The sequence below is a fragment of the Massilia sp. Root418 genome (assembly GCF_001425265.1).
Taxonomy (GTDB): Bacteria; Pseudomonadota; Gammaproteobacteria; order Burkholderiales; family Burkholderiaceae_D; genus Rugamonas.
Genome location: NZ_LMEC01000020.1, coordinates 1 through 57316, shown reverse-complemented (window position 1 = coordinate 57316; position 57316 = coordinate 1). Strand labels below are relative to the sequence as shown.

The following is a 57316-nucleotide window of genomic DNA, read 5'->3' as shown; positions in this document are numbered from 1 at the left end:
CTGATGCGCCAATCCGGTCTGGTGCTTCAGCAGATTTACAATCAGAGGAGTTCGCAGGCCCCCGCATCTCATAGCGGAGCAAGGCCCCGTTCCTCACCTACAAAATATTTCACGCATCAATCGACAATTTTTCGCGCCCTCCGCGCACCTTGACATCGCCCCGTTTGCCTCCTATTCTGCCAGCACTGTCTGGACCCGCTTCCATGAACATCGTGTTCTCAATGCGGCGCAGGCCTGCGATACAGCCCGTTGCGGTCGTAACCCGTCCCCAGTTCGGCGATGCCGATACTCCATTGTGCCTCGATGCACAGATTGCGCCAGCAGCGCCGTCGGCGACCGCCGCGACCCTGGTGCACTTTCTTTCCGATCTTTTCTTGAGCACGCGGGCATCCATGCCCAGAACGCGTGGCCAGGCACCTACGCCTGCCCGCGCCGCACGCCGCCATGGCGTGCCGAATCGCACCGGCAAGACCGGTGGCAGGGGAACGGCGAAGCCGTCTCTCCCGATTTTTCAATACGTCCCTCAGCTCGTACGGCCACCGCGAAGGCGATGCCGCGTTGTGACGGCGCCATCCGAAGCGTCGAACAACGTGGTACGTACGGCAGCACGAAGCGGCCTGGTGGTAGGGCCGGGGATAACCGTGCGAGGAGGCGACACGTGATTTGCGCGGCGATTGCCGCCACGTGATGTCCTTGCCGCGCTAAGCGTGGCACCGTCCGCCCAGGAGGCGGGGCGCGAGACAGAAGGCGAAATCCGCTGTCCGTGCACATATTCATTTTTACGACACCGATCTATCCCACGCGCCGTGCCGGACCGGGACCGGCAGGCGCAGCAGCAGTTCCCGGCACTTGCCGCGCATGGCCCGCGCGCCAGGATGGCTGGACAGGCCAGGCAGGGCGCCAGCCAGGCAGTGGCGGCGCCGAAGTAGGGATCGGGCAGATGGTGCGCGGGCAGCGTGCCGTCTTGACGGATGTTCGCCAGGCGGGTGCCGCGCGCGCGGCAGGAAAGGAGTCACGTATGGGCCAATACCGGGACTGGCGTGAACAGCTGGCCGCCATCATCGACCAGCGCAACGAGATGCACGCCTTGCGCAACAAGGTGGTCTCGCACAACACACGCGCGGCGCGCCGCCAGGCGTTGTTCCGTATGTTCGCGCTGCTGCGCCGGTTGGGCTTTGCCGCGGCGCCGGATAACCTCGGCGAGCGCCACGTCGCCGCCCTTGTGCGCTACTGGTGCGCCGGGCGGGAGCACGGCGCCATGGCCCGCAAGCAGCCCTGCAGCGCGGCCTACATCCAGCAGCAGCTCTCCATCCTGCGCGTGTACGCCGGCTGGATCGGCAAGCCGGGCCTGGTGCGCACGGCCGAGGCCTATGCGCGCGATCCGGCGACCGTGGCGCGGCACTACCCGGCCAGGCGCGACCGCAGCTGGGACGGCAGCGGCGTCGACACGCAGGCGCTGATCGAGCAGGTCGCGGCGCGCGACCGCCACGTCGGCGTCCAGCTGCGCCTGATGCTGGCCTTCGGCATGCGGCGCAAGGAAGCGGTGATGTTCTGGCCGCACGTGGCCGAGGTGCCGTCCTATGCGCTGCCAGGCGGCCTTCCGGCGGCCGAGCGCTGGGTCAGCTTCCTGCGCATCAAGCGCGGCACCAAGGGCGGCCATTTGCGCTACACGGCGGTGCGCAGCGACGCGCAGCGTGTGGCGCTCGACGACGCCAGGGCGCTCGTGACGACGCGTCACGGCCACGTCGGCTGTCCGGGCCTGTCGCTCAAGCAATCGCTGGACCGCTTTTCCAACGTGGTTCGCGGCGCTGGCATGACGCGCAAGGCGCTGGGCGTGACCGCGCACGGCCTGCGCCATCAGTTCGCCAACGACTTGTATTTCGAGATCGCGCGGGTCCGCTCGCCGGTGCGCGGCGGCGATCCGGCGCTTGACCCGGCCGTGCGGCGCGATGCCTACCGCCAGGTGGCCGAGCAGCTGGGGCACCACCGGCCGCAAATCAGTACCGCCTATCTGGGCTCGGTACGCAGGAGGGGAGGGAAGGACGATGCGTGATGAAGAATCGGGAAGGAGCAGCGCGCCCCGGCGGCAAGGCGGAGGGGTGTCTGGGCACGGGTGCCGGCGGCGGCCGCTCGGCTGGGACGCGGCATGGGCGGCGCGCTTTCGCCGCTGGGCCGCCGCGCTCGGCGGGCTGGCGATCCGCTGCGTCTCGCGCTGGGTGAACGCGACCCGGCTGGCCTACCTGCCGGTGCACCAGCGCAACGTGCGTCAGTCGCGCCGCGTGCTGCGTACCGTGCGCGCGTTCAAGGAGCCGGGGGCGGCGGGGCGTAGCCTGGCCTACCTGCGTGCGGTCGATCCGCTGGTGTTCGAGGACGTGGTGATGTCGGCGCTGGAGGACGCGGGCCTGCTGGTGCTGCGCGGCACGCGCTACAGCTGCGACGGCGGGATTGATGGCGCCGTCTGGCTGCCTGGGCGGGGCTGGCACGCGGTACAGGCTAAGCGCTACCGGCACCACGTGAGCTTGGCGCACGTCTGCGCGTTCGGCGACGTCATCGCGATGTGCCACTACGACGGCGGACTGTTCGTGCATACCGGGCGCAGCGTGGGGCGTTGTACCCGCAGATGGTTGCCGCGCGTGTCGGGCTGCTGAGCGGAGACAGGTTGTTGCACTTGCTGAGGGAGCAGTCGCTCGATGACAGATCGCGCGGAATAACGAAGCGATAGCGTGTCAGGTGCATGCAATGCAAAGGAATGCGAGCCAGCTGCAGCGTCTGGCTCGCAGAGTATAAGGTCAATCAGGTGCAGGGCGGTCGTCTTTTGTAAACCATTGCCCTTGCGAGCAATCGTTGTATTTGTGCTCACTGTGATTTTTGGTGAGAATCCAACTTACTATTAAGAGCAAACTAACTGCAGAGATACCTCATCTGTATCAAAATAGGAGGTAAAAAAGACTCCACTATGGGGAGAGTCATATGCAAGAGCAGATACGGAAATCGGCAATTGAAGTGCTAAACCATCGCCGGTTCTCACAGCCCGGCGGCGACTCACCAGGCGCGCAGCTGAGGCATCCTTGACACAACCCGTGCAATGCATTTCGACTTAAACAGCTCCCGTGCCGGCAGAACATGCGGTTCCCGTACTCGCTGCAGTGTCTGTGGCAAGAATATTTGCGCGACCGTCGCCCTCCACACACCAAAATGTTTTCATTCTGGTTCCATCAGTTGCCGCTGCTGAGTTGTATGCACCTGTTGCCCGCCTAATAAAGTATTTAGAAGCAGTCTATCAACGATTCTCCGGTTCGATATAGTCCGTTGGCTTGCCACCAAGCAGCGGCGCGCCCCTCGTATTGCCAAACAAAGTTCGAGAAATTCTGCACTGACTTTCCGAAAGAGTTTATGCGAATCGAAAACACTTACATAAAAGCACTAATGCGCTTTTCGAGTAGTTTATTCATTCTGATCGCGAGCTAAATTGCGACCGGCGAGAATGTGAGCGCACAAGCGGCGATGCCGGAAGGGACTATTGGTGGGTGGTATGTGGGGCCAACATTAGGCAGTAATGGATATGCTGCAGATCGCTATATCGCTTGTACCAACACGGCCTTGAACCACATGGGTACTCCACTCAAGGCCATACGCCCGCACGCCGGGGAGGTGTTTAGAACTTGTCCACGCGCCCCAGTCATGCCCCTGCCACTTACACCGACGGGGACATATTAATAGTTGGCGCTTTCTTGATTGCGGAGAAGAATGTATGCCATATTTTGAAATAACGTTAGACAATAACTTCCACACGGTCATAGGAAGCGATGACTTGGGGATTCTGGCGTTCGGCGTGATCAGTACGTATGGATCACCCAGCGCATACTTGCAAGTCACGAGTCTGAACAAAGTCGTGGGAGAAAATGAAGTGTTGATTTGCGCCGAAAATTGACCCACTTTCCCCAGTAATTTGCAACTGAATCTGACCCACGTGAGGAGCACAATTCGACCTGTCTCATCGGCAGGAGATCGGAGTGATCGACGTGGCGTTACTAGGCATAATTCGACGCTGGCACATTCGTGACCAGATTCCCCTACGGGAGATCGCCAGAAGGCTGGGCATCTCACGTAACACCGTCCGGCGCTATCTGCGTTCGGAAACCACCGAGCCCACCTATGCGGAGCGCCGTATAGTGAGTGGGCTGGACAAATATTCCGTGCAGTTATCAGGATGGCTCAAGGCCGAGACGAGCAAGCCGCGTAAGCAGCGCCGTAGTTTGAAGCAGATCCACGCGGACCTGAAAGAGCTAGGGTATGAAGGATCGTACGACCGTGTGGCAGCGTTTGCCAGGCAGTGGAAGGCGGGTCAAACCGAGTGGGTCAATTCATCGAGCAAACGAACATGGTGCTATCCGTGATGCCCATGTGTCGATATACGAGCGACGCAATTTCAGGTATCTCTATATTGAAACCCTTTCCGATAGTCACGACGCTCTTCGTATCTGTGTACGGTCTATAAATAATGCCTTCAAATACCGATAGGAACGAGAGAAGCTGTTTATTGAAATCCGCTTCAGAGATAGCCGTGTGTTTAATTGTCATGGTCGAGAATCAAGTTTGGTGGGGGGAGCTTTTCCATACTAAGATCGCCAGAAAGTTGACGTTCTTCGTCAAAAATTATAATTCTTACTGAGGTTCCGCCGGATCTTCCGAACGAGAACTGAATATACTTCGGGTAAGTGCCACAAGAATTTTTAAATAATTCTACAGTTATTGCGACGTATCCTTTAGGGTCGCGCCACGGCCTTATAAATAAGCCTTCTGTGGTAATTTTGCTATTAATGATGACCGGTTTCCATTCTGCGTAGCACGTATTTTTCCCCTCTACTGTCCACTCTATATCGCTCCCACGCACCTCCATTTTTCCGAAAATTGACTCTGAGAGGTTGTCCCAAGGGCCGTAGGATCCTAAGACGATATTCGAGCGTGCCGTGTCGATCTGTTCACTTTCGTTGAGCAAGAGCGATTTCGGAGCCTCTGGAACGGCGGCGTTCGCATCAAAACGAAGAACAAGTGCTGCGAGAAGAATGATCTTTAGCATTTTCATAATTTTGATAGGCATTAATGTCACTTCGTTAGCACCTCTCGTGTAAGGTTTTGATGCGAAATCGCTTCGACTCACCTAGGACTTTGAGTCAGTATGCCTGTGATTCCGGCGCGCAATACTCTCCAATGTTCACGCCGGCAGGTTTTTTGTTGGCTCCTTTTTCCAACAGTGACGAGTTGGATGTAAGGCTGAGCCTCCGACTTGATCTGCCTTGGCAAAATTAGACACTTCGGGACGCGAGTTTTTGGTCAATAATTCCTGAACGGGAGGGCTTGACCATGAAACGCAAACATTTTCCGGCGGAACAGATTGTATCCGTGTTGAAGCAGGCTGAACTGGGCATGGCAGTTGGGGACATTGTCAGGCAGCTCGGCATTTCTGAGCAGACCTTTTATCGCTGGAAAAAGCAGTATGGCGGCATGCAATCCGAGGGCGTTCGTGAACTCAAGATTTTGCAGGACGAGAACGCGCGGCTGAAGAAGTTGGTGGCCGAGCTGAGCCTGGACAAGGCGATCCTGCAGGACGTTGCGTCAAAAAAGTGGGACGGCCCGCGCTGAAACGAGCGGGGGTGGCATACATCATCGATCATTACGGATTGAAACTGGCGCGGGCCTGCCGACTGATCAAGCAAGTGCGCAGCACGCAATATCTGTCGAGCAGGAAGGACCCCAAGCTGGCGCTGCGGCAACGCTTGCGGGAACTGGCCCAAGTGCGGGTGCGCTGGGGCTACCGGCGGTTGCACGTGCTGCTCAAACGCGAGGGCTTCCAACTGGGCGTCAACCAGACTTACCGCTGGTATTGCTTGGAGCAGTTGCAGTTGCGCGCCTGGCGCAAGAAGCGGCGCAAGAGCGCTGTTGCCCGCCAAGCGCGCATGCAACCCCGTCGGGCAAACGACGCGTGGAGCATGGATTTCGTCGCCGACCAACTCGCCGATGGGACCAAGATACGGCTGCTGACGATCATTGACATCTACAGCCGAGAATCCCTGGCCATCGTGGCCGGCCATCGCCTCCGTGGCGAGGATGTGGTCGCAGCGCTTAACCGGGTTATTGCAAAACGCGCGCCGCCGCGGTGCCTGTTTGTCGATAACGGCAGCGAATTTTCGGGGCAGATGCTGGACCTATGGGCCTATCACCACCAGGCCAAGATCGATTTCAGCCGGCCAGGCAAGCCGACCGACAACTGCTACATCGAAACGTTCAACGGATCGCTGCGCGATGAATGCCTCAACGTCCACTGGTTCACTTCCTTGGCCGAGGTCCAGGCCATCGTGGAGGCCTGGCGCGTGGACTACAATGAGATTCGGCCTCACATGGCTCTCAACGACCAAACTCCCACGGCCTTCGCTCGGAGTATGGTTTCTGAAGGGCTTGACATGGGCCATTGACCGACCAAATTCTCGTATCCAAAGTGTCCATCGAACCCAAGCGGATCACACCTTTGCCTAAATTATGGCTCAGGAGTGTCTATGATGCTCGTGGCGATTCACCCTGCGGGTTGATGAAGATTCGTTGACTCGTGCTTACGAGACGGTAGAGCTTCTTCGGAAAGCGGCGCACTAATTTGCGGACGAATTTTCCCCTCGTGTAGCGACCCACTGAATTCATGATACCGACGCATGCGCGGTTTTACGGTGCACCGTGCGTCCCGGGCACCTTGAAATGGCCGCAGTCTGGTGCAATGATGAAGACGCTTACTGTGGGAATCGTTCCCGCACTGCTCCCGGCACGTGCCATCGCGGTGCCTCTCCGGGACCTTGATTGAACAAGGCGTTGCGGTCGTCACCCGTCTTCATCTTGCCGGTATCGCTGCCGGCATGGTTCTGCGCTGCCTGTGCAGGATCGTCTTTGTATTACCATTGGTTGGCGCCGGCACCCTGTGCCTGCGTTCGTGGAAGCGACATTGCGCGCTTTCCTAGGTTGAGGCCCTGATTCGTCAGAATCACGGGCCTTTTTTCTGCCCGCTCGCGCGGGCCGACCCAGTGGCGCCGTTCCGGCGCACGGCGGGGACATGGTTCCCGCCCATGGGAATGGCCGTCTCCGCTTTCATGTAGAAAAGGAGAGGCACCATGTTCCACATTGATGAAAAGGGACGTCCCGCGCGTCCCGTCTGCGCGTTGCTGGACGGCGTACACGCCGACCCGCCGCGCGCGAAGAAGCCTGTTCCGCCGTGCAGCACCGTCGCGCTGGACCGTTGGCGCGCACGCGGCGACGCGTTCGTTGCCAGCAAAGCGGTGCTGCTGACCGCGTCCGTGCCTGGCGCCCTGGGCGTGTTGATCGGGCACCTGCTGTCGTGTGCCTGGGGGATGTTGTCATGAGGTCGGTCGTGTACGGCGGCTGCATCGAGCCGGAGGGGTATAAGTTGGAGGACGTGTCGTATGAAGACGTCTGTCAGGCGTGCGGCCAGCCCGGCGCGCGCTACCGCCGCTGGGAAACGGCCGACGGCGCGATCAACCAGCACTGGCAGGTCAACTGTCGCGCCTGTGGCCATGAGGACGGCGACATGTTCTGGGGCCAGCCGTAGGCGCGTCGTCTGCGGTGCAAGCTAACGGCGATGCGGCTGGCGCCGCCGTGGAGGTAACGAGGAGAGAGTGTGTGTGTTGAACCGGCGGGGCATCGATGTCCCGCGAGGGCCCGGTGCCGCGCCATATTTTGATGGAGGTCACCATGAGCAAGGAATGGGAAGATCGGCCCGGGCGCAACGCGCGCCGCATGGGCCGCGAGGAGGAACGGGTGTGGGCCGAGTTTTACCGGGCAGCCGGTGATCCGGCCGTCGCGGCCGAACTGATCGCGCATATGGACCAGGACGAGCAGGCCAGGCGGCAGCATTCCGGCCTGTACCTGCGCTGCCGCCAGTCGCTGCGGCGCGAAAAAGAACGGCGCCAGCGGGCGCAGGCGGCAGGCAAGGCGCTCCGTAAGCTGGCGTGGGCGTTGCTTGGCAGTCCGCTCGCCGCACTCCTGCGCGCAGGACGGTTCTGTTGCGACGCCGGTGCGGCGCTGTTTGGTTTGCGGGACGAGCCTGCGGCCGGCCAGCTGCGCAAGCTCGGCAAGCGCACCAAGCATGCCGTGCCGACGGCGCCGGTGGAAGCGAAGGCGCAGGCGCAGGCCGGCTCAGACGGCCGCTAGCTGGTGCCCCTCCAGGCACCCGAGGTAGGCATCGTCGATCAGACGGTGCAGTTCCCGGGTGGCCCTGGAGGTGCCCCAGTAGTGGCGCTTGCACTTGTTGATGTAGCGGTGCAGATCGTCCATGCGCCGGATCGGGCCGGGTTCGAAGCCGGTGATGTGGATCAGGTAGTCGATCTCGGCCTGGGTCAGGCGGATATGGGGTCCTAGTCGCAGCATGGATCTTGGCCGTGGCGTGAGCAGTTGATGGAAATGCGGTGCAGGCGCGCTTGCGCGGGTCCGGTTCGCTGGTAACCATGGTAGGCATGGATTCCAGCGCGTTCAACCGTGCCGCGGGGGAACGGCGCTTTTGCCGCGAACAGGTAGTCATGCGAAGAAGGAGGTCATCATGAAACGCATGGAGTGGCAGCCACAACAGGATAGGCCGGGCACGCAGCTCGACGCGCTGTGCGCCCCGCTGTTGGCGTGGCTGGAGCAGCTAAGGCCGGGCAGGCGGCTGCGGGCGCGGGACGGTACGCCGTTCATTCGCACCAACCGCACCTGCATCTGCTTTTGCAATCTGAAGGATGGTTCCTTGTGCTCGGCCAGGGATATTTGCCGCGATTATGGCGGCGTGGCCTGGGACGAGCTGAAAGTGCAGGAAGGAGCGGAACATGACCAGTGTCGGTAGTGATGGCGGGGCACGCTCGCGCCCCTTGTGCGGCGGTGCACCGGAAGACGAGGCCGTTCCGGGGCAGGCCGAGTGGGTCGCGCTGGAGCAGTGGCGTGCAAGCTGGCGGCCGGAGGTCGATTTGTTGGGTGGCACCGAAGAGCTGCGCGCCTTGTTCCGGCGTGCGATGCGGCATGGGTACGCCGCCTATGTGGCTGGCGCCAGGGCGATGCCAACGCTGTTCGCGCTGGACAGTTCGTTGGCAGCGATGTGGCAGCAAGGCTTCGCCGACGCGCGGAGGGATGCGGCGATCGGCGTTGTGTGCCAGCCAGCGTGCGACGTGGCGCAACGCGCTTAGGACGGAACGATGATGCGGGAGGCAAAGGGGCGGCGCGGTACGGCCGCCCCTTGCATTACGGGCATTGTTCGCGGCGTTGAGGCCGCAGTGGTGGCAGCGCCAAGAAACTGATCAGATGCGCTGTCGGCATTTATCTGGCGCGCGCCGCATCCGATTTAACGAACGAGGAATTGACCTTTATCTTTACCGTCCAGCCATTTCGGTGCGCGTCCGCGTCCGGTCCAGGTGGACCCGGTCGCCTCATCCCTATATTTGACTTCAACAGCCTTGCGCGCGGCCTTGGGAGGCTTTACGCCTTCGCCGATATCGGCCACGGTCAATCCGTATTCGCGCATAATGGATAGAATCTGTGCCCGTGCACCGGCAACCTCGTTGCGGCGAGCCTCTTCAGCCTTGGCTTGAAGTTCTGCGATTTGCTTCTGGTAGTCCTGATACGTAGCTGACATGGAGGGCCTTTCAGGTGGTTGGAATGAGCGATTGTACATCGTAGAACTGTTGATGCCACGCTCTGCAGTCGAAGCTTTTCCACGGTCGGCCGAGGACGAAATTTGCTCAACGGTGAGAATATGCGTATTTTTCTACTTGTGCAAGGTGATATCCTTTTGTGGCTACCCATTCTCGGCCAAAAGCTGTCCGTCGAGTGAATAAAGTTCCGCGCCGGAATTGTAGAAGCTGCTATTGGATTAACATGGTCTATCGGGAAGATTGGTTTGACGTTGAACAACTACATCGTGCTGCCCAGGTAGGAAATCACGCAGAGGTCGAACGACTCTTGAATGATCGCTTCGATGTCAATTTATTCGATGACCTGTGTCGAACGCCGTTGCACTATGCTGTCGAAGAAGGGCATTATGCAACTGCGGAATTGCTTGTGAGTCGAGGTGCTGATGTAAATGCACATGACGAGGAAAAAATTGGTGAAACTCCGCTCAGCTTTGCCGTGCAGGGCAACTGCCTTGAAATGGTCCAGCTGCTAATGACGCATGGAGCTAATTCCCAAATTGCCGGATGGATGGGCGCGACGGCTCGGTCCCGGGCGCACGGCCGTGGTGACGTGATTGGTAAGCAGATTTGTGCAATTATTGATCGATATGCGGTCTGAATGTCACCTTATTTCAGGCAGATACCGGCCAGGAGCGGACGGTGCAAGATTTGACTTCAATCTACTATGGATGTGATATCAAGTTCACACATCTTCAATGGTAATGTTCATTAAAATGTCACCCTCAAATATGACTGGCATCCCCAATAAAGATAATGTAGTCGCAACAGGGACCTTTCTGTACGATAATACGATTGAATGCGACATCTGTATAGTGTATAGCCCCGTTCGCTTCGGTAGCGGCGACTACGAAGACTTACCGGAGCTGGAAAATGATATCGAAGTTGATACTTACTATTTGTGGTTCGGTTCGACGACGGAGCGAAACTACTTTAACGCCGGTGGTGGCGGGTTTTCCTCGCTCCAGGACGCAATGAAAAATGCAGAAGGCAGGCCCGGCTTCGGCGATCTGTACGATGGAAGTAATTTTAGGCCTTTGCAGCTGAGACCGCCATCGGCCAGTAGCGGACTGTCACGATTACCGCAGCAATGCGTGTTTTTGTACTAATAAATTCATCGGAGTTTGAATGCCAGAATTTTCCTGGGAACCACTAGATTTTCTTGATGCCTTGGGCGTAGTGCCTGTTGGCGAAGAGTACGGCATCTCGTATAGTTACTCAGTTGACCGCCAGCCGCTGAATTTAGCTATTACCATCTGGCCGATGGCAGGTGATGTGGAGCTGGCGATTCGCTGTGAAGGGATGACAGAGCCCGTGGTTCTCTTAAATCTTTTAGGTAGCCCTGGCGCGAGAGTAGTGACTGGCAAGGATGGTAAGTTTATCGAGTTCGCTGCTGCAAATTTATTTGCTGGACGATACGACATCACCCGACCTGCCCCATACGGCTTCCGTCTCAAACTAGAGCCCAACTGGCAAGTTACAGCATTCAGTTATGACGTATAGCGGCCATCAGCGGTCAATCAAAAAATATGCGATGCAGCGAATGGATGATTTGAAAATAAGGGAATTGGTAAAGAGCCTAGACACGACGAGCGCAGGCGACCAAGAAGCAACCTGGGCTCAGTTACGCCCGCTTGGAGTGGACGTCGTTCCGTTTTTGGCTGACGCCTATGACAGCACAAAAAAAGCGCAAGGTCGTGTAGCTCTCGCCTTTCACGCTATTCGTTATGCTCGCATTTCCCAAACTGCATTCGAACTAGGTATCCGCGCCCTTAATGACAAAGCGGCACTGGTTCGCTACCGAGCGTGCTGCATCTGTGCGTATTCTTTGCGTGCCGATGCGATTCCCCACCTGAAGGAATTGCTCAATCGTTCGGATGCAAAGACTGCTGAGGATGCGGCAGCTGCGATAGATGCGATTAAGCGAAAGAATCATTGAATCGCCACGAGTCTGCTAGACACCCGCGAGCCGTTCAAAATGCCTTCGCTCAAACTCTGCCGGCGAAAGCCTGTCATTAAATCCGTGACGGCGCTTCGGATTGTAGAACATCTCGATGTAGTCGAAGATGTCCTGCCGGGCGACGTCCCTGGTTGCATAAGTCTTGCGCTTGATGCGCTCGCGCTTCAGAAGCTGAAAGAAGCTTTCAGCACAAGCATTATCGTGACAGTTTCCACGTCGGCTCATGCTCGGCTCGAGCCTGTGCTCAGTCAAAAAATCGCGCCAGTCCTTGCTGGTGAACTGCGAGCCCTGATCCGAATGAACCATCACCGGATCGGTCGGCTTGCGTCGCCAAACCGCCATCAGCAGCGCATTCATGGCCAGCTCCGTATCAATCCGTGAACGCATCGACCACCCGACGACCTGGCGTGAAAAGAGGTCGAGCACAACTGCCAGGTATAGCCAGCCTTCATGGGTTCGAACGTAGGTTATGTCTGTCACCCAAACCCGATTTGGTTCAAGCACGTCGAATTGCCGCTGTAGATGATTCGGCGCCACCACCGATGGCACGCCGCCGCCTTTCCACTTGCGCTTGCCGTATCCGGTCTGCGAGCGCAGGCCGGCTGAGCGCATGATGCGGTGAACGCGATTGATGCCACATCGCTCTCCGAGATCACGCAGATCGTCGCATACCTTGCGGTAGCCGTAGACCGCGCCGCTTTCCAGCCATGACTGCTTAATGTGACCGAGCAGGCGCTTGTCTTCCTTGGCCCGCTTGCTTTCTGGCTAAACGCGCCACGCATAGAAGCCGCTGGGATGAACTCCCATCATCTTGCACAAGCGCCGCACCGGAAATTCGTCCTGTATTTCTTGAATGAAGGCGTACCTTACCCGGACGTCTTGGCAAAGTACACCGCGGCCTTTTTCAAGATGTCACGCTCCTCGGTAACGCGCTTCAGCTCGGCCTTTAGTCGCCGCATCTCGTCGGACTGGGCATCCTGAGCCTTGCGCTCGACTTCGGGTACGCCGTAACGCTTTGTCCATGCATAAATGCTGTGGATGCTGACGCCAAGCCGTTCAGCGACCTCGGCCGCAGGATGGCCGCGATCAACAACCTGCTTGACCGCAGCGACCTTAAATTCTTCTGTATACCGCTTCCTGCTCATGATTTCTCCCTTGCCTAAATTATGGCTCAGGAGTGTCTACGATGCTCGTGGCGCTTCAACCTTGCCATCTGCCAGTGCATCAACGAGGTGCAAGGGGGGGGCGTCCCTGGTGCGGATCAGATACCGCATGGCTGCAATTTTACCTTTACAATGGCAGCGCAGGCGCTTGGCGGCGCTTGCCGTAAGCCTGCTTAGGAACACAGAATGAAACCAGTGATTTATGTCGTAGATGACGACGACGCCGTTCGCGGCTCCGTGGTGAACCTGCTCGCTGCGGAAGGCTTTGACACAAGTGATTTCGCTACCGGTAGCGCTTTCTTTGCTGCGGCTAAGCCCGAAGCGCCATCCTGCCTGATCTGCGACATGGCCATGCCTGAATCAACTGGACTGGATGTCGCGGCGGAATTTGCGAACCGGGGGCTGGCGATGCCCATCATCTTCATGACCGGGTATGGCACTATTCCATTGACCGTGCAGGCGATGAAAGCAGGGGCCAAGGACTTCCTGATCAAGCCAGTCAATCCGGAGCAGTTGCTCGTTGCGGTGCGCGAAGCGCTTGCTTTCGATGAGGCCAGCTATGGCCGTCGCCGCGAGTTGGCCGAATTACGTGGTAGGTATGCCGGTCTGACGCGACGCGAGCAGGAGACAATGGCGCTGGTGATCGGCGGACTGTTGATCAAGCAATTGGCACACCGATTGGGTGTGAGCGAGATCATGGCGAAGATCCACAAGCGGAACCTGATGGAAAAGATGGCTGCGCGCTCGCTGCCGGATCTGGTGCGCCAGGCCGAACAGCTCGGAATTGCTAAGTCGGGTAGCCGTTGAAACGACGGCATTCGCTGGTGACAATCACTGAAGCCGATCAATCGGAAAACGGATACGAAAGCGTGCGCCATGCGGATCTTGGGGCTCGAACACGATGGTGCCGTGATGGGAATGAATGATTGCCAGGCAGATCGGCAGGCCCAAACCGGAATTGCCGGCTTTTGTAGTGAAGCGACCGCTGAAAATGAGGTCGCGATGTGTCGGCTCAACCCCGGGGCCGTTATCTTCTACCGTGATCTCGATTTGTTCGCCTTTTACTCCTGAAGTCCCTACAATGATGTGCCGGGTACCAGGCAGGCGCTGGTCACCCGAAAGCGCTTCGATGGAATTCATGACAAGGTTCGTGATCACTTGCTTGAGCTGGACCCGATCTGCCTGTATTTGCGCGCTGCCCGAATTGAGTTCGAGCTTCGTCCTGATGTCGTGCTGGCGGAGATTGCACTCCAACATGCACATGACATCGACAATAGCCTGGTCGACGTCTACGCTTTCGGCTTGATTCTCTTCGTGGGTTGCAAGTCGCTTGACAGAACGAACGATTTCTCCAGCTTGAGTTCCGGCTTCACTGATGGAGTGTAACGATTTCAGTGCCCGTTCCACGTTAGGCTCTGCGCGGCAGAGCCATTTGTGCGCGGCCGCTGCGTGCAGGGCAATTGCCGCCAGCGGCTGATTCATTTCATGCGCTATCGAGAGCTCGATTTCCTCCGCTCGCGCCTTCCGGCGCAGTGCACTGTCGGAAGCTGCGTCCGCCGCCAGAAAGCTATCCACGCAGCCCCACTCGCTGGTCAGCATGTCGACGCGGCCGGCTACTCCCGACCTTTTGTAGCTCGTTAGCGCCAGCCGACGATAATGGACCACTGCCGTGTGCAACCATGCTTGCGACGCTGCCAAAGCCGCTTCTTCGGCTGCTACGGCGGCTATCCAATGTTGCCCGAGCTGGGCAGCATTGTCGTATGCGCGCTCCAGGCTCGCAAGCGCGACCAGGGTCTGTCCCGCGCATCGCTCGTTCACTGCGGCGGCCAGTTCGGCAACGACCGAGGCGCTAGCGGAGGCGGCACTTGCCAGACGCCTTAGCTCAGCGCAGTGGAGATTTGTTGTGCCGATGTTCGATGACTTCAGGCGACCTTGGGTAAGTACGGAGAAAAGGTGATAGCGAAGAACGTCTGATGTCGGAGTTAGCGGTGACATTAAGCTTGCCGCGCGCCTTGCGGCATCGTCCGCACTTGCATAATCTCCGGCAATCCAAAGCCTCTGCACTTGCGCTAGCGCTTGATCGAAGCAACGTGCTCGGGAAGCCTCCCGTTGCATGCCGAGATCCACCTCACAACTTTTACTCGTGGCGCAATCAATCTGCTCGCGGGCTTGCGAGGATTGTTCAAAGCCAAGCAAATGTGAACCTTCGAGTGCGGCCGCTCCAGATAACCTACCCGTGATTGGCCACGAGTAGAGTAGGTGAAGTGAAACTTCCTGCGGCGTGGGAGATTTGGCAAACGTGTCCCGTGGGCTCATCAGCTGTGCTTTCTAGTGTGCTGCAGTGGCGCGAGGCTGATCTGCGTGTTGTCATTCTGCATCGGTATCGGCATTTGGCAAGCGTGAACGTTGTCGTCGATGTTATCAATTCTAGTCGGTGGGGTCGGGCTCCGCGTTGCATGCCTTGCGCCCTAAATGCCTGTCTTGCGGTTCGGTGGATTGATAGGTCGGCCAATCGGCAAGCCGTATACGGGCATCGGTTTTTAAACCGTTACATTGACGGAATTCCCCATTCGTCTAATATTTTTCTTAACGTACCGTCCTGCTTCATGGCGCCCAGCGCCGCGTTGAAGTTCCGAACAATCAACTCCGCATCCTTTGTATTTTTGTTTATGCCAAAATGGATTGGCAAAACCAGCAAGTCCTCTTCGGAAGATACTATCGATCTTAATTCGGGATGCCTCGCCATATTGCGTTGTATATTATGTTGAATGATCAAACGATCCTCGATGGCGACGTCTATTCGCCTGATTGTAAGTTTCAGCAAATTCTGAATCGCGTGATCCACCGGCTGCATCGACAGTCCCGGTTCTCTCAGGAATCCGTCGCTGTAGTCGTAATCGCGCCCGATTCCGACCTCCAGGCCCCGGAGTTCGCTGAGTTTTCGAAATCCGACGAAGTTTCCAGTCATTGCGACGACAGCGATCCTGCTGTCCAGGTATTTGTCACTGAACAAAAGTCGTTGCGCGCGAGCAGTGGTGGCGTATACGGCGACCACGCCGTCGGCCGCTCCATGATATGTTGTATGCAACGCCCGGGGCCAGTTGGAAAAGCTTATGGTGACCTCGTAGCCGGCGCGATTTAACGCAGCGCGGACGATTTGAGTGGCCACTCCCTGCTGCATTACGTCGCTGCCGGTATACGGTTGCCATTCATTGGCTATCAGTTTGATTGGCCGCGCCGCCTGCACGCCACCGCTGACACCCAACCCGGCTGACAGTAGTGCCAACCAAACTGCGATCGAACGATAGAGCCGAGCATTATCTGTTTGCCAAAAAATACGTTTTAATATCTCGTGCACCTTTTCTCCGCTAAGTGCTTATCAAATGTAGGTTACTGCTGAGTTATGCTACCACGATCGAATTTTCGCCGCATCTCCAATGCGGTCATTTTTGCAATGTTTGGCAATAACAAATATTTATTCGGCTCATAACTTTTTTTAATTGGATCGCCGCTTTCGGTTCCGATATGATCCGCCGGGAAAACGGGATCGCAACCAGCAGTTGATATGTCGGAGTGCGGAAACGATTGCCGAATTCTTGATACTCCTTCTTGGCACGCTACTCAGCCTGTCGACCTCAACTGAAAACCTTGTCGAAGCTGGCGTCACCGCGGCGGCGGCAGCGCTCGTTTGTGCGACAGCGGCACAGTTCGCAGTGGAGCATGGCTGCAAAGTGATATCGGCGCCGGAGACCAGGTCATCAGCATAGTTGCCGGCTGAGGCTATCGACTCGCTTCGCCGCGATGCGTCTTTGTGCGCGCTCCGCATGCTGATCACCGTAACCTTCGTCACGCCTTCTGGCATACAGCCGGCGAGCATTTTGGGGAACCTCCACGCTCGCGTGGAGGAGTGTTGGGTATCGTGGGCGATGATCGCGTTGGCTTAAAGTCGAGTCTTCGCGCGGTAAGTCGCGTCGAAATGGCTCGCTGGAAATGCATGAGCCTATCAGTTTCTCAGCACCGTTTTACGATTTTAAAGCCAAGCCTGCGGCGGAACTGCCCGGCCGCTGTGCTAGCGAGGCGAGGCTCGAACGTAGGTCGAAGCGTCGTGGATCGGCTCAGTCATCAATGGGAACTAGGAGTAATATGCAGGCATTACCCACGTCAAACGGGTGGAGAAAAATGAGAATGGCGGAATCGAGGGTATATCACAACTTCATTCTTCTGGCGCAGGAGCTACATTTCGGGAGGGCCGCCGAGTTAGCTCACATCACCCAACCGGCGCTGAGCCAGCAAATCGCCCGGTTGGAGGACAGTCTGGGCGTTAAGCTCTTTGTGCGAGAGCAGCGGCAGCTGTCGTTGACGGCTGCTGGCGTCGTGTTTCGTGACGGTATTGCAAAGCTAATGAGCGACCTTGACCGTCTGACCGAACGCACCGTAGCCGCTGCGGGCGGCGAGGACTTCAGTATGGCGATAGGCATTGTCGAGTACGCCAATTTGCCCATGCTTTCGGCCACCATGTCGATGCTGCAGCAAGCGTATCCTACAGCAAAGCTGACACGGCATAATATCTACTGCGGGCACCATGGTAGCGCGCTGATGCGTGGAGTCATCGACGTCGGCATTGGTATCATTTTGGCAGAATGGCAGCCGCCCATGGAATTGTCGGACGGGATCCGGAGCCTGCGAATAGCCAGCAGTCAATGGCGCCTGCTTCTGCCGCAGCATCATCACCTTGCGTCCGCCAGTAGGTTGCCGCTGCAGTGCCTCGAGCATGAGAACGTGATCCTCCCGGCGCGCGAAATCAATCCACCCGTGTATGACGGCATTATGAATGCGTGCAACGTCGCAGGCATCAGGCCTAACGTCGTCTATGAGGCCACCCAGGCGTTGTTTGGCATCCAGTTGGTGCGTGACGGCTTGGGCCTGATGCTGGGCAGTGCCTACTCACTCGATGTGGCGCCGCCAGGGATGGTGATTGTGCCGCTTGATGGACTCCCCGCACTGGAAATCATCGCGAACTCGCGGGCGGACGAAGGCAGGAAAATTGTGAAGCGCTTTCTAGAACTGCTCGATCTTGAGGCGCACCGCTATGCAGAACTCAGCACTGCGCCAGATGACTCGAACATGCGCATGTCCACCGAGACGCCATAAACCGGATCGGCAACCTCGGGACATTGATATAGCTCAGGTAGCCTGCCGATGGACGATACGGCGGGGTCTGTCGGGCAATCGGCCAATTTGTCAGCAGATGCAAGCCATGCCACAGCCATGAGCGCAACAACGGAGTGCATGGGCTCAGCCCGTGGCGCGATTCTAGCCCTCACAGCATCTCAGCCGCTAACTGAGCTGCGGCCGTGCGATGCCGAGCAGCCGCGCTGCACCGGACAGGTTCCCTTGCAGCGCGCGACGGCTTCGCGCAGCACCATATTGCCCAGATACGGGAGCGACATTCCGCTGCCTTAGATCTTCTCGCACGGCGCGCTGTCCCGTTCGCGCTCAGCGGCAACCAATTCGCCCGAATGATCGACGGCGACCCGCTCCATCTCGGGCAGCACAAAGATCGGGAACAGGTCCCTGCATTCTATCCAGTTGCCAGGCCCTGCCAGAATGACTCCGCGCTCTATGATGTTTCCAAGCTCGCGAACGTTGCCGGGCCAGCCGTAGGCCAGCAGAGCCTGCATGGCCAGATCGGTCACGCCGGCCAACGTTTCTCGTGCAGCGCGCAGAACTTCTCGACCATCGTCGACACCATGGACGGGATATCGCTGCAGCGCTCGCGCAGCGGGGGAATCAGGGCCGGGTAGACGCTCAGGCGATAGTACAGATCGGCGCGGAAGCGTCCCGCCTTGACTGCCTCCGGAAGGTCGACGTTGGTCGCCGCGACGACGCGCACGTCCGCCTTGCGCGAACGGTCGTCTCCCAGCCTTTCAATCTCGCCTTCCTGCAGAGCGCGCAGCAATTTGGCCTGCGAGCCCAGCGGCAGTTCGCCAAGTTCATTGAGAAGCCGTGTGCAACCATCGGCACGTTCGAATTTGCCCTCGCGTGAACTGGCTACCCCCGTGTAGGTTCCTTTCCACGCCGAACAGTTTCGCTTCGATCAGGTGTGCGGCAGTGCTGCGCAGTTGATTGTCGCGAAAGGCTTCTCAGCATGCTTGCTTCTGCTGTGAATCGCACGCAGCGCTCCCTGCCGACGCCGGTCTCGCCCGACAGAAGCACGGTGACGTTGGTTTCAGCTGCCATCTCCACCAAGCGATAGGCCTGCCTGAAGCTTGGCGAATCGCCCTGCTTGTCGACTACAATCAATTCAGGCACTGTTCTCTAGCTTGAACTGCATACGCGATTGCGGCCGAAACCTTTAGCGAGGTAGAGGTGGTTGTCGGCTACGCTTATCAGCTTGGAGAATTCAAATCCGTCGTGAAATGTCGAAGTCGACATCCCTATGCTGACGGTTGCGCCTGAAGGCAGGGCGTTGTGCAATTTCGTTTCTTCGCAAAATTGTGCTCGGATGCGCTCTGCAAATTGCAGGATGGCCGTTTCATCCTGGCTTTCGATGACGATGCAAAACTCTTCGCCACCCCAGCGGCATGGGATGATGCTTGGGGTGGCGGACTTGCGCAATAGCTTTCCCATTATGATGAGTACTTCATCGCCGATGTCGTGCCCATGCATGTCATTGATACTCTTGAAAAAATCGATATCCAAGAGTAGCACCGAGATGGATGTGACCGGACGAGCCGACTTCAAAAGGCGGTCGACATGCGAGCGTAGCCCTCGTCGATTGAGAATCCCGGTGAGCACATCTATCTCGGCCAGATTTTTGAGCTCAAGCACGAGTCGAAGCATGATGAGCAAAAAGAGAATCCAACTTCCAAGCAGTACATTTGAAACCGCATTCAAAATGATAATCAAGCTGAATAGCCAAAAATCGTGCGGCGAGGAGGCAGCATCTGCTTCGATAACGGCGAGTAATGCCTGCAGAAGGGCGGCGGCGGCTTGGGCAAACGTCAACACGGCGGCAATGATATAGGCATAACGCGCGTGCGGCTCGATATGCCGCCAAAAGAGCCAGGCAGCCCAGCCGTTGGCGCTGGCGTGAATAATGCCCAACGTAAATACACGCGCAGCCGAGTTCGGTGACACGAAAGTCAACGAACAGCTTAGAACAATGGTAACTGCTACCCAGATGGGTAATGTAAATCTGTTACAAGGCCGACCGACGAATTGAGCTGTTCCAACAAAAAATAGCACTTGGCCAGAAACTACAGGAGCATTGAAAAGAACGCTAGCCCACTGCGGGTCCTTGATCAAACCTGCGGCGTCGACAACGACAGCCAACCCTATTGTTAGCGAACTGGAAGCCCAGAGGCGCACGCCGCCGACGTGGCGGGCAGAGGCGTGCAGCAGAAAGAAGACACCACTAGCCAGAATGGAGGCCAATCCAAGCACTACCACCAAGGTCGGTTCATCGATGTCCATGTGGGCGTAGCCTGCAAGCATGGTGGGGAATATAGGGCCCTTGTCCACAGTGTGGATGACCTGTGGATGAGGGCTTACGGCTATGGTAAGTGAAGTTCTGCCTCGAAACTTATCTAAATCTGACGAACTGGCTTGCCAGTTGCGGCGCGCTTGGATTGCGTTTCATATATACAACAAGCCGCGTAATATCGCTTACGTGATTTCGCATCGGCGGCATTCCGCGCACAGCATGGCCACACACGCGCCATTCATCGGCGGTTATGCTTCCCCGGAGGTACGCGCGGGTTGCCGGGACAACGCTTGAGTCGTGTTCGAACGTGGAGGCACCGAAATGCCATGGAGAAAGGACGCGTCTTCCAGCGACGGCACATGGTTCCTCGGGCGCGGGGGAGCTCTTTGGGTGCTCGCCTTGACTGCGGCGAGGATTGCGTAGCCAGTGCCAACTCTACTGCCGACAGCGAGGCGGAGACGCTTTCCACCCGGACGGTTGCCGGCGCGGTGGCAGTTCGGCCGCACGCAGGGGGGGCTGTCCGATACCCGACATCCCGCAGCTGGCGAGCGCTGCGTGGTCAAGATCGCGCGCAACCGCCCTCGTGTAACGGCATCGCGGATCTGCTTTGGTTGCCCCACTTGGTGGCGTGCTGGCATGTGTCCGCTTTGAGTCGTGCAGATCGCTGACACGAATCGTTCTAGCGCGCGCTAAACGCCCGCCGCTCGGCACAGGATGCCCAGTCGCGCTAGCGTTGGAGGGGGCGGCGGCCTTGCGATACTTCCAAGGGGAAGAATTGCAACGATGCCAGCATCGGGGTAAGCCGGGCAGTGCCAACCGTTCACCCCGACCGGCGCAGAGGCGGCAGTTGAGCGGTGCGTCAGTATAAATGCGTGGGGAATACGGCTTCCTCGCCCGGGCAAATCCCAACATTGATTTGGCGCGTGCAGTAAGCCGCGATCGGTACGCTGGCCTTGATCTATCCGATCTCGCGGTCGATTCTTAACCCGTCAAGACAACAGCCAGGGCGATGTTGCCAAACCGAAGACGACATCGTTAACCCGGCTGCACGAGGCGCCCTGATGGCTGCGGCGCCGTGGGTCGGTGCTAAATTTATTCCGCCGCAAGATCCGGGCCGGTGCAAGGTCGGAAACAAAGTGCCGGCCCTGCGGATCGCCCGGTGCGTCGGGAGGAGGCGTCCGCCGTATGTGTCATGCCGAACGGATGTCAACTCGTCCGCCCGGAAAAGCGGCGTTAACGTGGTTGACGATCGGCTCTGCGGCGAAGTACGCTTGAAGTGCAGTGATGAAGGTGTGGTGGTCGTCACTTGGTTCGAATACTTGCGTATGGTCCTCGAGGGTGTGCCATTGCACGAGTAGCGTGAAATGTGACGGCGTTTCGATTCCCTGCGTGAGCAGATGCCCCTCGTAGCCCTTCGCACGCGCCAGCAGGTGGGACACATCGCGAAACGCTTCTTTAAAGGCGTCGATCCGGTCAGGCCGCACAGGCAACGAAGCAATTTCATAGATCATGGCTTCCTCCCTAGACAGCGTTTATGGCTGTGCCTGCGCGGCCTTCGGGTTCGCGTCCGGCACGACGGCGATAGCGACCTTTCCGATCAACCCCTTGTCACGGCTTTCCAGGCGGGCATGCGCAAGCGGAATGTCAGCCAAAGAGTATGTCGCGCCAACATGCGGCCGCAGTTGACCGCGCTCGACCAGCGCGCTCAGTTCATCGAGCTTGCCGCGGTTCTGTCGGGTAAACACGAAGTGATAGCTTGCATTCTTGCCCCACGCCTGAATCAGGTTTTGTGGCTTGGCGAGATCGACGATCGATACGACCCGGCCGAGCTGGGCGAGCGCATCGGGCGAGCGGGCGAGGGTATCGCCACCAATCGTATCGAAGATGACGTTGACGCCCTTTCCTGCCGATTCACGCATGACGACTTCAACGTAATCTTGCGTCTCATAATCGATAGTGACATCGGCGCCCAAACTGCGAACGAATTCAAACTGGTCAGCTCGGGCAGTGGTGAACACCTTGGCACCAATGGCCTTCGCAACCTGGATTGCGACGTGTCCGACGCCGCCAGCACCGCCGTGCACCAGAACGCTTTCCCCGACTCGCAGCTGCGCACGCCCGACAAGCGCTTCCCATGCCGTTCCGCCAACCAAGGTCAGGCTGGCAGCTTCCAGATGGGTGAGCGAGGCAGGCTTTTTGCCGATGATGCTTTCAGCCGCGACGTGATACTCCGCGTAGCTGCCGGGACCATCAAAGATTTGGGGCGTGTACCACACTTCGTCCCCCGGTACGAAGGCTGTGACACCCGCCCCGACTTCCTCGACTACGCCGGAGACGTCGTGTCCGGTAATGGCCGGAAGTGGTACATAGTCCTGGTAGTCACCGCGACGGACCTGATAGTCCAGCGGATTGATGGAAGTGGCGTGAACCCGAACAAGTACCTGTCCTGCTCCCGGGACCGGTTTCGGCATTTCACGCAGTTCAAATGCGTCAGTACCGCCGAAAGATTTGAGTGTCATTGCTTTCATATTTTCCTCACTTCGTTAGCAAAGGATGTCGAAGAATGTCGATATCCCCTTGGATTGTTGGCCGGGTTTTCAGCTTCAGATCGTATCGACGTTCATTGTCGGGATCATTGCGCGCGGGCGCCAGATATACGAACAGATACCCCGATGCCAGTGAGGATAGGGTCGCGGATGGGGTATGCTCACATCGACGGATGCCGAAGATCGCTGCGTTCCCCGGACCGGTTCCATCCGGGGATTTCTTGTGCTGCGTCGCTATTTCCACCTACCCTTATTGATCATGGTGTCAGAAGATCGAATCCGCGTGACTAAAAAACGGTTTGTCGCCGCTGCGCTGCTGTTTGCCTCGGTATGTCTTGCCGGATGTGGTACCCGGCCGATCAACGTCGCGCTAGCGACTGCGGATGAGGCATACGGCTACCGGCTGTCGTCGAAACGCGCCAATAGAGGCTTGCCGGACACCGAAATTCTGCTGACGTTTTCCGGCGGCGGGACGCGAGCGGCTGCCTTTTCGTTCGGCGTGTTGGAGGAATTGCGTCGAACGAACGTTGATGTCGCAGGAAATAACGTCCAGCTGCTGGACGAGGTGGGCTACATCTCTGGCGTTTCCGGCGGCAGTTTCACGGCCCTTGCGTTTGGCTTGCACGGCGCCGCCTTGTTCAACGACTATCCCACGCGCTTTCTTTACAGGGACGTGCAGGGGGAAATCGTGCGCCGGACACTGAATCCCCTGAACTGGCCGCGCTTGCAATCAACCGGGATAGGCCGCTCTGAACTGGCCGCCGACTACTACGACGAAATCCTGTTCGAGAACGCGAACTTCGGTGATCTGATCCAACGAGCCGGGCCATTCATCTCGTCGACAAGTACGGATATTTCGACTGGTGCCCGCTTTGCCTTTACCCAGGATGACTTCGATTTGATCTGCTCCGATCTTTCCCAGGTAAAGCTGTCGCGCGCCGCTGCGACCTCCTCGGCAGTGCCGATTGTGCTCTCTCCGGTAACGTTTAACAACTACGGAGGCCATTGCGGCTATCGACTGCCGGCGTGGGCCGAAGCGGCGCGCAGTGGCCGTTCCGACGAGGGCCGCCTGGTGCAACGCAGCCGCGAGTTGACGCGGTTCCAGGACAGCTCGACGCGACCTTACCTGCATCTGGTCGATGGCGGCATCGCTGATAATCTGGGTTTGCGCGCCACGCTCGAGCGATTTCGCGGCGCACATGCGAGCCGTGAATATCGCCAGCAGCTCGGGCTTGAGCGACTGAAACGCACATTGATCGTTGTAGTCAACGCACGCTCGGAGCCGGGTACAAGTTGGGATCGTTCCGAAAACGGGCCAGGCGCACTGGCGTTGTTGATGCAGTCCCTTAGTGTTCCCATCGACCGGACTTCCTTCGAGGCCCTTGAGTTGTTGCGGGACTTGCTGCGCCGCTGGCGGCAGGACGATGAGTCGAATGCGTTCCCCGGGGTCCGGCTGTACCCGGTTGTGATCAGCCTCGATGAGGTTGCCGATCCCGCGCTGCGCAAGCGGCTCATGGCGATGCCGACCTCTCTTTCGCTCCCCGCGGCCGATGTGGATTTGCTGCGCTCGCAGGCAGCCGTGTTGCTGAAAACGTCGCCCGTATTCCAACGGTTTCTGGAAGACCTGAAGCAGCAACGCTAGTGGCGACCGTTTTCGACGGAGTCGTTACAGCGAGTCCGTGAGTGCACGGCGTAGGATCTTGCCCACCGAAGACTTGGGTAACCGATCAACAATGCGTATTGTTTTTGGAACCTTGTACGCTGTGAGCAAGCTGCGGCAGTGCGCAGTCACCGCCTTCTCGCTCAAGTCGCTCCCTGCAAGGCCGACAACGAACAGCACCAGCGCTTCCCCCGTCCTGGCGTCCGGCGTCCCGACACAGGCGCATTCGGCCACGCCTGGCATGGCGCTCACGACCGCCTCTACCTCGTTTGGATAGACGTTAAATCCCGAGACGATCACCATGTCCTTCTTGCGGTCGACAATACTGAGGAAGCCGTCCGCGTTGAAAACACCGATGTCGCCGGTCTTAAAGTATCCGTCGGGAGTGAACGCCAGCGCGTTGGCCTCCGGTTGCTGCCAGTAGCCGCACATGACTTGCGGTCCCTTGACGCATATCTCACCGATGCCGCCGGGGCCAGCGAAGTGTCCATCGTCGCCCAGCACCCGCACGTCGGTGCCCGGCATCGGCAAGCCGGTGTTCCCGCTGAATCGCGTGGCCGACGCGGGGGTGAAGGTCACAACAGGCGATGTCTCAGTCAAGCCGTAACCCTCGCGGATGAATGTCCCCGTCACCGCCTGCCATTGGGTCGCGACGGCGCCCAACACCGCCGCCCCGCCGCCGATCGACAGGCGCAGCGCCGCAAAGTCGACTTCGCCGATCCGATGATGCTGAACCAGGCTCGCATACAATGTGTTCACGCCGACGAATACCGTGGCTTTGGCCTCCTTGAGGACATCGATAAACTTGTCCACGTCGCGCGGATTGCTGATCAGCCAGTTTTCAGCGCCAAAGGAGAAATAGGCGAGAAAATTCAGCATGAGGGCAAAGATGTGGTACATCGGGATGGCCGTCACAATCCTGTCCTCGCCGGCTTCCAGTGCGGCGGCGTACATCGCCTTGAACTGTTCGATATTGGCGAGCAGATTGCGGTGCGACAGAATGGCACCCTTCGACACGCCGCTCGTGCCGCCCGTGTACTGTAAAAATAGCGGATCGTCACCGGTCAAGGGGACGGTTACGCGTGCAAGTCCGGCGCCGGCCGCCAGCGCCTGGAAAAATGCGAGTGTGGGGACGCCGAATTGCTGCTCTGGGCGTTTGGTCGGCGCCGGGTACTCGCTATCGTGCGCATCGGCCAGAATGACCATCTTAATCTTGGTCCCGGCAATCACCGATGCCAATACCGCACTGGACTCATTCCACGCGACGATGATCTCCGCGCCGCAGTCTTTGAGCTGATGCTCCAGTTCACGTGCCGTGTACATAGGGTTGACGTTGACCTGGACTGCACCGGCCCGCATGATGCCCAGCGTCGCAATAGGGAAGGCGAGGATGTTGGGCAGCATGACCGCGATACGGGCACCTTTTTCCACCTGTATTTTCTCGCGTAGCCACGCGGCGAAAGCGGCGCTCTGGCGGTCCAGGCTTGCGTAAGTCATGGCTCGGCCTTCCGAACGAAATGCGACGCGTTCGGCGAAGTGCCGCATGGCTTGCTCCATCAGCGCGACGACAGAAGGGTAGGCGTCCGGATCGATAGTGGCGGGGATACGGTGCTTGCGGTAAGTGCTTTGCCAGGGTTGGAACGTTGGATTCATAGCGTATGGTAGGTGTTGATGGTTGACAATTAGCCTGCGGGGCCGCGTGTAGGTCGGGGCGGGATGGGGGCCGGCGGCGCGGTGCGACGAATGAATCGCGCTCAGGCCGCGCGCGAAGGCAGTTTGACGCCAAGTTCAGCCTCCAGCCGACAGAGCCGACTGCACGCCACCTGCTGTCCGACACTGGCAGGCGACTTTGCCGCTGGCGCCATGGTATCGATTGCGACTTGCCACGACCATGGCAAATTCCCTCTATTCGATGACCGAAAGCTGCGACATGCCAGAGTCGCAGTTGGGGTGAATTGCCATGAGAAAGCGATCATCCGGCATCGCGCGCTGGGACTGCAGGTTTTACCATGGTTGCTGTATTTTTCGTCCATACTTCAGGAGACCAGCAATGACATTGAAACTCGACGGCAAGGTGGCCCTTGTCACCGGTTCCGGCCGCGGCATTGGCCGATCGATCGCGCTCAAACTCGCAAGCGAAGGCGCGCGCGTCGTCGTGAACGATCTCGACGACGAACCTGCGCAGGAGACCGTCCAGGCCATTCGTCGTGCCGGTGGCGACGCCTGCGCCTGCGCCGGCAATGTCGCCGCGCCAGATTTCGCGGGGCGCTTTATTGGCACTGCGATCGAACAGTACAAGGGGCTTGATATCATCGTCAACAACGCCGGCTATACCTGGGACAATGTGATTCAGAAGATGAGCGACGAGCAGTGGCAGGCGATGCTCAATGTGCACCTCACCGCGCCTTTCCGTATCCTGCGCGCTGCGCAGCCGGTAATCCGCGCTTTGGGCAAGACTGAAGCGGAGTTGGGCAGGCCGGTGGTACGCAAGGTGGTCAATATTTCTTCCGTGGCCGGGCTGTTCGGCAACGCCGGCCAGGCCAACTACGCCGCAGCCAAGGCGGGCATTGTCGGCATGACGCAGACGCTGGCCAAGGAATGGGGGCGGATGAATGTGGCCGTCAACTGTGTTGCATTCGGTCTCATCAATACGCGCCTGACCACCAGCGTTGCCGGTGTCGACAGCGCCATGATCGACGGCCGCGACATCAAGCTCGGCGTCAACCCGGACATGCTCTCAGCGCTCGAGCGCACCATTCCACTCGGCCGTGGCGGAACGCCCGACGAGGCAGCTGGTGCGGTATACTTGTTCTGCATTCCCGAGTCCGACTACGTAAGCGGGCAGACCCTGATGTGCAGCGGCGGCCTGACCGGGTTTTAATGGGCGGCCGGACCTCAGCGCGAGAGCAGGCGAGTCTGGAATTGGTCACCGAAAGCGTCATCGAAGGAGCGTTCCGCGGAAGGGACGGCGGCACCACGTTCCAACTGTCCAATAGCGAAGCCTGGCGCAAAAGTACGTGGCGCTGCCGCACGCTGCACCGTTGCTGCCCGCAGATTCGGGTGTGGAGAATCGGCCAGGGTTTCTTCTTGGGAGCTGAGGGGGCGGGCGAGATCTTGCCTGTGCAGCGCCTTCGCCGAACAGAAAATCAGTGGCGGTGGACGCATCGCCTGCCGTCGTCTCTTCGCTTTCGTACGCGGCAGTTGAACCATTCGAACACTGCGGTGGACCGACCCTCGGTTCCGGATCACGGAGCGCATGGCGACTTCAATCCCACTGGTTGCCCGGGCGCCGAATCGGCGTATCCGCATGCATGGTCTTGGGCCTGTACGCGCCACTGGCCCCGCCGGTAGGGATGGAACGCAGGGTGAGAATTAGACGGGCAATTTTAGCGGGTCGGGCACCTCGGTCCATTCCGCCCCGGCACAATCGCTTGCCAGCGCCGCATCGATTAGGCATAGGCTGCGGATGCCTGCTTCGATACCCGGAAGATGGTCGGGCAGCGCAGTTTTGGCCGCGCGGTGTGCTCGCAAGGCAAGGGCGAACTCGCGGTATAGCTGGGCAAACGCTTCGATGTAGCCTTCAGGATGGCCGGGCGGCAGCCGGAACGCCGCGTTGGCTCCTGCAGACACGCCAGGCATGCCCTGACTTAAATGCTGCGCCGCCTGTCCCAGGCGCACATAGCGCAGTGTATGGTGGGATGCCTGCTCCCAGCGGATCGAAGCGTTGCTGCCGAAAACCCGCAGCGTCAGATTGTTGCTTTCCCCAATGGCGACCTGGCTTGCCCAGAGGAGCCCGCGCGCGCCCTTCGGGTAGCGCAGCCGCAGCTGCACGTGGTCGTCCAGCCGCCGTCCGGCGACGAAGCTGCACAGTTCGGCGCTGACCTCGGTTGGGCTCAGACCGGTGACATACTCTGCCAGATGGGCGGCATGGGAGCCGATGTCGGCAAGGCAGCCGGCGGGCCCGGCCTGTGCTGGATCGGTTCGCCATTGCGCTTGCCGGTTACCACGCGCTTCGATGGGTTCTGCCAGCCACTCCTGGGCGTATTCGACCTGGATGCTGCGAATCTCGCCAAGCGCTCCGCTGGCGACCAGGTCGCGTGCAGCACGGACCATCGGGTAGCCGCTGTAGTTGTGCGTCAGAAGGACGAGGCAGCCCATGCGTTTCGCGAGATCGCGCAGGCGCAGACCATCGGCGACGCTGGTGGTCAAAGGCTTGTCGCAAATGACATGGATGCCCGCTTCGAGGAAGGCGCAGGCAACAGGAAAATGCAGATGGTTCGGAACGACAATGGCGACCGCATCGATACCATCGACGCGCGCCGCTTCGCGCCACGCCATATCGCGGTAGTCCGCGTACAGGCGGTCCTCGTCAATATGCAGCGAAAGGCCGAACGCCCTATTGCGGTCGGCATCCGACGACAATGCGCCCGCCACCAGTTCGTACTGGTCATCCAGCCGCGCGGCATGGCGATGGATATTCCCGACAAAGGCGCCTGGGCCGCCGCCGACCATCCCCAGCCGGATCCGGCGGGGCGCTATCAAGTTGTGTTGGACTTTCACCATTCCCTTAGCGCCAGCGGATCGTTAGACTTGCCGCATCCAGTTCTGCGCCCGGGTGACTGGCCGTGATCACGCGTGTTTCACCGGCACGCAGGGATAGATAGTTGTCGTCGAAGCGGACACGCTCGTCGTCGCACAGGACATGTGCGAAGTATAGGTAGTCTGCCGCTGCCAGCGTGATCACGACCTTGCCAGGGTCGGTCTGGGAAATCGTTACGTGGGGTGGGCGCGGTTCGGCGCGGACCAGATCCTTAATGGGTACGAAGAAATGCTGGTTTGCCGGGAACTGGCCTCGCGTCGCGCGGACCGACAGCACGTGAGAAGGACCGCAGCTGGTGTCGTCGGCGAGGCGCCAAACGCAGGTGCTCGCATTGGCCGGGACCGCATATTGCACCGAGTACTGTCGGCGCTCGGAACCGTCGAATGAATCGATGGCGAGTTGCGCATCGCCGTTGACCGGGGCCAGGCTGTCGTTGGCGATCCACAGTTCAATTCCCGCCGGCGTTTGTTTGAACGATGCCGTGACAGGCGCGTAGGCGCGCCTGACGTAGTAGTAGGCCGCTTTCGGAAACCCGTAGTAATCGACCAGGCTCCAGCTGATACCAGGCCAGCAATCATTGAATTGCCAGATCAGCGAGCCGGAACAGTGCGGCTTGCGGCGGCGGAAGTGCTCAATACCAAAGGCGAGCCCCTCGGCCTGGTTGATCTGGGTATAGTCGATATATTCTTGCAGCGTGGTGGGCAAGCCGGTAACCGACACCAGCATCGCGTTGACCTTGTCGATGGGCCGGTCCTTGAGTCGATTGAGGAAACCAGGGCTGCCGAGCGTCAGCTGGTCCGCCGGCAGCGCACGCCGGAAAGTGGCCATGACGGGCGCCGACTGGATGCCGTATTCGCTGATAAAGCGCCCGATGTCTTCCGCGTAGCGGGTGTAGGCAACACCCGCTGGGCTGCGGTCATAATCGGCTACCGGGCCGTCATCCGGAATGGTCGGCAGGCCGTGCCACACCGTCCAGTCGTGAATGTCGCCTTCGTACATGCTGTTGAGGTTGTGTCCCTCTCCACCGAAAGGGCTGCCTGGCCAGTAAGGCGTCGCCGGGTCAAGGTCCGCGAGCACCTGCGGAATGACCTGGTTGTAAAACAGTTCGCCCAGTATCGGCTGATGGCGGCCAGCTTTGCTGTTTGTGAACCCCTGTATTGCCTGGCTTTCGTTGCCGCCGCACCAGAGAGCCAGGCAGGCGTGGTGGCGCAGGCGTCTGACCTGGTCGCCAACTTCGGCGCGCACATTGTCCACGAACACGGGATCATGTTCGGGATACGGCGCGCAAGCGAACATAAAGTCCTGCCATACCAACAAGCCCAGTTCGTCGCACAGCGCGTAAAACGGGTCGTGCTCGTAGATGCCGCCGCCCCACACCCGGACCATGTTCATGTTGGCGTCGGCCATTTGCATCAGCAAACGCCGGTAGAGGGACGCATCAATGGCTGCAACCAGCGAAGAGGGCGGCACCCAATTTACTCCGCGCGCGAAGATCGGGACTCCGTTCAGGATGAAACGGAAGAATTTTGTTCCCGGTTCAGCCGTATCGGCCGAAGTGTCCAGAATGATCGTGCGGATGCCCACGCGCAGCTCGCGCTGGTCCACCATCTGGCCTCCGGCTTCGAGCACGGCCCGCATGGTGTACAGATTAGCGGGGCCGAGTTCCGGTGTCCACCACAGCATGGCGCGCTCAATTGTGAGTGACAGGCGGGCACAGCCGTCGGTCAGCGGCAAGGATGCTTCGGCCACCATCTCGCCGCCGGGGCCACGCAGGGAAAAGTGCACTTGCAGAGGGCCCGCGTCGCCTGAAAACGCGGTTGCACCGGCGAACATCGTCACGTGCGCAGCACCGTTTTCTGCTATGGCGGCCGTGGAAAACGTGACGTCCGCCAGCGTGGCGCGCGTTTCCACCCTGAGCGATGCGGCTTTCCAGATTCCGGTGGTGACCATGTTCGGCGCAAAGTCCCAGCCCCATCCGAACTGGGCTTTGCGCATGAAATTGCGCTTGTTCTCGGAGCTCGGACTGGACGCCATGGGAAAAGCCGGCATGTCGATCGGGACGACCGCCTGTGCCGGGGGCGTAAAGCAGACGGCAAGATGGTTCGCTCCATTGCGGAGCTGTCTGCTCACGTCGAAACGCCACACTCGGAACATATTGTCGGTCCTGCCAAGCAGCTCGCCATTGAGCCATACCGCCGCAAACGTATCGAGGCCTTCAAATTCAAGGATGGCGCGCTGGTCGGGCCGGCAATCCGGATTGTCGAAGTCGGCCCGGTACCACCATTCCCGCTCCCTGACCCATACGCAATCGAGCTCGGCGCGATCACCCATGGGATCGGGAACGCGCCCGGCCGCATGCAGGGCGAGATAGAGATCACCGGGTGCTGGAGCGTCGAGCATGCCGGCGCCGTGAAGCGGAGCGAGCGCCATCCCCACCGCCGTGCCGGTACCGGGATCGGTATCAATTATCTTCCATTTGCTAAGCAAAATATGCGTGTCTGACATTGTGGCTCCGTACGAAACTGGTATCGCTGCGCGCACGGGGCCAACGGCGCGCCGTTGCGCAGGCGAACAAGAAGAAAGCGGACGGCGCGCGTGCCGCCCGCTGAGGAGGGAGGCTTACTCGCTGTCGGCGTCCGAGAGACGGGAAGCTTCCGCTGTGATGAGGTAGTGCCGTTCGCACTTCGCCATCAGGAAGACGGCGAGCGCAAGGGCTGGGATGGAGACCATGGCCGCCGCCAGCATCAAGCCGTTCGGATTGCCTTTCATGTGGTCGGAAACGAACCCGGTAACCGGGGGCGCGATTGCCGCCCCCGATGAGCTGATCATGCCGACGATGGCGACTGTGCGCGCCCGCAGGTGCCGTGGCGCCAGCGCCTGCAAGGTCGTCGGATAGACCAGTAGGGCGGCCGTGAGCGTGACAAAGTAGGCGCCGTGGATGATGAACATCTGGCGCGAGCTGGTTGCGAACACCATCAGCGCGGTGGCGATTATCGCAAATACGCATGTCAGCCACAACGAGCGGATATTGACTCCTGGACCAATCCGGTTTCTGAAGTAGCGCGTACCATACACGCTCACGGGAAATCCAATGGCGACTGCAATGAGTGCGATAACGCCCAGCGCAGCCCCGAGGTCTTTGGCGGACACGCCGTAGTTGCGCAAATAGATCACCGGCAGCCAGTTGCCAATAGCAGCAAACCCGAACAGTGCGGCGAACATGCCGCCGGAAAACAGCAGCAATGTGCTGCGGTTCTGCTTCAGATGCGGCAGCAGGGCAGCGACATTCTCGCTCAACCTGGTGACGGAAACGGATCGTTCCTTGTCATGCAGGGCCTTTGCGGCAGCGGCCCGCGCGCCGGGGCGAAGATAGATCGTGGCTATCAATACCGCCAGAATCGGTGCGGGCAAGGCTACTGCAAAAAAGCTCAGGCGCCACGATTCGAAGACTTCCAGGCCGAACGGCAGGCTGGCGCGCAACGTCTCGACCATGCCGATCACTTGTCCGCACAACGCCATCGCAAGCGAAGTCGCGCTCATCGAGGCGAGTGCGAACACCGAGTTGGCGATCGGACGCTTTTTCTCGGCGAACATGTCCGGGATCATGGCGTAGGCGATCGGCACAAGGCCGGCTTCACCAGCGCCGACCAGCGCACTGGCCAGAAGCAGCTGTTCGTACGTCTGCGCCATGCCACAGCCGACAACGGCGGCGCTCCAGAACAGCGCGCAACCGGCCAGGACGATTCGGCGGTCGTAGCGGTCGGCCAGCCAGCCGAGGGGGTACGTGGCCAAGGCGGCGAAGGCGGCTACTGCTGTCCCTTGCAGCAGTCCCAATTGCAAATCGGACAGGCTCATGACCTTGCGGATGGTCTCGGCTTGGAGCAGCAGGATATTGCGGTCGACGAAAGCGATCAGCGTGACTATGGTCAGCACCGCGAGCGAGTACCAGGCGCGAAGCGGCGTGCGCTCCTGCGAACTCGACGGAGCGGCTGCGCCTTCGGATGTAAGAATGGTGCTGGTGTTCATGTTGGGGCCTTCTGGTGAGGGGCGACCTTGGCAAGAAACTTGCCGATCTCGATGTAGGCTTCGCCAGCTTCGGGCAGTTCAGGGTCAAAAATATGCCAGACGTGCAGCGTGTTGTCCCAGGATTGCAACGTGGCGGGAGAGCCTGCTGCCCTGGCGCGGTTCACATAGCGGCGCGCGTCGTCGTATAGCATCTCGGTTTCGCTGACATGGACCAGCACAGGGGGAAGGCCGGACAAGTCGCCGAATACGGGCGATACCACGGGATCGTTTGGTCTGATGCCGTTGTGTAGCCATGACAACCAGAGAAGGGCTGCGCGGGGCATGCGGGCGATGCTCTTGAATGCCGGCCCGAGCATATAGTCGGTGCCTGCATTGGCGGGAATGCTGGGGCTTGACAAGGTGCTGTCGGTCGGTGGCGAGATGGCAATGGCACCGTTTGGCGCGCGCAATTGCTGGTCGCGGATCCAGGGCAGCAGCGACAGGGTCAAATTGCCGCCGGCGGAGTCGCCGGCGACGAAGATGGCGGTCGCCGCCGCCGCGCCGTCGGGGCCGTTGGCCAGCATCCAGCGGTAGGCCTGGCGCGTATCCTCCACGCTGCGCAGGCGATGATGTTCGGGCATCAGCCGGTAGTCGATTGCCAGCACGGCGCCGCCCGAGAGCGCCGACATGCGCACTGTGATAGGGCGATGACTGCGTGCACTGCCCACCACCATGCCGCCACCGTGGATATACAGCATACGCCGGTCCGGATCTGCGCCGGGCGCCGCGACCCACTCGCCGCGCGCATCGGCATTGTCGACCGGCGTGAAGCGCGCCTCGTACACGAGGTCGTCGAACATGCTGTCAAACAATCTGCGCTTGACGTAGATTTGCTGCTGGCGTGACAGCCCAGGCCGTGGCACATTGGTGGATGCGAGGCGGGCCATGGCGCCGGCGAGGCCTGTGCTTTCCGGTCGGCCGGTGGCGAAGCGCTGGCCGTTACCGGTGTCGAAACGCCGCAGGTCCTCGCCCGTTAGCACCAGTCGGGTAAACAGCCACGCCAGGGCGATGAGGCAAACAATGATCAGGAGAACAATCTTCATGAGTTGGCCCCTTCCGGCCTGGCTTTTACTGAAATGGCTGGCGCGCTGGCGCTGGCGTCGAACCGCAGCATGTCCGGCCATGCGGACCATCGCACGCCAAGTTCGGCGTGATTGGGATCGCCATGCCAGGCAAACGATCCAATGCTGCGCATCATAGCTTCGGACAGTGCCAGCCTGCCTGGGCGGTTGGCGCTTGTATTCATGGTCGCCGCGAACAGGGACGGGCCAAAATTTCCAAACATAAATGGTACGTCGAAGCCATGCGCGGCGCCATAGATATCGTCGAACGGCGGAGGCTGCTGATCCCAGTCAAACTGATAAGCCCAGACGGCTTGCTGCTCGGCACGCACCGCATCTAGGACGACGTCGCGGTTCGGCCAGAACAGCAGTTCGTGCAACTGTTCGATACGGGCGTTGAATCCCGTTCCGGGTGCCCAGACTGGTAGCAGCTGCGGCGTTATCCATTGCTCGATGCTCGACTGGACTGCCTGGTCGCGCTGCTCGCTATACTGGATGCTAAAGACTTCCCTATCGCTCAGCAGGCGGCCGGATAGCTGGCCCAGGGCCGGCGACAGCGCGAGCATAGACGGAAACAGCTTGCCCTCGTCGCGCGTGAAACCGGCGAGCATCGGCACTTTGCAGTAGTGGCCGGCATGGATGGCCGCTAGCGGCGCCAGCGGGACGATGGTTCCATCGGGAATCGGTCCCGAGCCCGCCAGTCCCAGAGGCGTCAGGTCAACGAGGACGGTGCGCAGCAGCACTTCGGCATCTTGCGCCCGGAGCCACGAGGAGACTTCGGCATGTGAACGGTCCGCGATCCATTGCTTGGCTGCCTTCACGTCGTCGATGCGGCCGGCACGCACTAGCGCGTGCACCACCAGGGCCTCGGCCTGTGCCGCGTGCGCCGCAGCGGGGTGGATCAGCGGCAGGCGGCCCGGCGGCAAGTCGCCGGCCATCGCGATGCCCCCGCTGACGGGTAATATCCGGTGGACCAGCGGCGGCTGCGCCGCGGTGAGCAGTGGAGAGGCCAGCAACGCAAGAATATTGACGGCGCCAGCCGACTGCCCCATCAGGGTAACTTTGCCGGAATCGCCTCCAAACGCACCGATATTGCGATTCACAAACCGCAGCGCCTGATAAATGTCGAGCAGGGCGAAATTGCCGGAATCGCCGGCGGGATCGCCGCCTGTTTTCATCTGAGGCAGGTTAAGAAAACCAAAGATTCCAAGCCGATAGTTGACGGTGACGACGACGGCATTGGCGGTTACCGCCAACGTTGCGCCGTCGTACAGCGGATCGGCGGTGTAGCCGGTGACATTGCTACCGCCATGGATGTAGACGATAACGGGAAGCGGGCCGGAGGCGGAAGCCGGGACCCAAATGTTGAGGTAAAGGCAGTCCTCCGAGCCGCTGACATCGCCGATGGAATCGCCGATGCTGCGATCGTAGCGGTTGTTCCGCCCTGGCCCGTACAAGCGCCCCACCTGCACGCACGCGTTGCCAAATTGTACTGCTGGCCGGGGTGTGCTCCAGCAATCAGGCTCGACCGGTGCGCGCCAGCGCAGGTCGCCGATGGGCGCCTTTGCGAACGGCACGCCTTTCCAGCAAAGTGCGCCGCTGTTCGCCGACTCGTCGGCGCCAACCACGATCCCGTATTGGGTTAGGCGTTCCATGATCATCATTAGAAGCGGTAGCTCAGGTCGATACCGACGGTACGCGGCTGTATCAAAGCTATCGTGTAGGGATTGCCATACGGATTGGTCGCAGTCTGCGTGGCGATTGGACCTGCGAAGTTGATGCCGCGTTCGTTCGTCAGGTTTTTGCCGTACAGAGAGAGGCGCACGTTCTTCCAGTCCATGCCCGCGTTTAGCGTGAGCGTGGTGTACGAGGGCAAAACGAGCGGCAGCTTCAGGGTGTAGTCGGAGCTGCGCTCGCCAATGTAGCCGACCGACCCTCCAACCCACGTGTGGGCCGTACCGATCTGGAAGCGATACTCCGAGCTGAGCGACATGCTCCACTTGGGAATGTATGGCATGTCATCGCCTTTAACGCCGCCAACGGCAGGTGCAGCACTGGTGAGATACGTGTCGGTGTAGGCTGCGTTGGCACGCACGGTCAGACGCTCCGTTGGCGAGAACAGCAGCGTGGCTTCCGCACCGTTGCTTCGGGCAGAACCGCCATTGGTACCGTAGTTAAAACCGATGAAGGTCGCCGGCGGCCTGGCTGGCGCGTTGGCCATCAGTTGGATGTCTTTCCAATTGGTGCTGAACAGCGCAGCTTCCACCGAAGCTTTGCCACCTAGGAAAGCCGACTTGAAACCCAGTTCATAACTGGTGAGGGTATCCGGTTCGAATGACAGCTTGCCGTCGGCAAGTACGCCTGGTGGCAAAGCGCTCGGACCGCCGGCGCGATAACCGGTGGCGACCCGGCCATACAGTGAGGTGTCGGGCAGCATCTTGTAGTTGGCGCCCAGCATCCATGTGACCTTGTCATGGTCAACTTCCTGCACAAGTTTGACGGGCACAGGCGACAGTGCGGATCTCTTGTAATCCAGATCGAAATGCTGGGTATCGCTGGCGCCGCGCAGGCCGGCCAAGACCATCAGTTTCGGCGTGAGCGCAAAGCTGACATTCCCGAACAAGGAATACTCTTCGTAGCTCGATGCGATCTGGCCATCACCGAGCGCAGGAAACGGGGTCTTGACGCCGGTGGCGAAAAAGAAGGGCGCGGGCAGCTGCGAGTCGAGCAAGTCCTTCTCGTGCGTCCAGAAAACGCCCGCTTCATATTCCAGTCTTTCGCCGAAAGCCGTGGAGCGTGCGCGCAGTTCCTGCGAGATGCGGCGGGTCGTGATCGTGGTGTCGCTGTAGGCTCCTAAGCCTGCCACGCCGGTCGCCAGACGCAGCAAGGCTGTACTTCCGACCGTGCCGTCGTTGATCCGCCGCAGATCGCTGGTCTGATAGGTTGACGATGAGACGACATCAAAGCCGCCGATCCGGCCCCTGACTGTGACGTTGGCAACATCAAGCGAGATGTCCTGAAATTCGGTCACGTAGGAAATACGCTGCATCGGTTTGTTCAGCGGACTCAATCCTGGCGCCACCACATCTTCCGAACCGACTCCGTCGGAATGGAAATTCTGCGTCAGCGCCCAGGCGCGCAGCGACCAGTCGGAATTGATCTTCCAGTCTGCTGCAAGCCTTCCTCCCTTGGTGCGCGCTTCATTGACGCCTTTCTGGCCATTGATGGGGTTGTCGATGTATCCACCCTCGGTACGGTCAAAGGCGCTGATGCGCAGACCCACTACATCTTTAATCAGTGGCACATTCACCGCAGCGCGCAGGCTGGAACCATTGCCGCCGCCATCGATGCTGCTACCGCCAGCCGACACCACGCCGCTAAAGCGCTGGGTATTTGCCGGCACCGTCACATAACGAACCAGTCCGCCAACGGCGCTGGCTCCGTACGTGGTGCCTTGAGGGCCCTTGAGTACTTCGACTCGCCGCAGATCGGCTGGGTCGAGGTCGGGCGTGATTTTGCTGCCAGCAGCATACGCGTTGACGGAGCCGATCGGGGCCTCGTCGATATACTGAGCGGTGGTTGGCACCGCCTGCGCCGCGCCGGTGCCGATGCCGCGCAAAGTCACGACGGTCTGGCCGCGCGTCATTGCCGTGATCGCCAAACCCGGCACTTGTGCGACAAAATCTTCCAGCCGGGACGCGCCACCCAACGACAGCCGTTCGGCGCTCACGGTGGAGATGGAAGCGGGTACGTCGATGGACGCCTGTTCGCGTTTGTTGGCGGTGACGAGGACCTGTGTCAGGGAGGTAGCCTCCGGTTTTTCTTCCTGTTGAGCTGATTGCGCAAACGTGGGCGCGGCGGCGGAGCACAGTATGGAAGCTGCCATGGCCGTCGCGGTGCGCGAAGTGGATCGCAGGCGCGCGGTGGAACGGTGGTTCATAAGGTACCTTTCGTTGCGATCTGTGTCGCAGTTGTCTCGTAGAATGACGAATAAGCGTTGCATCTGATCCAATGTTAGCGGCGCCAGTCATCGCGGGGTATGGCGAATTGCCGCTTTTGGATGGCAAAAGGCGTCGGATTCGACTGCTGGCCAAAGGATGGGGCTGCGGCTGGACCGTGCATCCTGCTATATTGAACTTGCGGCCTTTACTTGAAACGTATATTTTTATGACGGCAATTACCCTCGCACTTGTGTCGCGCGCATGACGCACAAGCCCTTCGATCTGCACGCACCCATCGCTTTTTCGATCGGCTTCGTTGATGGTCTGTTGTTGGGACTGTCTGAGGGGTGGAGAGGCGCTGGCCGCGCTGCACCAGGCGGGCATTGCCGAGCAGCCAATGCAAAACATCGGCGCGTGTGACCGCCGAGCGATACGCAGCCCTCTTCCCATGGTGTGGGGCAGCCTCAATGATGAGTGCATCGGCTTGCTGGCGCGGTCATTCAAACGCGGCAGCTTTGACCTCATGGCGCAATCGTCGTTGACCGCGCTAGACTTCCAGCATGCGATCCTGCACAGGGCCGACACGTTATTTCCCGCAGTACAACATAACTCTTGAGTTCGTCCGCGACGAACATGGCGGCGTGGCGCTGAACGCTATCTTCCCGATTATCGTCTTTAAATCATGGACGGGGGCGCCGGGAAGCGACCGTCGCGGCGAAAGATAGCTTCTGCGCAGGATCCCGATGACGCCGCATTGCCGCCCATCTGCGCCTCACCTTTCCAAAATATGGATTTTTCTCTGTTTATAGTCCCAGACAGTTTTATACTTATTCAGGAAAGCGAAGCCTAGGGTAATCAGTGTTTTATCGTCTAGTCCTGTTTGCATCGCTGCAGGGAATGGCGCAGCCATCACATCAATGTTCTTCAGGTCGGTGAAAGTCCTACCCTCGATATGTAGCAACGGTATGTCGAACTTCTCGGCGTCATTGGTGGGTTTAAGTACGCCCGCTATGATCAGTCTTGACTTGGCGTCATCATCTATAAACAGCGCTCCATTCTGCCCGGTATCGAATGCGACAGTTGTATCGAGATCTCCCAACTTCCCTTTCATTACCGGAATGTTCGGAATTTTCCTTAGGTTAAATGGCAAAGCGTCCACTATTTTTTCACCTCGCAAGTACTCTTCCGGCTGTCCTCGATGGAAGCTGGCCTGTAGCTTTTGATAGTCGAGTTTGATAGCGTAACCTTCAAAAAAGTCATGGCCCAGCCATCCGAGGAAATCCGGCGTGATTGTCTCTAGCAAAGAAGCGTCCGAACTCCGTACCTGGGTAACCTTCGGAAAATGAAGATCGGCCACGATGACGTTGTGGACGGCGGGCGCGATACGGGACGCATATTTTTGCCCACTTCCGAAAATTCCGACACCGTTGTCGGTCGGATTGACGACAGGGATCCGGTTATCGTTAATGCCAAGCGCTGCTCTGTAACCGGTATCGAGCATCAATTTTCCGGGCACGCCAGCGACGCTGCCCTCGATGAACGGAAATTCCCGCACCATGGCGATTGGCAGAACGATGTCGTCGCCACGCAGTCGCATTTCTGGCGCACTCGCCGAATTTTTCGGCACTGCTGTAGGAGTGAGTGTGGTGGCAATCGACGAATTCGCCAGAAGGATTGTGAGACTGCCAGCGAACACGCCTGATTTGATCGCTGCTACTGACCGATCGTAAAAACGGAAATATGACTTCATAACTTTTCCCGGAAAATGATAAAAACTCTAATTCAAGCAGGGCCGGCGGCCCCTCGGTTTGCGCGGACGATCGTACCCGATCAACACTGGTACGCGTAGCTCCACTCAGGCAAATGCCGCATTGGAATGCCAACGCATACGCTAGGCCTTCCAAAGGGCTTGGCTGATGAGACGATGCCGCCGCCGATTTTGGGGACTGCAGGGTACGGCGTCCAGCTATACGAACAGATACCTGTGGCACCGCCGTGTTCAGTTTTCGAGTCCGATGCTTGGCTCCTGTCGCCCATTTTCACTCGCCATCATCGCGGTCTTGTTGGCGGTCGGACAGCCGGCCCAAGGCTGCTGTGGTCGATATTTAAACTTGGATCGTTACTGCGAGCGCGGCCTACGCCTACCGTCGCATCGTGATGCTGCTGCTCCGGTAGCGCCATTTTGATTTGGCTGCGCGCTCTCTGCCAGGATGTTGTGCGCCATCTTGAAGATCTTGGCATGTTTGATGTGGCCGCTGAAATGAAGTCATTCGGCTTGTGACAATCACTCAAGCCGATGTATCGGAAACCGGATACGGAAGCGTGCTCCATGCGGATCACAAGGCTCGAACACGATGGTGCCATGATGAGCGCGAATGATTGCCAGGCAGATCGGCAGACCCATACCGGTATTGCCGGCTTTTGTCGTGAAGCGACGGCTGAACATGATGTCGCGATGTACCGGATCGACCCCTGGACCGTCGTCTTCTACAATGATCTCGACCTCTTCGCCGCTAGTTGTGAAAGTCTCTACCATGACGTACCCGCCATCATACTTGCGCTTGCCACCTGACAATGATTCGATGGCATTTACGAAAAGGTTCGTGATTACTTGCTTGAGTTGAACCCGATTTGCCTTTACTGGTGTGCTGCGCGAATCAAGTTTGAGTTCTGTCCTGATGCCATGCTTGCGGAAACTGCACTCCAACATGCTTGTGACATCAAGAATGGCCTGGTCGACATCAACAGTTTCGGCATTATTCTCGCCTTGTGATACAAGTCGATTGACAGAACCAACGATCTCTCCTGCTTGAGATGCGGCTTCACTGATGGAGAGTAACGATTTGAGCGCTCGTGCCACGTTGGGCTCTGCGCGGCCGAGCCATTTGTGTGCTGCCGCTGCGTGCAGTGCGATAGCCGCCAGTGGCTGATTGATTTCATGCGCTATCGATAGCTCCACTTCCACTGCTTGCGCCGCACGGCTCCGCGCACTGCCGGAATCAGGCTCCACCGCCAAAAAGCCATCGACGCCACCCCATTCGTTAATCAGCATATCGATGCGGCCGTCTGCTCCCCACTTCTTGTAGCTCGTTAGTGCCAGCCGCCTATAGTGTACGACCGCGGTGTGCAGCCATGCTTGCGATGCGGCCAAAGCAGCTTCTTCCGCTGCTACGGCGGCTATCCAGTGTTGTCCAAGACGTGCAGCTTTGTCGTGAGTGCGTTCCAGGCGCGAGAGCGCCTCCAGGGTCTTTCCCGCGCATCGGTCGTTCACGGCGTGGGCGAACTCGGCAGTGGCCGAGACGCTGGTGGAGCCGGCACTTGCCAGGCGCCTTATTTCAGCGCAGTGCATATTCCCGGCCGTGCCGGTGTTCGATGATTTCAGGCGGCCAAGGACAAGCACGGAAAATAGATGATAGCGAAGAACATCTGCTGTGGGAACTAACGGCGACATTAAACTTGCGGCAAGTCTTGCCGCGTCCGCAGCACTCGCATAGTCGCCGGCAAACCAAAGCCTTTGCATTTGCGCCAGCGCGTGATTGAACCCATGAGCTAGGGAACCTTCCCGTTGCTTGCCGGGATCCACTGTACAATTTTCACTTCGAACAGCATCAATTTGCACGCGGGCTAGATGGGAGTGATCCAAGCCAATCACATGCGAACCTTCGAGCGCCGCAGCTCCAGTTAACCTGCCGGCTATTGGCCATGAGTAGAGCGGGTGGGGCGCAACTTCTTGCAACTGTGGAGATTTGGCGAAAGTGTCTCGTGGGCTCATAAGTTGTATTTTGTTGTTTGCTGGGGTGTTGCGAAATCAATGTGCACGGTGCCGCTCTGCATTTGCTTTGGTACGTGGGTCTTCACACCTTTGGAATCGTTTTATGCATTCCAATTATCGGGGCGAGAACTGCGTTGCCTGTCCTGCGCTCTCCACGCTGAGCTTTCGACTCAATGAATTGATGCGTAGGCATTGGCGCGCTGCTCACAAAGAACTATGGCAACCGCCGTCGATGCCGGCGCCTCCAGCCGACAAGGCACCGCTGAAGCGGCGAAGCTTGATTGCGGCCTTGCCGCGAGTCATTGGCGTGATCGCCGCACTCCGCACCGGCGCCACGAAGTCCGCCAGCTAGGGCGGCCAGCCATGCGAAGGCGATCTTGCGCGCACGATGGAGATGGACGCCGAACAACAGGCGAAGGTTTCCTGTTCCCGTCGGCTGACCTGTTTGCGCAGACCTCGAGACGCCCGCGATGCATAGCATGGAAGCGCCCATGACGGTGGCGGTGCGCGAATTCTTTTGCCGACGCGTGTCGGAAGGGCATTTCATGGGATACCTTTCGCTGCGATCTGTGTCACAGTTGTCTCGCTGAATAACGAAAAAGCGTTGCATCGGATGCAATGGTAGCGGCGCCAGTTGCTGTAGGGTATGGCGAATTGCCGCGTTTGAATGACAAAAGACGTCGTTTTTGTTCGTGAGGTATGGTTCTCCGGCGTGAATGTGGATCTTGCTATAATGAAAAAACAGCTCCTGCTTGAAACAAATATTTATATGATGGCAATTACCCTCGCATTAGCGTCACGTGCATGACCCACCAGCCTCTTAGTCCGCACGCACCCGTCACCGTTTCGATCAGCTTCGTCCATGGTTTATTGTCGGGCCTGCCTCAGGGAGCGCCACTGGCGGCGGCCGCGCTGCGGCACGCAGGCATTGCCGAGGAGTTGCTGCAATACAGCGGTGCACGTGTGACCGCGGAACAATATGCAGCCCTTTTTCGCAGCTTGTGCGAAAACCTGGATGATGAGTGCATCGGCTTCCTGTCGCGGCCCTTCAAGCGTGGCAGCTATGCCTTGATGGCGCAATCGTCGTTGACCGCGCAGGACTTTCAGCACGCGATCCTGCGCATGGCGAACACGTTTGGTATCCTGCAGGACGACATGACCCTTGAACTTGTGTCCGAGAGGAACATGGCAGGCGTGGCGCTGCACTTTACCAACCCGCTCATTGGACGGCGCAGGTTCCTGCATGAATTCATGCTGCGGTCGCTCTATCGACTGTTCGACTGGCTGGTTGGCGGCGACCTTTCCATTGCCCGGTTCGATTTTGCCTTCACGTCCCCGGAAGATGTGGAGAGCTACAGCGAGTTCTTCACCGGCCCGATGGTTTTCAGCTCGGCCGTTTCCGCAATCTGGTTCGACAAGGCGCAATTGCAGGCGCTGGTGCGCGTCGACGAGACCGCGTTACTTGGATTTCTGACCGACCCGCAGACTAGATTCATTGTTCCACGGCGATTTAAGAATGGAGTGGCCGACAAAGTGTTGAGCCACTTGCACCAGAGCAGGCCTGCTTGGCCCGACCTTGAGGCCACCGCAGCGGCCCTGTGCATGTCAGCAGCGTCGTTGCAGCGCCACTTGGCGAAGGAAGGAACGACGTTCCAAGCCATCAAGGACAGACTGCGGCGCGATATGGCCATCACGTATTTGAATACCACAACGATGTCACTGTCCGAACTTGCCGACAGGCTGGGATTTTCCGAAAGCGCGGGATTTCAGCGCGCTTTCAAAGCATGGACCGGCAGCGCGCCGGGTAGCTACCGTCGCGGCGAAAAATAGTCGCGTCGCTGCAGTGAGCCCTTTGCCGCCGCCGGCCTGCCGTGCCCGGCGTCTAGATATGCGAACAGCTACCTGAGGCGCTGACTTGTTCGGGTTCGTTCGCGCACCGATACGCGCGGTCTTCTGATCCGTCACTGTCGGTTCTCTTGGCCCAGGTAGTTGCAGCTCGTCGGCCTAACGGGGATGGTGGCCGATCTATACATATGGATAGTTACTGCGACCGCAGCCTGCGCTTATTATCGCTCCGGAAAGTCGCGGCCCCGGCTCTGTTATTCCCAAGCAGACTGAGTGTAGCAACAAACAACGAAAACTCGGAGTCCTGAATGCCGCGCATCCCGATCTCGGCAGTACCTCTCAGCCGACCGTTGCATTGCAGACCGCGCGGATAATTCAGGTTTAACACCAGCCTTCGCAGCATTTTCGTGCCCGATTTCGTCGGTTCGTTGGATGTATCATGGAGATTACTTTGCCCAAGCCGTCAAAAACCGCAAACAGGCAACAGAGAAAGGCGAAGCGGCCCCAATGCGGCGGCGGTAGTTCCGCATCGTCGCAATCTGTGCAAGTGCGCAATCCGCTCAGCCATACCATTTGTGTCGTAGACGATGACCTGGCAGCTCGGTCGGGGATGTGCAATCTGATCGAGGCGTGGGGCTACCACGCACTATTCTTCGATGCCGGCGAGTCGTTCCTCGCATCGCCTCAGATCAACGAAATTGATTTTGCGATCTTCGATATCAAGCTTCGCGGCATGGATGGTTTCGCCGTCCAGCAGCAATGCTCGCTACTGGGGCTGGAACTGCCCGTGATATTCATAAGCGGCCATGGAGATGTTGATTTGGAGCGCAGAGCGGTAGCCGCCGGGGCGCTTGCCCTGCTGCCAAAACCCGTCGATCCCGAACTGCTGCGCGTCTATATCGAGGACCGACTCGGAAGGCAGGGAGGCCGGTCGTGAGCGTTAGCGACAGCGTCCGAGCTCCGGGCGAACTCGAAAAGCAGTTTTTTCTGCCTGTCGTTCAGGCACTGATGACAACCGCGGTCGCACTCGTGCAAGCGCGACGCGGCATTCTGTTACGTGTTCATCACGGGCACATCACGGTCGAGGCGCGCACACAAGCGGGTTGCGACGACGTTATGGTTGACATGCGCGGCAGCGCCGGCGATTTGGGCGACGTCTCGCTGCCCCTGGTGGAAGAAGTCATCCGAACTGGTGCTTTACTCAAGCTTGATGCGACGCCTTTATCCGGGGATCAAGGCACAGATCCGTTGCCTTGTTCGGGGCCGCACCGCGCCGTGGTCATCGTGCCGCTGTCAAACCGGTCAGGCTTAACCGGCATGATCTATTTGGAGCGTCAGGCTGAAGCGACGACGCCCACAAGTGAGCAGATGCTGTTTCTGGAGTTGCTGGCAGAACAGGCCGCCGTATCGCTTGACACTGTCCGGCTCTATGTGGCGACAATGCACGAGGTCAACGAGCACCGCCACGTCGCACAGGCATTGCGCGAAAGCCGCGCATTGCTTCTTCTCGGCGAACGAATCAATGAGAGTGGGAGTTGGGAATGGGATGTCGAGAAAGGAGAGCTGAACTGCTCGGCAGAATTCTGCCGCCTTTATGAATTCAACCCGGATGTTTCCTCGGTTACGCACGAGGCGCTAATGCAGCACATTCATCCCTGCGACCGCGAACGCGTCAATCGTATACTCGACGAGGCCGTCGCGGCGCGGCGCGCAGTCCGATTTGAACACCGCATACGGGCTCGCGATGGTGCCATCCGTTATCTCTCCGTCAACGCTCACCCTGTCTCTATGACCGATGGCAGTCTGTACGCCGGTACCGTCAGCGACGTTAGCGGCCGAAAGGCTGAAGAACTTGAGCGGAGCAGGGCGCAGGAGCAATTGGCGCGCGGCGCACGGATGACGGCGATCAGCCAGATGACAGCGCTGATTGCGCATGAAGTCAATCAGCCCCTGATGTCGATTTCATCGAATGCCGGGGCGGCGCTGATCGGGATTGAACGTGATTCGTTAGGTACCGGCAAAATCAAAGAGCTGCTCGGCCAGATTCTAGGTCAAAGCCAGCGCGCCGGGACGATCATTCAGACGTTGCAGGCATTGACGTGCGCCTGCCCGCAGTCAGAGCCAGCCGATGTGCACGCGGTAATCCACCAGGTCCTGCTGACCATGCGCGGCGAGTTCAATCGCAGTGCAATAGAAGTCGAACTCGATCTGCTAGCCCGTCCGATCATTGTCGGTGCGGACAAAACCCAACTCCAGCAGGTACTCGCGAACCTGCTTGGCAATGCCGTCGACGCGATGCAGAAGGTGCAAGGGCGGGTACGTATCGTGCGCGTTTCCTCCCGCAGCCTGGAAGGCAACCAGATCGAAGTTTGTGTACGGGACAATGGCACTGGAGCGGATGCGGGCATGTACGACCAGATGTTCGAACCGTTCGTAGGAAGTAAGCCCGGCGGTATAGGCATGGGCCTGGCCATCAGTCGATCCATCATCGAGTCGCATGGCGGAAGGATCTTCGCTCGCCGCCGGCTACCGCACGGCTGTAGTGTCATCTTTAACATGGCAGAACAGGCCGACGACGACTTGGGCAGCGTGACCGGCGATGGGAACCCGGTATGAAACCGGTCGTCTACGTGGTCGACGATGACCACGCCGTGCGCAGCTCGGTGGTGAACTTGCTCACCGCCGAGGGGTTCGACGCATGTGATTTCGCCACGGGCAAGGGTTTCCTCGCAGCTGTGTCGCTTGATACCCCATGCTGCCTGATTTGCGACATCGCCATGCCCGAGTCGAGCGGCCTGGATGTCGCCGCCGCGCTGGCACGCGAGGACATGGTGATTCCCATTATTTTCATGACAGGATACGGTTCGATCCCCTTGACGGTGCAGGCGATGAAAGCCGGGGCGAAGGAATTCCTGACAAAGCCGGTTATTCCGGAACAGCTGCTTGGTGCGGTGCGCGAAGCGCTGGCGCTCGATGAGGCCAACTATTTCAGGCGGCGCGAACTGGCGGATTTGCGCTGCAAGCACGCGAGCTTGACCCCACGGGAGCGGGAGACGATGGGACTGGTCATTGGAGGGCTGCTCATTAAGCAAATTGCTCACGAGCTGGGAGTGAGCGAGATCATGGCCAAAATTCACAAGCGCAACTTAATGGAGAAGATGGCCGCGCGCTCGCTGCCGGATCTGGTACGCCATGCTGAACGGCTCCGAATACTGAAGTCCGGTACTCGATGAATAGCGTGCTTTTTGCCGTTCCTCCGGGTGCTGCGCACGATTACGATCAAACATATAAAACAGGAAAAAATATGCTGACAGTTAGGAAAAGCCATGAGCGCGGTACCGCAAATCTCGGTTGGCTGCATTCGCAACACACATTCTCATTTGGTCACTATCACGATCCGTTCCACATTCACATCGGTCCCCTGCGCGTCATTAACGAGGACCGGGTGTCGGCCGGACGAGGTTTTGAGCCACACAGCCATAAGAACATGGAAATTCTCTCATACGTGCTCGACGGCGCACTCGAACACAAAGACAGTATGGGAAATGGATCCGTTCTGCGTTACGGCGATGTACAGCGCATGAGCGCGGGTGCCGGTGTGACGCACAGCGAATTCAATCATTCGGCCTACGAACCGGTGCACTTCCTGCAGATCTGGATTATCCCTGCTCAAGATGGTGGTGAGCCTGGATATGAAGAGAGGCATTTCGACGCCGCTTCGAAGAAGGGTCGCCTGCGCCTGATCGCCTCGAATGATGGGAGGGAAGGTTCGGTCTCGCTGCGTCAGAACGTGTCGATCTACGCCACGATTCTTGATGGCGGCGAGCGCGCCGAGCTTGGTTTGCAGGTGGGGCGGCAGGCCTATATCCATGTCGCGCGCGGTCGTGTCAAAGTAAACGATTGCCAGTTGTCCGCGGGAGATGCCGCAAGGCTAACCGACGAGAGCGCGGTCAGTCTGTCGGAAGCGAGCGGTGCGGAAGTTCTGCTGTTCGATCTGCCGGCCTGACTTGGGTCAGCGCAGTGCGGGTGCAATCGGGCCGAGGGCGCCATTCCGGATCCGTCCTCCCGAGTGCATCGCCTAAGTCTGTTTATTAATTACTCGTCACCGGGACGGCAAGATTGTCAACCACCCTCAGAGGAGTTCGCCTCTGAGTCGAGGCAAGACGGCAACGGACCCATCGTCAACACGGTGCTCCGCATTGCGGAAGGCTGGACCGATCATTTGCTGGGCGACGGAGTGCCCGTTTTGCTGGCGCATCAAGGCCTTGGTGCGGTCGGCGATCCACTGCGCGACCTGCTCGTCGCCGTCATCCGCAGCGGCTTCCTGGCGTATGCGAGATCTCGCCGGTGAGATCAAAACCACAAGAGCGTAGCATTCAGGGCTGGCGTTGCCCTGGATGAAGATGCGATGCTGGATGCCGGCTGAGGACGGCATCCAGTGCTTGCCGGTCATGCCGGCGCGTTATGATCGGCACGCTGGGAGCCTGCGGACATTGCTGAGAGGGCATTGCGAGCAGTGGCTCGCATCGACGGACTGTAGTTAAGCGTTCAACGGGCGGCCGTCTCCGCAATAGCGATCATCTCGGCTATTTCGCCGTAACCGTAGAGTTCAGCCAATGCGCGTGGACTGAGTCCCGCATGTGTTTGCAGATCGAGCCGGGCACCAGACTGTACCAGCGCACGCGCCGCCTCCAAATGACCATGCCACACGGCGTCATGTAGCGCCGTCATGCCGTTGTAGTCTCCCTGGGCATCAATGTCGAGCACGGGGGACTCGTCACAACGCTGAGGCGATAGGACGCGGAGCACGCTGGCGTGCCCAAAATAGGCAGCCTCATGTGCCGCAGTCGCTTTCATCGGCCCATTGGGCAGGCTTGCATCGGCGCCAAGTTCAAGCAAGGCGCGCACAATTCTGGTATTCCCCATGCGTGCAGCCATGCCCAGCGGCGTGCAGTCCTCGTCCGTTCCGCCGCTTTTGGGAGAGCGCTCGTCGATAGCGTGACCCGCTGTCACAAGGCGCCGGACTTCTGCCAAGTCGTCCCGCTTGACCGCCGCCATCAGCAATAGGCCTTCAATCCGCGCCCGATCAGACTCTACGCGCGCCTCAATCAGGCCGGCGATGGCCTCAAGCCCGCCGGTGCGCGCCAGGTCCAGCGCGTTCTCCCCGGCGTAATTCCTTGGCATGGTCCTGGCGCCGCTATCGAGCAGGTGCCGTACGACGTCTTCGTGTTTGTGCATTGTGGCGTCCATCAGTGCCGTATTGCCGACGGCGGCCGATTGCTGGTCGATGAAGGCTCCATGTTCCAATAAGGCCCGCACTGCGCCGAGCGAGCCTGCCTGCGCGGCCTTATGCAGCGCGGTGGTCCCCATGCGCGCTTCGACTGCGTGCACGTCGGCCCCTGCACTCAGCAGGTGATGGACTGTCTCGGCCGTATCCAGAGCGCAGGCTAGCATCAGGCAAGTAAGACTCATGATGCCCCCAGACCTGCAAGAAACTGCAGTAAGGCCGCGTTGAGTCGGTCCGGGGCTTCGTGCTGCACCCAGTGGCCGACTCCTTCGAGCCGGACCTGGTCGACTAGCCGCGGCTGTACCCGCCGTAGCTCAGCCAGCTGGGGCGTAGTGGGATGGAAGAACCGGCACAATCCATCATCCGCGCCCCAAACGTATAGCGACGCCTGCATGATGGGCGCGTCCTTAAATGCGGCCGTTTCAGCAAAACTGACCGGCAGCGCGCGGTAATGGTTCAGGCCGCCACGAAAACCGGTCTTTTCGAAGCTGCGGATGGTGTGCACCACATAGCCTGGATCGGCCCACGGGGGCATTTCAGTGGGAGCTGGCCGCAATATGCTGCGTGCCGGATCGATCGGGTCCCAGCGCTGGCCAGGCGGTGGACTGGCAGAGGCCCAGTAGAGTATGGACGGGATGGACGATGCGGCTGGCGCGAAGGCGGACTCCGCTCCCGGTGTCAGCCAATTAAGCGCGTAGTAGCGCTGACCCAGCCCGCGCCGTCGTAAGGCTTCCCAGGTGTCAATGTCGCCGCGCGGCGCGTACGGAATACTGATGCTGACCAAGGCCCGGAAGCGCTCCGGATGCATTAGCGCGGCGCGTTGCGCATGATCGGCGCCCCAGTCGTGACCGACAATGACGGCTGACTGAATCTTCATTGCGTCGAGAATGCCGACCAGGTCGGCAACGATGTGCCGCGAGCTGTACAGGCTTGCCTCGCCCGGTGCATAGCTCTTGCCGAACCCGCGCATGTCGGGCGCCAGGGCGCGATATCCCGCTTCCGCAACCGCGCGCATCTGCTTTCGCCACGTCTCGGCGGTATCGGGGAAACCGTGGCAGAACAACACCGCGGGCCCAGTTCCCTGTTCGAGCACATGAAATGCTTCTCCGTTGACTCGGAGCGAATGTCGGCGCAGTTGGGATGGTGGCGACTGCTCAGACCCGGCCGCTCCTGCACCTGCCTGCACACCCGGCCCGATGAGGGCTGCGGCTCCAAGAAGCTGTCTTTTGCTCCGACGAACCGGCGTGGGTTCCGCTTGCCATTTCTGGGCGACGGGCTGATAAACTGGAAGCATGCTGGAACTCCTTCTCAAAATTAATCTATTAGGAAACCTCTCGCTGTCGCCGTGCATGCGACTATGTGTCACGGTGACGCTTACCAATCTGCCAGTCTTCTTCCGCGGCCTGCGCGACGCCGGCCAGCGAGCTGCTGACCATCCGGGGAATTGCGATCAGCGATACCAGTACCATCAATCCTACCTCGGCAGGGCCCCAACACCCGAGGCGGGAAGGACAGTGAAGCTGAGCACAGTCAGCTTGCCATGGCCCATAATCGTTAGTGGGCCGGCGGGCGGCGCTCGCGGCGAATGACGGCAGACATGGCGTGCGTGGAATGCGGTCTCGCACCTGTCCGTCCCCGAATTCGACCCGTGTCGCCAATCGGACTATGCTCACAAAGCTGATGAACAGGGCGGCGAACTGCAGCAGCATTGGCTGGACATTCGGCAGCCACTTCAGCGATGGTAACCGCCGCCTCAGGACTCGCATGCAACAGGCAGCCAACGCCTTCGACGGCGGGGATCTCAATGCCGGCGTTCGCTTCGGCCAGCCCGAGACGCAAACGCTGATGTGGAAATCGAGGGTGTTAAGCTGCACCGATCGTCACTCCGTACGCGCTTGGTTCAAGCGATTCGCGCAAAACCGTGCGGCCACGGCGCCTGACGAGCGTCGCGAGAACTCGCAGTCCGCGGCGCAACAGAAGCAACCGCACTCCCGCCACATTGGGCTCGTCGTCGGCGACGTCGAAGACAAGCGCGCCTGCCTCGATTGCTTCGGCGCAAAGGTCGGTGGGGCGGCGCCGCACCGTCCGGATGCGAGAAAACAGCTCTTCCAATACTATCCGCATCACGAACTGTTCGTCGGTCCCTTCGTCCAGACCGTTGACACGGTCGGTTGACCTCTCCCCGGGCAGTCAGTGTCATGATCGGAATACCGGGATGGGCAGCCCTCAATCGCACGCGTGTCCACGTGATCGACCACGAATTTCTTGCGCTCGAGCGCGTCGCGCACGGTGTCGGCAAATTCGATTTCGTCTCCGACGGGCGAAATTCCGATAAGGGTCTCCTCCAAGAACAGCGTGGCATTGCGAAAAGCCTCCTTCATCAGCGTACGTTAGCCGCATTGCGGCAATATGGCCTCACCGCGTCGCGCTATCTGGTGCACCCCTTAAAGCGTTATGCCGTTCTGTGGCGCTGTGCGACCAGTCGCACAGCATCCGCACCGGCCGCGATGCGGAATGGCGTGTTGCGATCCGTTACCGCCTTCCAGACGGCATCCGCTACATCCTTGGCACTGGTGAACTCGGCTGGCTGTTCCTTGGGCGGGGCGAAAGCCCGCCCGGCCCAAGCCGCGTACGCCTCAGGAATGCTGTTCTGCGAACGGGCCCGGGCAGAAGCGCCGAATGATGTTTCGGGTGCACGGCCGGGAACGACAAGGCGCACACGCACACCGAATGGCTCGACCTCTAGTGCGAGACCTTCGCTGAATGCCTCGACAGCCGCTTTGCTCGCTGTGTAGGCCGACAGCATTGGCAGCGGCGTGGTGGTCACGGCAGATGAGATGTTAACGATGACGCCGGAAGCCTGTTTTCGAAAACCGGGCAAAAAGGCGCGCGTCACGCCCATGGTGCCGAAGGTGTTCAGTTCGAATAGCTGGCGTGTCGCGTCCATCGACACGCCTTCCAGTGTTCCCATCAACCCAGCCCCCGCGTTATTCACCAAAGCGTCGATCGGTCCGGCTTCCTCCACGGCTTGGGCAATGCTGCGGGAATCGGTCACATCCAAAGTAAGGATACGCAAGTGTTTCGATGCTGGCAGAGGATTGTTCTGCAGTGCGCGCATCGCTGCGATCACCGACCAGCCCTGGTCGAGAAAATAACGGGCGGTTTGTAGACCGAAACCAGATGAGCACCCGGTAATAAGAATTGTGTTCACGCGTACTCTCCTTGTCGTGGCAATGGGTATGAAGGATGATCAGCTGCATATGCTCCGTTACAATGAACGGATCATTGATCCAGCTAGGCCATCGGCGAGCTTAAACGGAGCGCTGATCAACTTAAATAATATGGATCATTGATCCGCTTGTCAAGGAGTGTACATGTCTGAACATCGCTTGGGAGATTCTGTGGGTGAGGTGTTCACGTCGGCAGACGGCGCTGACGCTCAAGTCGAGGCGCCGCGACTACGGGCCGACGCCCGCAAAAATGAAGAGGCAATATTGGAAGCTGCCAAGGTCGTCTTTGCGGCTTCCGGCGTGGACGCCCCGATCCGGGAAATTGCGGGGAAAGCTGGTGTGGGCTTGGGTACGCTATACCGGCGTTTTCCGACTCGCGCTGCGCTGGTGGCTGCGGTGTTCCGGCGCGAAGTCGATGTATGCGCTGATGCGGCGACAGCCCTGGCTGCTGAATGCCGGCCGCTCGATGCGCTTTCCGCATGGCTGATGTCTTACACCCGATTCCTCGCGACCAAACAGGGACTGGCGGCAGCGCTCCGATCGGGTGACGCAACGTTCGCTGCATTGCCGGACTATTTCCGTAGCCGCTTTGAGCCGGCGCTGGCGAAGCTCCTCACTGCCGCAGCCAGTGCTGGCGACACTCGCGGCGACATTGCTCCGTACGATTTGCTGCGCGCCATAGGCAACCTGTCGGTATCGGGCGACGACGACGCTGTACAGCATACCGAACGGATGATCCTTCTACTTCTCGATGGACTGCGCTACGGAGCACGCAGGGTCACGTTATGAGGTTCCGCGTCGCCAGCATACAGCCGGTCCATCCTCCTTCATGAGAAGCAGATCGCATTCTGAAAGCTTGGGGCGGCCACTAAGACTTGCAGGCGCGGCTGAAATCTGTGCCAATATCTCGAGTCCCCGAACCCGAAAGATCGATTACTTTCTCCCCGCGCTCCAAATTTCTGCCCCCTGAACGCGATCACACCAAGCACCTAGTGTTTTCGGACGCAGCGCACAAGCCTCGGCGAAGTCACTCGTTTATATTTTTTTTTGCAGGAAGCAGCGTATGACGGGAATGATCTCCGCGGCTTGGTATCCATTGTGGATGAATAGCCCGCTAGCTGCGCCACGTCACTGCTCCTAGCGAATTTACCTTGGGCGACAAAGGGAGCTTCATCGCAAACTCGCCCAGTGGGCCAGGACCGCGATCCCGATGGCGAATGCGGCGACAACAATCTTTTCGCGGTTCCGTTCCCAGATGAGGTGTGCAAGCCATCGGAAGGGACGCTTTTCGGCGGCGGTCTTCGCCTTGTGCAACTGCTCGATGTAGTTCGTTTGATGGGTGATCGTCCCGGATTGTCGCTTGTTCTGATCCAGCACGTCGGCCAGCAGGTCGAGGACAGGGTGCTCGCGGATGTTGTTGCGTCAGGCGTCGACACCGCGCAGCGTAGCCTGACTTCGCTGGGACGCTATGCCGAGCCGCGTGAAATCGCGAACACGGTAGTCTTCCTCGCCAGTTCCGGGGTGAGCATCGTTACCGGCGCCGTCTTAACCGCGGACGGCGGGGCCATAGCATAGGGTGAACTACTTCAAGGTCAGCGGCCCAGCCAATCTGCAGTAAAGCGCGACAGCAGCGGCATAAGCCAGTACACCATGATGGCCGAGATTATCGCCGCTGTGGCCGCCAGCACAGTGACCTTTGGCAGGGTTGGCGCGAGGTTGTGTGCCAGTGTTGCTACCGATGCTGGAATCACTGCGGTCAGAGGAAACACTGCCACCGTAGACAGCAGCCACTGCTTCCAGCGTTTGGGCGGAGTGGCTCGCGCGCTCGGCGTGACGAACCAAAATTCGCTGTTGTCCTGAACCTGATACCTGTCCGCGCGGATTAGCCACCGCTCTACGTCTTTCAACAGCGCGGCCCGGACATCGGATTGCAGCCAGCCTTCGGCGTCGGCACTGGACGAAAACCGAAGGATCACCACGTAACGTAGCCCCGCGCCAACTGGCTTGATGACATCGGTCGCCAAGTACCCCTTAAAGCCTCGGCTAGCCTCCCTCGCAGTGAGCATCCAGGACTCATAGCTGGCGTGATGGGCAGGCGCGACGTCATGCACAATCACGCTGGTTCCCTCGGCTGCGATGCTATGCATATTGATATTCCCCTTTTTTATTCAAAGCTGTCGTCAAAGGAGCAGGCAGGCCGCCTACGCGTTCGCTATATACATTTCCGTAGTAATCGCTGTCTCCAGTCTTCGATGTCTATTGTCGAGGCCTGCGGGTGTAGGGCCTAGCTATACGAACAGATACCCAAAGTCGGTCGACCAGCCGAATCGGCCGAGGCTGACTATACTTTTGGATAGTTACTTAGGGCGCTGGTGCCGGTTAATCTGAAGACCGGTAGCGCAGTCCGGCACTGTCGTCCCAACTATCCCGATAGGAAAATCCATGAAAAACCCCAAACTCGAAGTCCTGACTCCGCACAATTCCCAACTGATCATCATCGATCACCAGCCGCAGATGGCGTTCGGGGTGCAGTCGATGGATCGTCAGGTTTTGAAGAACAATACGGTGGCGCTGGCTAAGGCGGCCAAAGTGTTCAACATTCCAACCACCATCACCACGGTAGAAACCGAATCGTTCTCGGGTCACACCTACCCGGAAATTTTGGACGTTTTCCCCGATAAGGAGATTCTTGAGCGCACCTCGATGAACTCGTGGGACGATCAAAAGGTGCGCGACGCGCTGGCGCGCAACGGCAAGAAAAAAATCATCGTTGCCGGCCTGTGGACGGAAGTGTGCAACACCACGTTCGCACTGTGCGCCATGCTGGAGGGCGACTACGAGATCTACATGGTGGCCGACGCTTCCGGAGGCACTTCGAAGGATGCGCATGACTACGCGATGCAGCGCATGATCCAGGCAGGCGTGGTGCCGGTGACCTGGCAGCAGGTCTTGCTCGAATGGCAGCGCGACTGGGCGCACCGTGATTCGTATGACGCCGTCATGAATATCGTGCGTGAGCACTCGGGCGCCTACGGCATGGGCGTGGACTACGCCTACACGATGGTGCATAAGGCAGCGCCGCGTAACACGAGCAGCCACGTGACGCTGGCGCCGGTTCCGGCAAAATAATCGTTGCGGCGGCGGCCGTTCAGGGTCGCCGTTGACCATCTGGATCGTCTCACGAACGCAGGTGCCTGTTCACAGAGGTTGGAGGGCTGGTCAGAAGCGCAGTGCAGGAATTCTGTCTGTTCGGCGCGGCTTTTGGAGCGGACGTCATCGGCATTGGTGTGCCGGGCGATAAAGTAGTGCGACGTGTCCGGGCGGGTGGCGCATGCTGGTGCCGATCCGGCTGGCGTTCGCAAGCTGCTGGATACCTGCGCTGGGTTTGCAGCCATCCGCTATACCAGGGTTTTGCCGACCCGGGAGCGGTTCGGCGAGTTGCTTGCCGCCCCCTCCGTGCGGTACTTGACTTCTTCTCAGCGAAAACTGAAGGAGGAGGGCGCCGGCCGCGCACGACCGTCTGATCGGCCGGCTGCTGGGCGGCTGACGAGTTGATGTGTCATACGTCACCTGTGCGTTTATGGCGAATCCGGACAAGTTCCGTGGCGAGGCTGTGTCGCACGTGGTGAGCAATGCGCATTCTTTTGGAAAGGTCAGACGATGACTTTGCGGAGGGCCCAACCAGCATCGCTCCAACATTACGAAGATGAGAAAATCGATCTGCTGCGCATCCGTTTGTGGGATGTTAGGAACTGCACCGCTGTGCTCAGTGATTTCTATGGCGCGGAACGGGTGCTAGCGCAATGGGCTCTGGATGGGCGCTGCAATGGCGTGCATTTCGAAGTGAGCTTCATCGACGGCTGTGTCGTGAAGGGATATCACGAGTTTTTCAACAAGGGGAAGCGGAGTTGTACTTTTAGTGCCCATCTGCGCCGCATGTTGAAGCTCATGGCGAATCGTCCAGACTTGTCGCCTCTGACGCATGGCCGGAATATGTCACGCTATTTGGTCCCTACGTAGTGAACGACGCTATCCTACGGCGCAACCGTAGCTGCGTGTGGTGCAGCCAACGATCACTAAAGCGCTCGGTGTCACGCGCACCCAAACGCAAACGGTCGCACGGAGTAGAAACTGGCAGCACGGCGTTGAGGCGCCGACGCACGGCGGCCCGGAGAGGCTCTACTGGCGCATCCAGACTGCCCCTGGGCGTCTCGCCTCTGCTAACGGTAGAAGGGATAGCTGGCCACATCCGCCCGGAGCGCCAGAGCCGGGTCAAAGTATCTGGGTAACTGGACGCTGTTTCTGACGTTGCTGGAGCGTGAGGTGACGCTTGAGAAAAAAATGGTTCTGCGCAGCGACGGAGCGCTGGTCATTGCGCCGCGCGGGGTGGCAGCGACGTGATCGGAAGCCGCGCCATACTGCGCCCCCGGAAGTGAATCAAACACAACCACGGCTCGACCCGCGAGGTCGTGTAGGGTGTCGTGTACAGCTCGGCTCAGTTCCAGCGGTAATACGAATCGAATTCATCCCCCCCAAGTTATCAATTTCGCTGCGCCGATGCAGCAAATTTTTTCTCGCGAACTTAGATGCAGTGATCACTTGCATTGCGACTTGCTCGTTTTGCATCGCATGTTACCGATAAACATTCGCGTCTTCGCTCGCTGTTTCGAGCCACGTTACACTTTGCGCTTGCCATTAATCTTCGAATTCAATGTCGCCTGACTTGGGCAGGACCTTGATCCGCTTGGGTTCGATGGACACTTTGGATACGAGAATTTGGTCGGTCAATGGCCCATGTCAAGCCCTTCAGAAACCATACTCCGAGCGAAGGCCGTGGGAGTTTGGTCGTTGAGAGCCATGTGAGGCCGAATCTCATTGTAGTCCACGCGCCAGGCCTCCACTGTAATGACCCAGCAGAATCTGCTCAGGTTACGCGGCTAATGCAAAAGCTGCCGCAGGGGTTTGCATCCGAAGCGCTTGGTGC

Annotated in this window: 50 protein-coding genes and 3 pseudogenes; 26 read left to right on the top strand and 27 right to left on the bottom strand. The window is 59.2% G+C overall.

Going from position 1 to position 57316, the window contains the following annotated elements; all coding sequences use genetic code 11:
* Positions 1-1018: 1018 nt before the first annotated feature.
* From ASC94_RS12840 to ASC94_RS31840, 3 genes and pseudogenes are all read left to right on the top strand, one after another.
* Complete coding sequence (locus tag ASC94_RS12840) at positions 1019-2053, top strand: integrase domain-containing protein (RefSeq protein ID WP_056395170.1); 1035 nt, start codon at positions 1019-1021, stop codon at positions 2051-2053.
* A complete protein-coding gene (locus ASC94_RS31845) occupies positions 2046-2648 on the top strand; it encodes a restriction endonuclease (protein ID WP_162251421.1) in 603 nt (200 codons plus the stop codon). The genes ASC94_RS12840 and ASC94_RS31845 overlap by 8 nt, the downstream gene beginning before the upstream one ends.
* A gap of 1365 nt (positions 2649-4013) precedes the next feature.
* Positions 4014-4340, top strand: a pseudogene (locus tag ASC94_RS31840) (helix-turn-helix domain-containing protein); the annotation flags it as partial.
* 230 nt (positions 4341-4570) lie between these two features.
* Here the strand turns inward: ASC94_RS31840 and ASC94_RS32570 are convergent.
* Positions 4571-5101: a hypothetical protein gene (locus tag ASC94_RS32570; protein WP_157201425.1), complete on the bottom strand. Its 531-nt coding sequence runs from the start codon at positions 5099-5101 to the stop codon at positions 4571-4573.
* 263 nt (positions 5102-5364) lie between these two features.
* On the opposite strand from ASC94_RS32570, the gene ASC94_RS12820 reads away from it, so the two are divergent.
* The 4 genes from ASC94_RS12820 to ASC94_RS12805 all read left to right on the top strand — a co-directional run bounded on the left by ASC94_RS12820 (position 5365) and on the right by ASC94_RS12805 (position 8211).
* A protein-coding gene (locus ASC94_RS12820; RefSeq protein ID WP_157201424.1) for an IS3 family transposase occupies positions 5365-6473 on the top strand; the annotation gives its coding sequence in 2 pieces (ribosomal slippage) (positions 5365-5617 and positions 5617-6473; 1110 coding nt in all).
* Between the two features lie 681 nt (positions 6474-7154).
* Positions 7155-7403, top strand: coding sequence for a hypothetical protein (locus tag ASC94_RS12815; protein ID WP_157201423.1), 249 nt, complete (start codon positions 7155-7157; stop codon positions 7401-7403).
* Complete coding sequence (locus ASC94_RS12810) at positions 7400-7609, top strand: hypothetical protein (RefSeq protein WP_056395160.1); 210 nt, start codon at positions 7400-7402, stop codon at positions 7607-7609. Before ASC94_RS12815 ends, ASC94_RS12810 begins: the two co-directional genes overlap by 4 nt.
* 143 nt (positions 7610-7752) lie before the next feature.
* Positions 7753-8211, top strand: a complete 459-nt coding sequence (locus ASC94_RS12805; protein WP_157201422.1) for a hypothetical protein — start codon at positions 7753-7755, stop codon at positions 8209-8211.
* On the opposite strand, the gene ASC94_RS12800 is transcribed toward ASC94_RS12805, so the two are convergent.
* Positions 8197-8427 carry a hypothetical protein gene (locus tag ASC94_RS12800; protein ID WP_056395156.1) on the bottom strand — a complete coding sequence of 77 codons (231 nt, stop codon included), beginning with the start codon at positions 8425-8427 and terminating at the stop codon, positions 8197-8199. The genes ASC94_RS12805 and ASC94_RS12800 overlap by 15 nt on opposite strands.
* 169 nt (positions 8428-8596) lie before the next feature.
* On the opposite strand from ASC94_RS12800, the gene ASC94_RS12795 reads away from it, so the two are divergent.
* Positions 8597-8878, top strand: coding sequence for a hypothetical protein (locus ASC94_RS12795; protein WP_157201421.1), 282 nt, complete (start codon positions 8597-8599; stop codon positions 8876-8878).
* Positions 8862-9215, top strand: a complete 354-nt coding sequence (locus ASC94_RS12790) for a hypothetical protein (RefSeq protein ID WP_056395151.1) — start codon at positions 8862-8864, stop codon at positions 9213-9215. The genes ASC94_RS12795 and ASC94_RS12790 overlap by 17 nt, the downstream gene beginning before the upstream one ends.
* 155 nt (positions 9216-9370) lie before the next feature.
* On the opposite strand, the gene ASC94_RS31835 is transcribed toward ASC94_RS12790, so the two are convergent.
* Complete coding sequence (locus tag ASC94_RS31835) at positions 9371-9661, bottom strand: H-NS family nucleoid-associated regulatory protein (protein WP_082616476.1); 291 nt, start codon at positions 9659-9661, stop codon at positions 9371-9373.
* A 242-nt stretch (positions 9662-9903) separates the two neighbouring features.
* On the opposite strand from ASC94_RS31835, the gene ASC94_RS31830 reads away from it, so the two are divergent.
* The 3 genes from ASC94_RS31830 (at position 9904) to ASC94_RS32565 (ending at position 11655) form a co-directional block, all read left to right on the top strand.
* Positions 9904-10317, top strand: a complete 414-nt coding sequence (locus ASC94_RS31830; protein ID WP_082616475.1) for an ankyrin repeat domain-containing protein — start codon at positions 9904-9906, stop codon at positions 10315-10317.
* Between the two features lie 527 nt (positions 10318-10844).
* The gene (locus tag ASC94_RS33680; protein WP_229417255.1) at positions 10845-11219 is read left to right on the top strand and encodes a hypothetical protein; all 375 of its coding nucleotides are present in this window, start codon (positions 10845-10847) and stop codon (positions 11217-11219) included.
* A complete protein-coding gene (locus tag ASC94_RS32565) occupies positions 11209-11655 on the top strand; it encodes a hypothetical protein (RefSeq protein ID WP_162251420.1) in 447 nt (148 codons plus the stop codon). Before ASC94_RS33680 ends, ASC94_RS32565 begins: the two co-directional genes overlap by 11 nt.
* Positions 11656-11670: 15 nt before the next feature.
* On the opposite strand, the pseudogene ASC94_RS12785 reads toward ASC94_RS32565, so the two are convergent.
* Positions 11671-12821 (bottom strand): annotated as a pseudogene (locus tag ASC94_RS12785) (IS3 family transposase).
* A gap of 204 nt (positions 12822-13025) precedes the next feature.
* Here ASC94_RS12785 and ASC94_RS12775 point away from each other — a divergent pair.
* Entirely contained in the window at positions 13026-13646 is a 621-nt protein-coding gene (locus ASC94_RS12775; protein ID WP_056395148.1) for a response regulator transcription factor, read from the top strand.
* Between the two features lie 24 nt (positions 13647-13670).
* Here ASC94_RS12775 and ASC94_RS12770 read toward each other — a convergent pair whose 3' ends face one another.
* Both ASC94_RS12770 and ASC94_RS12765 read right to left on the bottom strand, forming a co-directional pair.
* Positions 13671-15155: a sensor histidine kinase gene (locus tag ASC94_RS12770; RefSeq protein ID WP_082616474.1), complete on the bottom strand. Its 1485-nt coding sequence runs from the start codon at positions 15153-15155 to the stop codon at positions 13671-13673.
* Between the two features lie 232 nt (positions 15156-15387).
* Positions 15388-16197 (bottom strand): ABC transporter substrate-binding protein, encoded by an 810-nt coding sequence (locus tag ASC94_RS12765; protein ID WP_157201419.1) that lies wholly within the window; start codon positions 16195-16197, stop codon positions 15388-15390.
* Between the two features lie 827 nt (positions 16198-17024).
* Here ASC94_RS12765 and ASC94_RS12760 point away from each other — a divergent pair.
* Complete coding sequence (locus tag ASC94_RS12760) at positions 17025-17990, top strand: LysR family transcriptional regulator (protein ID WP_162251419.1); 966 nt, start codon at positions 17025-17027, stop codon at positions 17988-17990.
* A 308-nt stretch (positions 17991-18298) separates the two neighbouring features.
* Here the strand turns inward: ASC94_RS12760 and ASC94_RS33190 are convergent, their stop codons facing one another.
* From ASC94_RS33190 to ASC94_RS12735, 6 genes and pseudogenes are all read right to left on the bottom strand, one after another.
* Complete coding sequence (locus ASC94_RS33190) at positions 18299-18544, bottom strand: hypothetical protein (protein ID WP_056395142.1); 246 nt, start codon at positions 18542-18544, stop codon at positions 18299-18301.
* Positions 18532-18852, bottom strand: a pseudogene (locus ASC94_RS34035) (sigma 54-interacting transcriptional regulator); the annotation flags it as partial. The pseudogene ASC94_RS34035 and the gene ASC94_RS33190, both read right to left, overlap by 13 nt.
* 38 nt (positions 18853-18890) lie before the next feature.
* Positions 18891-19151 carry a sigma 54-interacting transcriptional regulator gene (locus ASC94_RS34285; RefSeq protein ID WP_200955679.1) on the bottom strand — a complete coding sequence of 87 codons (261 nt, stop codon included), beginning with the start codon at positions 19149-19151 and terminating at the stop codon, positions 18891-18893.
* Positions 19152-19157: 6 nt separating this feature from the next.
* Positions 19158-20315 carry a diguanylate cyclase gene (locus ASC94_RS12745; protein ID WP_162251418.1) on the bottom strand — a complete coding sequence of 386 codons (1158 nt, stop codon included), beginning with the start codon at positions 20313-20315 and terminating at the stop codon, positions 19158-19160.
* Positions 20316-21515: 1200 nt separating this feature from the next.
* The gene (locus ASC94_RS12740; protein WP_056395136.1) at positions 21516-21836 is read right to left on the bottom strand and encodes an antibiotic biosynthesis monooxygenase; all 321 of its coding nucleotides are present in this window, start codon (positions 21834-21836) and stop codon (positions 21516-21518) included.
* 21 nt (positions 21837-21857) lie between these two features.
* Entirely contained in the window at positions 21858-22853 is a 996-nt protein-coding gene (locus tag ASC94_RS12735; protein ID WP_056395135.1) for a zinc-dependent alcohol dehydrogenase family protein, read from the bottom strand.
* A 175-nt stretch (positions 22854-23028) separates the two neighbouring features.
* Here ASC94_RS12735 and ASC94_RS12730 point away from each other — a divergent pair, with 175 nt between their 5' ends.
* Positions 23029-24513, top strand: a complete 1485-nt coding sequence (locus ASC94_RS12730; RefSeq protein WP_056395133.1) for a patatin-like phospholipase family protein — start codon at positions 23029-23031, stop codon at positions 24511-24513.
* A gap of 24 nt (positions 24514-24537) precedes the next feature.
* On the opposite strand, the gene ASC94_RS12725 is transcribed toward ASC94_RS12730, so the two are convergent.
* Positions 24538-26184 (bottom strand): AMP-binding protein, encoded by a 1647-nt coding sequence (locus ASC94_RS12725; protein ID WP_056395131.1) that lies wholly within the window; start codon positions 26182-26184, stop codon positions 24538-24540.
* A 397-nt stretch (positions 26185-26581) separates the two neighbouring features.
* On the opposite strand from ASC94_RS12725, the gene ASC94_RS12720 reads away from it, so the two are divergent.
* Complete coding sequence (locus ASC94_RS12720; RefSeq protein WP_056395129.1) at positions 26582-27412, top strand: SDR family NAD(P)-dependent oxidoreductase; 831 nt, start codon at positions 26582-26584, stop codon at positions 27410-27412.
* A gap of 491 nt (positions 27413-27903) precedes the next feature.
* On the opposite strand, the gene ASC94_RS12715 is transcribed toward ASC94_RS12720, so the two are convergent.
* The 8 genes from ASC94_RS12715 to ASC94_RS31820 all read right to left on the bottom strand — a co-directional run bounded on the left by ASC94_RS12715 (position 27904) and on the right by ASC94_RS31820 (position 41970).
* On the bottom strand, positions 27904-29094 hold the full coding sequence (locus ASC94_RS12715) for a Gfo/Idh/MocA family protein (protein WP_229417254.1): 1191 nt from the start codon (positions 29092-29094) through the stop codon (positions 27904-27906).
* Positions 29095-29098: 4 nt separating this feature from the next.
* Positions 29099-31636, bottom strand: a complete 2538-nt coding sequence (locus ASC94_RS12710) for a glycoside hydrolase family 2 protein (RefSeq protein ID WP_056395127.1) — start codon at positions 31634-31636, stop codon at positions 29099-29101.
* 114 nt (positions 31637-31750) lie between these two features.
* On the bottom strand, positions 31751-33157 hold the full coding sequence (locus ASC94_RS12705) for an MFS transporter (RefSeq protein WP_056395125.1): 1407 nt from the start codon (positions 33155-33157) through the stop codon (positions 31751-31753).
* The gene (locus ASC94_RS12700) at positions 33154-34239 is read right to left on the bottom strand and encodes an alpha/beta hydrolase (protein ID WP_056395123.1); all 1086 of its coding nucleotides are present in this window, start codon (positions 34237-34239) and stop codon (positions 33154-33156) included. The genes ASC94_RS12705 and ASC94_RS12700 overlap by 4 nt, the downstream gene beginning before the upstream one ends.
* Positions 34236-35912 carry a carboxylesterase/lipase family protein gene (locus tag ASC94_RS12695; RefSeq protein ID WP_229417253.1) on the bottom strand — a complete coding sequence of 559 codons (1677 nt, stop codon included), beginning with the start codon at positions 35910-35912 and terminating at the stop codon, positions 34236-34238. Before ASC94_RS12695 ends, ASC94_RS12700 begins: the two co-directional genes overlap by 4 nt.
* An 8-nt stretch (positions 35913-35920) precedes the next feature.
* Positions 35921-38197, bottom strand: coding sequence for a TonB-dependent receptor (locus tag ASC94_RS12690; RefSeq protein WP_056395119.1), 2277 nt, complete (start codon positions 38195-38197; stop codon positions 35921-35923).
* A gap of 773 nt (positions 38198-38970) precedes the next feature.
* A complete protein-coding gene (locus ASC94_RS12680; protein WP_157201418.1) occupies positions 38971-39948 on the bottom strand; it encodes a hypothetical protein in 978 nt (325 codons plus the stop codon).
* Between the two features lie 534 nt (positions 39949-40482).
* Positions 40483-41970 carry a sensor histidine kinase gene (locus ASC94_RS31820; protein ID WP_082616470.1) on the bottom strand — a complete coding sequence of 496 codons (1488 nt, stop codon included), beginning with the start codon at positions 41968-41970 and terminating at the stop codon, positions 40483-40485.
* A gap of 667 nt (positions 41971-42637) precedes the next feature.
* Here ASC94_RS31820 and ASC94_RS32555 point away from each other — a divergent pair.
* From ASC94_RS32555 to ASC94_RS12650, 6 genes are all read left to right on the top strand, one after another.
* Positions 42638-42778: a hypothetical protein gene (locus ASC94_RS32555; RefSeq protein WP_157201417.1), complete on the top strand. Its 141-nt coding sequence runs from the start codon at positions 42638-42640 to the stop codon at positions 42776-42778.
* A complete protein-coding gene (locus ASC94_RS12670; RefSeq protein WP_056395111.1) occupies positions 42775-43800 on the top strand; it encodes an AraC family transcriptional regulator in 1026 nt (341 codons plus the stop codon). The genes ASC94_RS32555 and ASC94_RS12670 overlap by 4 nt, the downstream gene beginning before the upstream one ends.
* Positions 43801-44254: 454 nt before the next feature.
* Positions 44255-44752 carry a response regulator gene (locus tag ASC94_RS12665; protein WP_082616469.1) on the top strand — a complete coding sequence of 166 codons (498 nt, stop codon included), beginning with the start codon at positions 44255-44257 and terminating at the stop codon, positions 44750-44752.
* The gene (locus tag ASC94_RS12660; RefSeq protein WP_056395107.1) at positions 44749-46431 is read left to right on the top strand and encodes an ATP-binding protein; all 1683 of its coding nucleotides are present in this window, start codon (positions 44749-44751) and stop codon (positions 46429-46431) included. Before ASC94_RS12665 ends, ASC94_RS12660 begins: the two co-directional genes overlap by 4 nt.
* Positions 46428-47048, top strand: coding sequence for a response regulator transcription factor (locus ASC94_RS12655; protein ID WP_056395106.1), 621 nt, complete (start codon positions 46428-46430; stop codon positions 47046-47048). Before ASC94_RS12660 ends, ASC94_RS12655 begins: the two co-directional genes overlap by 4 nt.
* Before the next feature lie 71 nt (positions 47049-47119).
* Positions 47120-47821 (top strand): pirin family protein, encoded by a 702-nt coding sequence (locus tag ASC94_RS12650; protein ID WP_056395103.1) that lies wholly within the window; start codon positions 47120-47122, stop codon positions 47819-47821.
* A 126-nt stretch (positions 47822-47947) separates the two neighbouring features.
* Here ASC94_RS12650 and ASC94_RS12645 read toward each other — a convergent pair whose 3' ends face one another.
* The 3 genes from ASC94_RS12645 to ASC94_RS12635 all read right to left on the bottom strand — a co-directional run bounded on the left by ASC94_RS12645 (position 47948) and on the right by ASC94_RS12635 (position 50396).
* Positions 47948-48268 (bottom strand): hypothetical protein, encoded by a 321-nt coding sequence (locus tag ASC94_RS12645; protein WP_056395101.1) that lies wholly within the window; start codon positions 48266-48268, stop codon positions 47948-47950.
* A gap of 95 nt (positions 48269-48363) precedes the next feature.
* Positions 48364-49269: an ankyrin repeat domain-containing protein gene (locus ASC94_RS34155; protein ID WP_056395099.1), complete on the bottom strand. Its 906-nt coding sequence runs from the start codon at positions 49267-49269 to the stop codon at positions 48364-48366.
* Between the two features lie 14 nt (positions 49270-49283).
* Positions 49284-50396, bottom strand: coding sequence for an alpha/beta fold hydrolase (locus ASC94_RS12635; protein WP_082616467.1), 1113 nt, complete (start codon positions 50394-50396; stop codon positions 49284-49286).
* A gap of 470 nt (positions 50397-50866) precedes the next feature.
* On the opposite strand from ASC94_RS12635, the gene ASC94_RS32550 reads away from it, so the two are divergent.
* Entirely contained in the window at positions 50867-51277 is a 411-nt protein-coding gene (locus tag ASC94_RS32550; RefSeq protein WP_157201416.1) for a hypothetical protein, read from the top strand.
* Positions 51278-51554: 277 nt separating this feature from the next.
* Here the strand turns inward: ASC94_RS32550 and ASC94_RS12625 are convergent, their stop codons facing one another.
* Complete coding sequence (locus tag ASC94_RS12625) at positions 51555-52313, bottom strand: SDR family oxidoreductase (RefSeq protein ID WP_056395095.1); 759 nt, start codon at positions 52311-52313, stop codon at positions 51555-51557.
* A 163-nt stretch (positions 52314-52476) separates the two neighbouring features.
* Between ASC94_RS12625 and ASC94_RS12620 the strand changes: the two genes are divergently transcribed.
* Both ASC94_RS12620 and ASC94_RS33665 read left to right on the top strand, forming a co-directional pair.
* Positions 52477-53121, top strand: coding sequence for a TetR/AcrR family transcriptional regulator (locus ASC94_RS12620; RefSeq protein WP_082616466.1), 645 nt, complete (start codon positions 52477-52479; stop codon positions 53119-53121).
* A 399-nt stretch (positions 53122-53520) separates the two neighbouring features.
* Positions 53521-53907 carry an SDR family oxidoreductase gene (locus ASC94_RS33665; protein ID WP_056395093.1) on the top strand — a complete coding sequence of 129 codons (387 nt, stop codon included), beginning with the start codon at positions 53521-53523 and terminating at the stop codon, positions 53905-53907.
* A 17-nt stretch (positions 53908-53924) separates the two neighbouring features.
* Here ASC94_RS33665 and ASC94_RS12610 read toward each other — a convergent pair whose 3' ends face one another.
* Positions 53925-54479 carry an antibiotic biosynthesis monooxygenase gene (locus ASC94_RS12610; RefSeq protein ID WP_056395092.1) on the bottom strand — a complete coding sequence of 185 codons (555 nt, stop codon included), beginning with the start codon at positions 54477-54479 and terminating at the stop codon, positions 53925-53927.
* A 295-nt stretch (positions 54480-54774) separates the two neighbouring features.
* On the opposite strand from ASC94_RS12610, the gene ASC94_RS12605 reads away from it, so the two are divergent.
* Entirely contained in the window at positions 54775-55461 is a 687-nt protein-coding gene (locus ASC94_RS12605) for a hydrolase (protein WP_056395091.1), read from the top strand.
* 1655 nt (positions 55462-57116) lie between these two features.
* Here ASC94_RS12605 and ASC94_RS34280 read toward each other — a convergent pair.
* Entirely contained in the window at positions 57117-57233 is a 117-nt protein-coding gene (locus ASC94_RS34280) for an integrase core domain-containing protein (protein ID WP_373888116.1), read from the bottom strand.
* Positions 57234-57316 lie beyond the last annotated feature (83 nt).

What these genes read in the sequence shown, in the direction of transcription:
- ASC94_RS12770 (WP_082616474.1), bottom strand. Translation starts at nt 15,155, where the DNA reads ATGAGCCCACGGGACACGTTTGCCAAATCTCCCACGCCGCAGGAAGTT.
- ASC94_RS12840 (WP_056395170.1), top strand. Translation starts at nt 1,019, where the DNA reads ATGGGCCAATACCGGGACTGGCGTGAACAGCTGGCCGCCATCATCGAC.
- ASC94_RS12605 (WP_056395091.1), top strand. Translation starts at nt 54,775, where the DNA reads ATGAAAAACCCCAAACTCGAAGTCCTGACTCCGCACAATTCCCAACTG.
- ASC94_RS31835 (WP_082616476.1), bottom strand. Translation starts at nt 9,661, where the DNA reads ATGTCAGCTACGTATCAGGACTACCAGAAGCAAATCGCAGAACTTCAA.
- ASC94_RS12775 (WP_056395148.1), top strand. Translation starts at nt 13,026, where the DNA reads ATGAAACCAGTGATTTATGTCGTAGATGACGACGACGCCGTTCGCGGC.
- ASC94_RS31820 (WP_082616470.1), bottom strand. Translation starts at nt 41,970, where the DNA reads ATGAGCCCACGAGACACTTTCGCCAAATCTCCACAGTTGCAAGAAGTT.
- ASC94_RS32555 (WP_157201417.1), top strand. Translation starts at nt 42,638, where the DNA reads ATGACAAAAGACGTCGTTTTTGTTCGTGAGGTATGGTTCTCCGGCGTG.
- ASC94_RS12810 (WP_056395160.1), top strand. Translation starts at nt 7,400, where the DNA reads ATGAGGTCGGTCGTGTACGGCGGCTGCATCGAGCCGGAGGGGTATAAG.
- ASC94_RS12800 (WP_056395156.1), bottom strand. Translation starts at nt 8,427, where the DNA reads ATGCTGCGACTAGGACCCCATATCCGCCTGACCCAGGCCGAGATCGAC.
- ASC94_RS12720 (WP_056395129.1), top strand. Translation starts at nt 26,582, where the DNA reads ATGACATTGAAACTCGACGGCAAGGTGGCCCTTGTCACCGGTTCCGGC.
- ASC94_RS12655 (WP_056395106.1), top strand. Translation starts at nt 46,428, where the DNA reads ATGAAACCGGTCGTCTACGTGGTCGACGATGACCACGCCGTGCGCAGC.
- ASC94_RS12815 (WP_157201423.1), top strand. Translation starts at nt 7,155, where the DNA reads ATGTTCCACATTGATGAAAAGGGACGTCCCGCGCGTCCCGTCTGCGCG.
- ASC94_RS12665 (WP_082616469.1), top strand. Translation starts at nt 44,255, where the DNA reads ATGGAGATTACTTTGCCCAAGCCGTCAAAAACCGCAAACAGGCAACAG.
- ASC94_RS12700 (WP_056395123.1), bottom strand. Translation starts at nt 34,239, where the DNA reads ATGAAGATTGTTCTCCTGATCATTGTTTGCCTCATCGCCCTGGCGTGG.
- ASC94_RS12645 (WP_056395101.1), bottom strand. Translation starts at nt 48,268, where the DNA reads ATGACCGGCAAGCACTGGATGCCGTCCTCAGCCGGCATCCAGCATCGC.
- ASC94_RS12790 (WP_056395151.1), top strand. Translation starts at nt 8,862, where the DNA reads ATGACCAGTGTCGGTAGTGATGGCGGGGCACGCTCGCGCCCCTTGTGC.
- ASC94_RS32565 (WP_162251420.1), top strand. Translation starts at nt 11,209, where the DNA reads ATGACGTATAGCGGCCATCAGCGGTCAATCAAAAAATATGCGATGCAG.
- ASC94_RS12610 (WP_056395092.1), bottom strand. Translation starts at nt 54,479, where the DNA reads ATGCATAGCATCGCAGCCGAGGGAACCAGCGTGATTGTGCATGACGTC.
- ASC94_RS12740 (WP_056395136.1), bottom strand. Translation starts at nt 21,836, where the DNA reads ATGATCTATGAAATTGCTTCGTTGCCTGTGCGGCCTGACCGGATCGAC.
- ASC94_RS12695 (WP_229417253.1), bottom strand. Translation starts at nt 35,912, where the DNA reads ATGGAACGCCTAACCCAATACGGGATCGTGGTTGGCGCCGACGAGTCG.
- ASC94_RS32550 (WP_157201416.1), top strand. Translation starts at nt 50,867, where the DNA reads ATGCAACAGGCAGCCAACGCCTTCGACGGCGGGGATCTCAATGCCGGC.
- ASC94_RS12795 (WP_157201421.1), top strand. Translation starts at nt 8,597, where the DNA reads ATGAAACGCATGGAGTGGCAGCCACAACAGGATAGGCCGGGCACGCAG.
- ASC94_RS12650 (WP_056395103.1), top strand. Translation starts at nt 47,120, where the DNA reads ATGCTGACAGTTAGGAAAAGCCATGAGCGCGGTACCGCAAATCTCGGT.
- ASC94_RS12710 (WP_056395127.1), bottom strand. Translation starts at nt 31,636, where the DNA reads ATGTCAGACACGCATATTTTGCTTAGCAAATGGAAGATAATTGATACC.
- ASC94_RS31830 (WP_082616475.1), top strand. Translation starts at nt 9,904, where the DNA reads ATGGTCTATCGGGAAGATTGGTTTGACGTTGAACAACTACATCGTGCT.
- ASC94_RS31845 (WP_162251421.1), top strand. Translation starts at nt 2,046, where the DNA reads ATGCGTGATGAAGAATCGGGAAGGAGCAGCGCGCCCCGGCGGCAAGGC.
- ASC94_RS12635 (WP_082616467.1), bottom strand. Translation starts at nt 50,396, where the DNA reads ATGCTTCCAGTTTATCAGCCCGTCGCCCAGAAATGGCAAGCGGAACCC.
- ASC94_RS12745 (WP_162251418.1), bottom strand. Translation starts at nt 20,315, where the DNA reads ATGGACATCGATGAACCGACCTTGGTGGTAGTGCTTGGATTGGCCTCC.
- ASC94_RS34155 (WP_056395099.1), bottom strand. Translation starts at nt 49,269, where the DNA reads ATGCTAGCCTGCGCTCTGGATACGGCCGAGACAGTCCATCACCTGCTG.
- ASC94_RS12680 (WP_157201418.1), bottom strand. Translation starts at nt 39,948, where the DNA reads ATGAAGTCATATTTCCGTTTTTACGATCGGTCAGTAGCAGCGATCAAA.
- ASC94_RS12690 (WP_056395119.1), bottom strand. Translation starts at nt 38,197, where the DNA reads ATGAACCACCGTTCCACCGCGCGCCTGCGATCCACTTCGCGCACCGCG.
- ASC94_RS12670 (WP_056395111.1), top strand. Translation starts at nt 42,775, where the DNA reads ATGACCCACCAGCCTCTTAGTCCGCACGCACCCGTCACCGTTTCGATC.
- ASC94_RS12725 (WP_056395131.1), bottom strand. Translation starts at nt 26,184, where the DNA reads ATGAATCCAACGTTCCAACCCTGGCAAAGCACTTACCGCAAGCACCGT.
- ASC94_RS12705 (WP_056395125.1), bottom strand. Translation starts at nt 33,157, where the DNA reads ATGAACACCAGCACCATTCTTACATCCGAAGGCGCAGCCGCTCCGTCG.
- ASC94_RS12620 (WP_082616466.1), top strand. Translation starts at nt 52,477, where the DNA reads ATGTCTGAACATCGCTTGGGAGATTCTGTGGGTGAGGTGTTCACGTCG.
- ASC94_RS33680 (WP_229417255.1), top strand. Translation starts at nt 10,845, where the DNA reads ATGCCAGAATTTTCCTGGGAACCACTAGATTTTCTTGATGCCTTGGGC.
- ASC94_RS32570 (WP_157201425.1), bottom strand. Translation starts at nt 5,101, where the DNA reads ATGCCTATCAAAATTATGAAAATGCTAAAGATCATTCTTCTCGCAGCA.
- ASC94_RS12730 (WP_056395133.1), top strand. Translation starts at nt 23,029, where the DNA reads ATGCTCACATCGACGGATGCCGAAGATCGCTGCGTTCCCCGGACCGGT.
- ASC94_RS12805 (WP_157201422.1), top strand. Translation starts at nt 7,753, where the DNA reads ATGAGCAAGGAATGGGAAGATCGGCCCGGGCGCAACGCGCGCCGCATG.
- ASC94_RS12735 (WP_056395135.1), bottom strand. Translation starts at nt 22,853, where the DNA reads ATGAAAGCAATGACACTCAAATCTTTCGGCGGTACTGACGCATTTGAA.
- ASC94_RS12715 (WP_229417254.1), bottom strand. Translation starts at nt 29,094, where the DNA reads ATGGTGAAAGTCCAACACAACTTGATAGCGCCCCGCCGGATCCGGCTG.
- ASC94_RS12760 (WP_162251419.1), top strand. Translation starts at nt 17,025, where the DNA reads ATGGCGGAATCGAGGGTATATCACAACTTCATTCTTCTGGCGCAGGAG.